General features: G+C 72.1%; 49 protein-coding genes and 1 pseudogene (1 of these 50 running past the window's edge). 22 read left to right on the top strand and 28 right to left on the bottom strand.

Annotated features, from left to right (window positions below; genetic code table 11):
• The 3 genes from uvrB to R2740_RS16100 form a co-directional block, all read left to right on the top strand.
• Positions 1 to 2,028, top strand: the 3' portion of a protein-coding gene (uvrB, locus tag R2740_RS16110) for an excinuclease ABC subunit UvrB (protein WP_371303712.1). It extends 87 nt beyond the left edge of the window; 2,028 of the gene's 2,115 nt are visible here — the last part of the coding sequence; the start codon falls outside the window, past its left edge; the stop codon is at positions 2,026 to 2,028.
• A 5-nt stretch (positions 2,029 to 2,033) separates the two neighbouring features.
• Entirely contained in the window at positions 2,034 to 2,474 is a 441-nt protein-coding gene (locus tag R2740_RS16105; protein WP_371303711.1) for a VOC family protein, read from the top strand.
• Between the two features lie 465 nt (positions 2,475 to 2,939).
• Positions 2,940 to 3,515 carry a hypothetical protein gene (locus R2740_RS16100; protein ID WP_371303710.1) on the top strand — a complete coding sequence of 192 codons (576 nt, stop codon included), beginning with the start codon at positions 2,940 to 2,942 and terminating at the stop codon, positions 3,513 to 3,515.
• A 14-nt stretch (positions 3,516 to 3,529) separates the two neighbouring features.
• Here the strand turns inward: R2740_RS16100 and R2740_RS16095 are convergent, their stop codons facing one another.
• Positions 3,530 to 4,795: a DUF222 domain-containing protein gene (locus R2740_RS16095; RefSeq protein WP_371303709.1), complete on the bottom strand. Its 1,266-nt coding sequence runs from the start codon at positions 4,793 to 4,795 to the stop codon at positions 3,530 to 3,532.
• Between the two features lie 276 nt (positions 4,796 to 5,071).
• Here R2740_RS16095 and R2740_RS16090 point away from each other — a divergent pair, with 276 nt between their 5' ends.
• Entirely contained in the window at positions 5,072 to 5,422 is a 351-nt protein-coding gene (locus R2740_RS16090; protein WP_371303708.1) for an MmcQ/YjbR family DNA-binding protein, read from the top strand.
• 27 nt (positions 5,423 to 5,449) lie between these two features.
• On the opposite strand, the gene R2740_RS16085 is transcribed toward R2740_RS16090, so the two are convergent.
• Both R2740_RS16085 and R2740_RS16080 read right to left on the bottom strand, forming a co-directional pair.
• Complete coding sequence (locus tag R2740_RS16085; protein ID WP_371303707.1) at positions 5,450 to 6,118, bottom strand: ion channel; 669 nt, start codon at positions 6,116 to 6,118, stop codon at positions 5,450 to 5,452.
• Entirely contained in the window at positions 6,115 to 6,684 is a 570-nt protein-coding gene (locus R2740_RS16080; protein WP_371303706.1) for a DUF1707 domain-containing protein, read from the bottom strand. The genes R2740_RS16085 and R2740_RS16080 overlap by 4 nt, the downstream gene beginning before the upstream one ends.
• A gap of 131 nt (positions 6,685 to 6,815) precedes the next feature.
• On the opposite strand from R2740_RS16080, the gene R2740_RS16075 reads away from it, so the two are divergent.
• The 4 genes from R2740_RS16075 to R2740_RS16060 all read left to right on the top strand — a co-directional run bounded on the left by R2740_RS16075 (position 6,816) and on the right by R2740_RS16060 (position 10,972).
• Positions 6,816 to 7,808 carry an NAD(P)/FAD-dependent oxidoreductase gene (locus R2740_RS16075; protein WP_371303705.1) on the top strand — a complete coding sequence of 331 codons (993 nt, stop codon included), beginning with the start codon at positions 6,816 to 6,818 and terminating at the stop codon, positions 7,806 to 7,808.
• Between the two features lie 87 nt (positions 7,809 to 7,895).
• Complete coding sequence (locus R2740_RS16070) at positions 7,896 to 9,176, top strand: glycosyltransferase family 4 protein (protein ID WP_371303704.1); 1,281 nt, start codon at positions 7,896 to 7,898, stop codon at positions 9,174 to 9,176.
• Complete coding sequence (locus tag R2740_RS16065) at positions 9,163 to 9,882, top strand: class I SAM-dependent methyltransferase (protein ID WP_371303703.1); 720 nt, start codon at positions 9,163 to 9,165, stop codon at positions 9,880 to 9,882. The genes R2740_RS16070 and R2740_RS16065 overlap by 14 nt, the downstream gene beginning before the upstream one ends.
• Positions 9,872 to 10,972: a prenyltransferase gene (locus R2740_RS16060; protein WP_371303702.1), complete on the top strand. Its 1,101-nt coding sequence runs from the start codon at positions 9,872 to 9,874 to the stop codon at positions 10,970 to 10,972. The genes R2740_RS16065 and R2740_RS16060 overlap by 11 nt, the downstream gene beginning before the upstream one ends.
• On the opposite strand, the gene R2740_RS16055 is transcribed toward R2740_RS16060, so the two are convergent.
• From R2740_RS16055 to R2740_RS16040, 4 genes are read right to left on the bottom strand one after another with little or no spacing between them, the layout of a single operon-like run.
• Positions 10,965 to 11,648, bottom strand: coding sequence for a class I SAM-dependent methyltransferase (locus tag R2740_RS16055; RefSeq protein ID WP_371303701.1), 684 nt, complete (start codon positions 11,646 to 11,648; stop codon positions 10,965 to 10,967). The genes R2740_RS16060 and R2740_RS16055 overlap by 8 nt on opposite strands.
• Complete coding sequence (locus R2740_RS16050; RefSeq protein WP_371303700.1) at positions 11,645 to 12,886, bottom strand: alpha/beta hydrolase fold domain-containing protein; 1,242 nt, start codon at positions 12,884 to 12,886, stop codon at positions 11,645 to 11,647. Before R2740_RS16050 ends, R2740_RS16055 begins: the two co-directional genes overlap by 4 nt.
• A 29-nt stretch (positions 12,887 to 12,915) precedes the next feature.
• Positions 12,916 to 13,659, bottom strand: a complete 744-nt coding sequence (locus tag R2740_RS16045) for a dienelactone hydrolase family protein (RefSeq protein ID WP_371303699.1) — start codon at positions 13,657 to 13,659, stop codon at positions 12,916 to 12,918.
• Positions 13,635 to 16,667 carry a M36 family metallopeptidase gene (locus tag R2740_RS16040; RefSeq protein WP_371303698.1) on the bottom strand — a complete coding sequence of 1,011 codons (3,033 nt, stop codon included), beginning with the start codon at positions 16,665 to 16,667 and terminating at the stop codon, positions 13,635 to 13,637. Before R2740_RS16040 ends, R2740_RS16045 begins: the two co-directional genes overlap by 25 nt.
• A gap of 181 nt (positions 16,668 to 16,848) precedes the next feature.
• Between R2740_RS16040 and R2740_RS16035 the strand changes: the two genes are divergently transcribed.
• Positions 16,849 to 17,835 (top strand): GNAT family N-acetyltransferase, encoded by a 987-nt coding sequence (locus R2740_RS16035; protein WP_371303697.1) that lies wholly within the window; start codon positions 16,849 to 16,851, stop codon positions 17,833 to 17,835.
• 26 nt (positions 17,836 to 17,861) lie between these two features.
• On the opposite strand, the gene R2740_RS16030 is transcribed toward R2740_RS16035, so the two are convergent.
• The 8 genes from R2740_RS16030 to R2740_RS15995 all read right to left on the bottom strand — a co-directional run bounded on the left by R2740_RS16030 (position 17,862) and on the right by R2740_RS15995 (position 24,558).
• Positions 17,862 to 18,596, bottom strand: coding sequence for a YwiC-like family protein (locus tag R2740_RS16030; RefSeq protein WP_371303696.1), 735 nt, complete (start codon positions 18,594 to 18,596; stop codon positions 17,862 to 17,864).
• Between the two features lie 10 nt (positions 18,597 to 18,606).
• Complete coding sequence (gene map / locus R2740_RS16025; RefSeq protein WP_371303695.1) at positions 18,607 to 19,374, bottom strand: type I methionyl aminopeptidase; 768 nt, start codon at positions 19,372 to 19,374, stop codon at positions 18,607 to 18,609.
• 33 nt (positions 19,375 to 19,407) lie between these two features.
• Positions 19,408 to 20,004, bottom strand: coding sequence for a LemA family protein (locus R2740_RS16020; RefSeq protein ID WP_371303694.1), 597 nt, complete (start codon positions 20,002 to 20,004; stop codon positions 19,408 to 19,410).
• Complete coding sequence (locus tag R2740_RS16015; RefSeq protein ID WP_371303693.1) at positions 20,001 to 20,720, bottom strand: DUF3137 domain-containing protein; 720 nt, start codon at positions 20,718 to 20,720, stop codon at positions 20,001 to 20,003. Before R2740_RS16015 ends, R2740_RS16020 begins: the two co-directional genes overlap by 4 nt.
• 9 nt (positions 20,721 to 20,729) lie before the next feature.
• Positions 20,730 to 22,595, bottom strand: coding sequence for an alpha-amylase family protein (locus R2740_RS16010; protein WP_371303692.1), 1,866 nt, complete (start codon positions 22,593 to 22,595; stop codon positions 20,730 to 20,732).
• Positions 22,596 to 22,670: 75 nt separating this feature from the next.
• Positions 22,671 to 23,087 (bottom strand): hypothetical protein, encoded by a 417-nt coding sequence (locus tag R2740_RS16005; RefSeq protein WP_371303691.1) that lies wholly within the window; start codon positions 23,085 to 23,087, stop codon positions 22,671 to 22,673.
• Between the two features lie 60 nt (positions 23,088 to 23,147).
• Entirely contained in the window at positions 23,148 to 23,816 is a 669-nt protein-coding gene (locus R2740_RS16000) for an MBL fold metallo-hydrolase (RefSeq protein WP_371303690.1), read from the bottom strand.
• 37 nt (positions 23,817 to 23,853) lie between these two features.
• The gene (locus R2740_RS15995; protein ID WP_371303689.1) at positions 23,854 to 24,558 is read right to left on the bottom strand and encodes a maleylpyruvate isomerase N-terminal domain-containing protein; all 705 of its coding nucleotides are present in this window, start codon (positions 24,556 to 24,558) and stop codon (positions 23,854 to 23,856) included.
• A gap of 208 nt (positions 24,559 to 24,766) precedes the next feature.
• On the opposite strand from R2740_RS15995, the pseudogene uvrA reads away from it, so the two are divergent.
• The 12 genes and pseudogenes from uvrA to R2740_RS15935 all read left to right on the top strand — a co-directional run bounded on the left by uvrA (position 24,767) and on the right by R2740_RS15935 (position 39,508).
• Positions 24,767 to 27,759 (top strand): annotated as a pseudogene (gene uvrA, locus R2740_RS15990) (excinuclease ABC subunit UvrA).
• A gap of 98 nt (positions 27,760 to 27,857) precedes the next feature.
• Complete coding sequence (locus R2740_RS15985) at positions 27,858 to 28,367, top strand: Rieske (2Fe-2S) protein (protein WP_371303688.1); 510 nt, start codon at positions 27,858 to 27,860, stop codon at positions 28,365 to 28,367.
• A gap of 132 nt (positions 28,368 to 28,499) precedes the next feature.
• Positions 28,500 to 30,647, top strand: coding sequence for a hypothetical protein (locus tag R2740_RS15980; RefSeq protein ID WP_371303687.1), 2,148 nt, complete (start codon positions 28,500 to 28,502; stop codon positions 30,645 to 30,647).
• Between the two features lie 47 nt (positions 30,648 to 30,694).
• Positions 30,695 to 32,689, top strand: a complete 1,995-nt coding sequence (uvrC, locus tag R2740_RS15975; RefSeq protein ID WP_371303686.1) for an excinuclease ABC subunit UvrC — start codon at positions 30,695 to 30,697, stop codon at positions 32,687 to 32,689.
• Positions 32,689 to 33,576: an RNase adapter RapZ gene (rapZ, locus tag R2740_RS15970; protein ID WP_371303685.1), complete on the top strand. Its 888-nt coding sequence runs from the start codon at positions 32,689 to 32,691 to the stop codon at positions 33,574 to 33,576. Before uvrC ends, rapZ begins: the two co-directional genes overlap by 1 nt.
• A complete protein-coding gene (gene yvcK / locus R2740_RS15965) occupies positions 33,577 to 34,521 on the top strand; it encodes a uridine diphosphate-N-acetylglucosamine-binding protein YvcK (RefSeq protein WP_371303684.1) in 945 nt (314 codons plus the stop codon).
• A gap of 71 nt (positions 34,522 to 34,592) precedes the next feature.
• Positions 34,593 to 35,579, top strand: a complete 987-nt coding sequence (whiA, locus tag R2740_RS15960) for a DNA-binding protein WhiA (RefSeq protein WP_371303683.1) — start codon at positions 34,593 to 34,595, stop codon at positions 35,577 to 35,579.
• Between the two features lie 185 nt (positions 35,580 to 35,764).
• The gene (gap, locus tag R2740_RS15955) at positions 35,765 to 36,772 is read left to right on the top strand and encodes a type I glyceraldehyde-3-phosphate dehydrogenase (RefSeq protein ID WP_371303682.1); all 1,008 of its coding nucleotides are present in this window, start codon (positions 35,765 to 35,767) and stop codon (positions 36,770 to 36,772) included.
• Between the two features lie 16 nt (positions 36,773 to 36,788).
• On the top strand, positions 36,789 to 37,994 hold the full coding sequence (gene pgk / locus R2740_RS15950; RefSeq protein WP_371303681.1) for a phosphoglycerate kinase: 1,206 nt from the start codon (positions 36,789 to 36,791) through the stop codon (positions 37,992 to 37,994).
• Positions 37,995 to 38,033: 39 nt separating this feature from the next.
• Complete coding sequence (gene tpiA / locus R2740_RS15945; RefSeq protein ID WP_371303680.1) at positions 38,034 to 38,828, top strand: triose-phosphate isomerase; 795 nt, start codon at positions 38,034 to 38,036, stop codon at positions 38,826 to 38,828.
• A gap of 30 nt (positions 38,829 to 38,858) precedes the next feature.
• The gene (secG, locus tag R2740_RS15940) at positions 38,859 to 39,092 is read left to right on the top strand and encodes a preprotein translocase subunit SecG (RefSeq protein WP_371303679.1); all 234 of its coding nucleotides are present in this window, start codon (positions 38,859 to 38,861) and stop codon (positions 39,090 to 39,092) included.
• A gap of 56 nt (positions 39,093 to 39,148) precedes the next feature.
• On the top strand, positions 39,149 to 39,508 hold the full coding sequence (locus R2740_RS15935; RefSeq protein ID WP_371303678.1) for an RNA polymerase-binding protein RbpA: 360 nt from the start codon (positions 39,149 to 39,151) through the stop codon (positions 39,506 to 39,508).
• A gap of 2 nt (positions 39,509 to 39,510) precedes the next feature.
• Here R2740_RS15935 and pgl read toward each other — a convergent pair whose 3' ends face one another.
• From pgl to tkt, 6 genes are read right to left on the bottom strand one after another with little or no spacing between them, the layout of a single operon-like run.
• Complete coding sequence (gene pgl, locus R2740_RS15930) at positions 39,511 to 40,257, bottom strand: 6-phosphogluconolactonase (RefSeq protein WP_371303677.1); 747 nt, start codon at positions 40,255 to 40,257, stop codon at positions 39,511 to 39,513.
• Positions 40,254 to 41,180 carry a glucose-6-phosphate dehydrogenase assembly protein OpcA gene (locus tag R2740_RS15925; protein ID WP_371303676.1) on the bottom strand — a complete coding sequence of 309 codons (927 nt, stop codon included), beginning with the start codon at positions 41,178 to 41,180 and terminating at the stop codon, positions 40,254 to 40,256. Before R2740_RS15925 ends, pgl begins: the two co-directional genes overlap by 4 nt.
• On the bottom strand, positions 41,177 to 42,733 hold the full coding sequence (gene zwf, locus R2740_RS15920; protein ID WP_371303675.1) for a glucose-6-phosphate dehydrogenase: 1,557 nt from the start codon (positions 42,731 to 42,733) through the stop codon (positions 41,177 to 41,179). Before zwf ends, R2740_RS15925 begins: the two co-directional genes overlap by 4 nt.
• Positions 42,730 to 44,403 carry a glucose-6-phosphate isomerase gene (gene pgi, locus R2740_RS15915; RefSeq protein WP_371303674.1) on the bottom strand — a complete coding sequence of 558 codons (1,674 nt, stop codon included), beginning with the start codon at positions 44,401 to 44,403 and terminating at the stop codon, positions 42,730 to 42,732. The genes zwf and pgi overlap by 4 nt, the downstream gene beginning before the upstream one ends.
• Positions 44,400 to 45,503, bottom strand: a complete 1,104-nt coding sequence (tal, locus tag R2740_RS15910) for a transaldolase (protein ID WP_371303673.1) — start codon at positions 45,501 to 45,503, stop codon at positions 44,400 to 44,402. Before tal ends, pgi begins: the two co-directional genes overlap by 4 nt.
• A 32-nt stretch (positions 45,504 to 45,535) precedes the next feature.
• On the bottom strand, positions 45,536 to 47,572 hold the full coding sequence (tkt, locus tag R2740_RS15905; protein WP_371303771.1) for a transketolase: 2,037 nt from the start codon (positions 47,570 to 47,572) through the stop codon (positions 45,536 to 45,538).
• Positions 47,573 to 47,809: 237 nt separating this feature from the next.
• Between tkt and R2740_RS15900 the strand changes: the two genes are divergently transcribed.
• A complete protein-coding gene (locus R2740_RS15900; RefSeq protein ID WP_371303672.1) occupies positions 47,810 to 48,769 on the top strand; it encodes a heme o synthase in 960 nt (319 codons plus the stop codon).
• Between the two features lie 121 nt (positions 48,770 to 48,890).
• Here R2740_RS15900 and R2740_RS15895 read toward each other — a convergent pair whose 3' ends face one another.
• The 7 genes from R2740_RS15895 to istA all read right to left on the bottom strand — a co-directional run bounded on the left by R2740_RS15895 (position 48,891) and on the right by istA (position 57,621).
• A complete protein-coding gene (locus R2740_RS15895; protein ID WP_371303671.1) occupies positions 48,891 to 49,781 on the bottom strand; it encodes a heme A synthase in 891 nt (296 codons plus the stop codon).
• Between the two features lie 4 nt (positions 49,782 to 49,785).
• The gene (locus R2740_RS15890) at positions 49,786 to 50,550 is read right to left on the bottom strand and encodes an ABC transporter permease (RefSeq protein WP_371303670.1); all 765 of its coding nucleotides are present in this window, start codon (positions 50,548 to 50,550) and stop codon (positions 49,786 to 49,788) included.
• The gene (locus R2740_RS15885) at positions 50,547 to 51,278 is read right to left on the bottom strand and encodes an ABC transporter ATP-binding protein (protein ID WP_371303669.1); all 732 of its coding nucleotides are present in this window, start codon (positions 51,276 to 51,278) and stop codon (positions 50,547 to 50,549) included. Before R2740_RS15885 ends, R2740_RS15890 begins: the two co-directional genes overlap by 4 nt.
• Positions 51,279 to 51,320: 42 nt before the next feature.
• The gene (locus R2740_RS15880) at positions 51,321 to 52,712 is read right to left on the bottom strand and encodes an aspartate aminotransferase family protein (RefSeq protein WP_371303668.1); all 1,392 of its coding nucleotides are present in this window, start codon (positions 52,710 to 52,712) and stop codon (positions 51,321 to 51,323) included.
• Positions 52,713 to 52,722: 10 nt separating this feature from the next.
• On the bottom strand, positions 52,723 to 55,110 hold the full coding sequence (locus R2740_RS15875) for a xanthine dehydrogenase family protein molybdopterin-binding subunit (protein WP_371303667.1): 2,388 nt from the start codon (positions 55,108 to 55,110) through the stop codon (positions 52,723 to 52,725).
• Positions 55,111 to 55,583: 473 nt separating this feature from the next.
• The gene (gene istB, locus R2740_RS15870; RefSeq protein WP_371303666.1) at positions 55,584 to 56,387 is read right to left on the bottom strand and encodes an IS21-like element helper ATPase IstB; all 804 of its coding nucleotides are present in this window, start codon (positions 56,385 to 56,387) and stop codon (positions 55,584 to 55,586) included.
• A complete protein-coding gene (gene istA, locus R2740_RS15865; RefSeq protein ID WP_371303665.1) occupies positions 56,380 to 57,621 on the bottom strand; it encodes an IS21 family transposase in 1,242 nt (413 codons plus the stop codon). Before istA ends, istB begins: the two co-directional genes overlap by 8 nt.
• Positions 57,622 to 57,671 lie beyond the last annotated feature (50 nt).

Below are 57,671 nucleotides of genomic sequence, written 5' to 3'. Positions count from 1 at the left end.
ATCGCGGAGATCGAGGAGCGGATCCAGGGCGGGGAGAAGGACGTCGTGCTGCTCGGCGCGACCGGCACCGGCAAGACCGCGACCGTCGCCTGGGCGGCCGAGCGGCTGCAGCGCCCCATCCTGGTCCTCCAGCCCAACAAGACGCTGGCCGCGCAGTTCGCCAACGAGCTGCGCCAGCTGTTCCCCGACAACGCCGTCGAGTACTTCGTCTCCTACTACGACTACTACCAGCCCGAGGCCTACGTCCCCCAGACCGACACCTACATCGAGAAGGACTCCTCGATCAACGAGGAGGTGGAGCGGCTGCGGCACTCGGCGACCAACTCGCTGCTCACCCGTCGCGACGTGATCGTGGTGTCCACCGTGTCCTGCATCTACGGCCTCGGCACCCCGCAGGAGTACGTCGACCGCATGGTCCGGCTCCGGGTGGGCGAGGAGCACGACCGCGACTCCGTGCTGCGGCGGCTGGTCGACATCCAATACACCCGCAACGACATGACCTTCACCCGCGGCACCTTCCGGGTCCGGGGCGACACCCTGGAGATCTTCCCGGTCTACGAGGAGCTGGCGGTGCGCGTGGAGTTCTTCGGCGACGAGATCGAGCGGCTGATGACGCTGCACCCGGTCACCGGCGAGGTGCTCACCGACGACGAGGAGCTCTACGTCTTCCCCGCCTCCCACTACGTCGCCGGCCCCGAGCGGATGGAGCGGGCGATCAAGGGCATCGAGGAGGAGCTGGCCGAGCGGCTCTCCACCTTCGAGAGGCAGGGCAAGCTGCTGGAGGCGCAGCGGCTGCGGATGCGCACGACCTACGACATCGAGATGATGCGCCAGGTCGGCTCCTGCTCCGGCATCGAGAACTACTCCATGCACATCGACGGGCGCAGCCGCGGCAGCGCGCCCAACTGCCTGCTCGACTACTTCCCCGAGGACTTCGTCCTCGTCGTCGACGAGTCCCATGTCACCGTGCCGCAGGTCGGCGGGATGTACGAGGGCGACATGTCGCGCAAGCGCAACCTCGTCGACCACGGCTTCCGGCTGCCCAGCGCCATGGACAACCGGCCCTTGAAGTTCGAGGAGTTCCTCGACCGGATCGGCCAGACGATCTATCTCTCCGCCACGCCCGGCGACTACGAGCTCGACAAGGTCGGCGGCGTCGACCACGCGGTCGAGCAGATCATCCGGCCGACCGGCCTGGTCGACCCCGAGGTGATCGTCAAGCCCACCAAGGGCCAGATCGACGACCTGATCCACGAGATCGGCCTGCGCACCGACAAGGGCGAGCGGGTGCTGGTCACCACGCTCACCAAGAAGATGTCCGAGGACCTCACCGACTACCTCCTCGACGCCGGCGTCCGCACCCGCTACCTCCACTCCGAGGTCGACACCCTCAAGCGCATCGAGCTGCTCCGCGACCTCCGCCTGGGGGAATACGACGTGCTTGTCGGCATCAACCTGCTCCGCGAGGGCCTCGACCTGCCCGAGGTGTCGCTGGTGTCGATCCTCGACGCCGACAAGGAAGGCTTCCTGCGCTCCGGCAAGTCGCTCATCCAGACCATCGGCCGCGCCGCCCGCAACGTGTCGGGCCAGGTCCACATGTACGCCGACACCATCACGCCCTCGATGGAGCAGGCGATCGACGAGACCAACCGGCGGCGTGCCAAGCAGGTCGCCTACAACACCGAGCACGGCATCGACCCGACCCCGCTGCGCAAGAAGATCGCCGACATCACCGAGATGCTGGCCCGCGAGGACGAGAACACCGAGGAGCTGCTGGCCACCTGGCAGCACCTCGACCCGAAGACCAAGAAGGCGCCGGTTCCCGGCCTCTCCAAGCTCAAGGACGACGGCCGAGCCCCCGATCTGGCCGGCCTCCCCAGCAGCGACCTGGCCGAGCTGATCCAGCAGCTCACCGACCAGATGCGAGCCGCCGCCGCCGAGCTGCAGTTCGAGGTGGCCGCCCGGCTGCGTGACGAGATCTCGGAGCTCAAGAAGGAGTTGCGACAGATGATCGAGGCCACCCGTTGAGTGGCGTGGCCCCCCGCCAGGTCCAGATCACCTTCGACTGCGCCGACCCTCGGGCCCTGTCGCTGTTCTGGTGCGAGGTGCTCGGCTACCAGCTCGACGCCCCGCCGCCCGGCTTCGACACCTGGGACGCGGCGCTGGAGGCGTTCGGCGTCCCGGAGGAGCGGCGCAACGACGCGTCCGCCTGCGGCCCGGTCTCGGGCTCCGGCCCCCGGCTCTTCTTCCAGCTCGTCCCCGAAGGCAAGACCGCGAAGAACCGCGTCCACCTCGACGTCCGCGCGGCGCCCGGGCTCGAGGGGGAGGAGCGGATGGCGGCCCTCGAGGCGGAGTGCTCCCGGCTGGTCGGGCTGGGCGCCTCGCGGCTCCAGCGCCACGAGCCTGCGCCGCCGCTGAGCCACGGGTTCATCGTGATGAGCGATCCCGAGGGCAACGAGTTCTGTCTCGACTGATATGTAAGGCCCTCCTGTCAATGGGCAGGGTGAGGCGCCGTCGGACCGGTGGGGTCTGCGGGCGCCTCTCTTGGTCTGGTTCGGAACGTGCAGGCGTCTGATCGCCCGGCTGGAGTACGACTTTGCCGATGTTCGGGCGGGTGGGCTGTCCGCACCTACCGGCATCGCCTGGCGGTGGGCGGACTCAAGAGCCTTCGCCAACCTCTCCAAGGGCAGGGGGTCATTCAACCCCGACTCGTTCGCGACCATGACTGAGGTGAACCTTCCACCGCTACACATTTGGCCAGCGACGGCCAGCGGATTGTCCCGGGTTGGAACGACATTCACGATCCACTGCGTGCCCTCGGGCTGACCCTGAAGTTCGACCTTGGCCGAGAAGAGCGAGACCGTTGGGTGCAGGTCTCGCCTCGACATGTCTGACCCCTTGCGAAGCTTGCGCAAGTTTTATAGTGGTCCATCGAGTGAGTGTACACGCCGGCAGCCGCGCTGCTCAACGCCTCGCTGATCTTCGGGCCGTTGGCGTTCCTCTTCCTCGATATGACCTACTCGGTCAGAGGCTGGTGGGACGCCCCCACGGGCCTGGTCCACATCCTGGCCGCGGCCGCCTACGGCGTCACGGCGCTCCGGCTGGTCACGCTCGCGCGCGGCAGGCTCCAAGCGCTTCTGCTGGTCGTCGCGGTCCTCGGTGTCGTCGGCAACGCCGGGGTCGGCGACGACACGATGCACGTCGGTCTCGGCGGGAACGACCTCTTCCGTGAGGACGCCGCCGTGGCGCACCTGTGGAGCCTGGTCGGCTTCTTCTTCCCGCTCACCCTCCTGATCGCCGCGGTGGCCCTCTGGCCACTCGTCCCTCGCTGGATCCCTGTGCTCGTGGCCATCGGCGCGGTCGTCTTCCCCGTGGCGCACGTGTGGAACGTCTCCTGGCTGGCCATCCTCGACGCCCTGGTCATGGTCGTCGCCCTCGGTGGGGTCTTCGCCCGCCGGGCGGAGCTCGACGGCATGCTCAGCGATGCCGAGCCGCGCACCTCGGTGCGCGTCTGACGCCATCGGTCGGCCTATCTGCGTCGGTGGTAGCGGAGGTCGCCGGTGGGGAGCCGTTCGGTGGCGTAGCCGGGGTCGTGGGCTCGGTGGTGATGGTGGTGGCAGAGGAGGAGGCCGTCGGCGAGGTCGGTCCTGCCGCCGCGGGACCAGGGGTTCAGGTGGTGGGCCTCGCACCAGGGCGCGGGGATGGTGCAGCCCTCGGCGCGGCACCCGCGGTCCCGGAGGCGTAGTGCCTTGCGCTGAGCAGCCGTGAACAGACGCCGCGATCGGCCGAGGTCGAGGATCTCGGACTCGCCGCCGAGAACGACAGGGATGATCTGGGCGGTGCAGGCCAGGCGGCGGGCCTGGGCGGCGGTGATGCGGTCGCCCGGGGTCACGGGGTCGTCGCCAGGCAGCTGGCCGCCGGTGAGGTCGGCGACCGCGAGGTCGTCGAGGAGCCCCTGGAACGGGATGGTGACCACGAGGGTGGTGGCGTCGCCGCCGTGCAGGGGGAGGCGGGCCGGGTCGAGGGTCTCCATGAGCTGGCAGAACGCCTCGCCGAGGCGGCGGGGGTAGTGGCGACGGGCCAGCGGGTCGCGACTCTCGCCCGTGCGCTGGTCGGTCTTGCGGGGGTTGGTGAACGCTTCGAGGTAGGTCGCCAGCCGGGTCGCGGCCGCATCGGGCAGCAGCCCGGACAGTCGGGTGGTGCCGTCGCCGACACGGCGGAGGGACAGGCGGGTACGGCGGTGGGCCTCGTCCTCCAGGGCGGCCAGCCGGCGGGCCTCCGCGGCCTCCGCGATCTCCGGGGCGACGACGTCGAGGATCCGCCGCCCCAGCCGGGCCAGCTGCCGGGGCCCGAACTCGGCGGCGTGGGCGACCAGCGTGGTCTCGGCCAACGCGACCACCTCGACGGGCGCCTCGGCGGGGAGGTCGTCGAGGGCGCGGGCGATCACCTGCGCCTGGGGGAGGGTGGCCTCGCCGTCGCGAAGTGCGGCGGCGAGCACCGCCCAGCGGGTGTCGAGGCTGCGGGCGAGGCGCAGCTCGGCGCGGGCGTCCTCGTGGCGCGCCCGTGCGTGCACGGTGAGCCACTCGGCGACATCGTGGGCGGCGGTGGTCTCCGCGACATCGTCCGCAGTCGCCATCAACCGGAGCCGCAGCTCCACCAGCCGAGCCTCCAGTGAGACCAGCTCGCGCAGCGCGGCCTCCTTGTCGCTCGTGGGGAGGAACACCGGGTTGACGTCGGCGACCTGCTTGAGGACGGCGTCGATGTCTGCGGTCGCCTGCAGAATCGGATGGGGCATCCGGCGGCCTCCTCTCGACGACATGCCTGACCGGCTGGTCGTCGATCCTGGAGGCCCGCACTGCGGACGATCACGTCACCCTCACGACTCGCACCACCACGCCCGGGAAGGCGCAGATCCGCGAAGGGATCTGGCCCGGCACGCTCGATGCGTGAGCCCACACTATCACGCTTGGCCGGATATTCAAACACCTGTTCGTCGCTGTCAAAACGCTGGCCGAGCGAGCTCCTCCACCAGCGGCGTCGTCGGCCGACCGTGCCGGCGTACCGTCGGGGGATGGACGTCGCCACGCTGCAGGCCCACTGCCTGGCCAAGCCCGGAGCCTGGCCCGACAACCCGTGGGAGCACGAGCACCCGGTGATCAAGGTGCACGAGAAGATCTTCGCCTTCCTCGGTGCCGACAGCGTGGGCGTCAAGGCAGGGGCCACCCGCGAGGTGGCCGACGAGTGGCTCGACCGCTACCCGCGGGCGGCGAGCGTCATGCGCTACATCGGTCGATCGGGCTGGAACAGCCTGGAGTACGCCGGCATCCCCGACGACGAGCTGCTGGAGGCCGTCGACGAGTCCTACCGGCTGGTGGTGTCGAAGCTGCCGGCCAAGCACCGGCCGGTCGGCTGGGACGACTGAGCTCGTGACCCGCGCGGTGGGAGGTGCTCAACGCGCCGCGTGGTCGCGGGTGACGGTCAGCCCGACCAGGCGCGAGATCACCAGGGCGATGTAGAGGACGCCGGTGACCTGCTCGACCATCACCACCGAGCGGGCGTGGGGAAGCACGGGCACCACGTCGGAGAGGCCGACACCGGTGAGGTTGGCGAAGGACGCGAAGAGCAGCTCGAACCACGACCGCACCGGACCGTCGGAGACGCCGGCGAAGGAGCCGGGCCAGATCGCCTGGACGCCGGAGAAGACGTAGGCGAAGGCCCAGGCGACGACGGTGAAGGCGGCGCCCGTGGCGAGCAGGTCGTCGCTGGTGACCTTCCGGTCTGCGAACAGGTAGCGGATCATCGCGTAGGAGACGAACAGGTAGAACGGCGTGTGGAACATCGCCGAGGCCACGACCACGGCCCGGTTGGTGGGGTCGAACGACTCCCAGACCGTCAGCATCAACGCCGGGACACCGAACAGCACCGCCACCCAGGTGAGCGCGGGCGTGGCCCGCACCGCCCACACCGACAGCAGCACGATCACCATGCCGACGACGCCGATGACCATCCGGCCGGAGGTGCTGTCGCCGAAGAAGGGATAGGCCAGGATCGCGCCGAGCTGGGCGACCAGCAGGACCCCCGAGGGGTTCTCCCGCGCCAGCTGCCACCAGCGGGTCACGCGTCACCGCCCGGCAGCTCGCGACGCTGTCGCTTCTCGAGGCGGCGGGTCTCCTGCGCGATCATGTCGCCGCGCATCACCAGGGTGCGCAGCAGGTTGAGCCCGGTGCCGAGCATCACGAACACCGGCCACGGGAAGCCGTCGGGGCCGGAGGTCACCCCCCAGATCACCCAGCACACCAGCGAGGCCGACACGAACCCCCACAGCGCCTGCCGCCGCTGCGAGAGGTACGCCGCGTAGGCCTCGCCCGCGACGCCGCCGACGCCGAGCCGGCGGGCGGCCGGCGTCAGTGCCGGGCCGTGGTCGGGAAGCAGGTCAGCCACCACGGCCGGCAGCTCACCGAGCGTCCGGGCGCGGACCACCACGTCGGTGCGCTCCTCGAACTCCGCCTGGTCCAGCCGCCCGTCGCCGAAGGCCGCGGCGAGCACCTGGTGGATCCGGTCCCGGTCGGCGTCGGAGGCGCGCAGCGGAGCGTGTGCCGGCACTCGCGGGTCCTGGGGGAACGACCGCCACAGGGCGGCGGCATCCTCCGGCCCTCCCGTCGAGGGGAGTCGGTCTCCGGCCATGCACGCATCCTAGGCAGACCGTCCGCCCGGGGCGCCGCCGACCGACGCCCGAGTTCTGGTAGAACCGGAGACGAACCCCCCGCCGCGCCGACCGGGCGCCCGCAGGGGAGCACCGAGCGGAAGGACCCACCGTGGCCGGCTCCTCGATCGACACCGACCTGCTCGTGATCGGCGCCGGGCCGACCGGGCTGTTCGCGACCTACTACGCCGGCTTCCGTGGCTTCGAGGTCGCCGTCGTCGACTCGCTGCCCGAGCTCGGCGGCCAGATCACGGCGATGTACCCCGAGAAGGCGATCCTCGACGTCGCCGGCTTCCCCCACGTCAAGGGCCGCGACCTGGTGGCCGGCCTGGTGGAGCAGGCGGCCACCGCGAAGCCGACGTACCTGCTCGACCGGACCGCGCTCACCCTCACCGAGCACGACGACTTCCTCACCGTCGGGCTCGACGACGACACCGAGGTGCGCGCCAAGGCGATGCTGATCACGGCCGGCATCGGCAAGTTCTCGCCGCGGCCGCTGCCGGCCGGCGACGGGTGGGTCGGCCGGGGCGTGGAGTACTTCGTGCCGTCCTTCGAGCCCTACGTCGGCCGCGACGTCGTCATCGTCGGAGGCGGCGACAGCGCCTTCGACTGGGCCAAGCACCTGGAGCCGGTGGCCCGCAGCGTGACCCTGGTCCATCGCCGCGACGCGTTCCGCGCGCATCAGCGCACCGTCGACGAGGTCCGGGCCAGCTCGGTCCAGGTCGTCACCAAGGCCCAGGTCAGCCAGATCCACGGCGACCAGGAGGCCGGTGAGGTCACCGGCGTCGACCTCACCGTCGACGGTGAGGAGCAGCCGCGCACGCTGCCCGCCCAGGCCATCGTCGCGGCGCTCGGCTTCGTCGCCGACCTCGGGGCGCTGCAGACCTGGGGGCTCGAGACCGACAAGCGGCACGTCGTCGTCGACTCCTCGATGCGGACCAACCTGGCGCGGGTGTTCGCGGCCGGCGACATCACCGAGTACGCCGGCAAGGTCCGGCTGATCGCCACCGGGTTCGGTGAGGCGGCGACCGCGGTCAACAACGCCGCCGTCGTCATCGACCCGAGCGCCCACGTCTTCCCGGGCCACTCCAGTGAGGGCAGCTGACCCTCGCCCAGCAGGGGTGGAGTCCCGCGGGTGATAATGCTCCCTCACGAGCTCCGGCGACGCCGGGAGCGTCCGGGGCAGGAGGGCATGAGCATGCGCGTGGCGCTGCTGTCGTACCGCAGCAAGCCGCACTGCGGCGGCCAGGGTGTCTACATCCGCCACCTCAGCCGGGAGCTCGTCGCCCTGGGCCACCGGGTCGAGGTCTTCTCCGGGCCGCCGTACCCCGTCCTCGACGACGGCGTCACACTCACCAAGGTCGAGAGCCTCGACCTCTACCGCGAGCCCGACCCGTTCCGGGTCCCGCACTGGCGGGAGTTCCGCGACCGGGTCGACGTCGAGGAGTTCCTGACCATGTGCGCCGCGGGCTTCCCCGAGCCCAAGACCTTCAGCACCCGGGTCGCCCGGCTGCTGGCCGAGCGCCGTGACGAGTTCGACGTGGTCCACGACAACCAGGTGCTGGGCTACGGCATGCTCGACATCGAGCGGCTCGGCCTGCCGCTGGTGACGACCATCCACCACCCGATCACCTTCGACCGGCGGATCGACCTGGCCGCAGCGCCGACCCTGCGCAAGCGGCTGACACTGCGTCGGTGGTACGGCTTCCTGCGGATGCAGAAGAAGGTCGCGCGGCGGGCCCGGATCGTGCTCACCCCCTCCGAGGCGTCGCGGCGCGACATCGTCAAGGACTTCGGGGTGGCCGACGAGCGGATCAGGGTGATCCAGCTGGGCGTCGATGAGGTGTTCGTCCCGCCGACGGTGCCGCGGGTGCCGGGGCGACTGCTCGCGATGGCCAGCGCCGACGCCCCGATGAAGGGCATCGCCACCCTGCTGGAGGCGTTCGCCAAGCTCCGCACCGAGCGCGACGTGGAGCTCTACCTCGTCACCAAGCCGGTCCCCGGCGGTCGCACCGACCGGCTGGTCGACCAGCTGGGCATCACCGACCATGTGCACTTCGTGCACGGCATCTCCGACGCCGAGCTGGTGGCCCTGATGGGGTCGGCCGAGGTCGCCTGCGTGCCGTCCCTCTACGAGGGCTTCTCGCTGCCGACCGCCGAGCTGATGGCCTGCGGCACCCCGCTGGTGGCCTCCCGGGCCGGGGCGATCCCCGAGGTGGTCGGTCCCGACGGCGAGTGCGCCGACCTGGTCGCTCCCGGCGACGTCGGCGAGCTCGAGCGGGCCCTCGAGGCGCTGCTCGACGACCCCGAGCGCCGGGCCCGGATGGGCGAGGCCGCCCGCCGGCGGGCCGAGGAGCGCTACAGCTGGCAGGCCGTGGCGCGCGCCGTCGCCGCGGCGTACGACGACACGGTGCGTGGCTTCCACGCCGAGCGGAGCGCCACCGCACCGGAGGCGGACGATGCTGACCGTTGACTTCGACCGGCTCGGGCTGCGGGCCGGCGAGCGGGTGCTCGACATGGGCTGCGGCGCGGGCCGGCACGCCTTCGAGATGTACCGCCGCGGCGCCGACGTGGTCGCCTTCGACCAGGACGCCGACGAGCTGGCGGGGGTCCGCGACCTGTTCGCCGCCATGCGCGAGGCCGGCGAGGTCCCGGAGGGCGCCGAGGCCGACACCAAGGAGGGCGACGCGCTGGCGCTGCCCTTCGCCGACGGTGAGTTCGACCGGGTCGTGGCCGCGGAGGTGCTCGAGCACATCCCCGCCGACATCCAGGCGATCGAGGAGCTGGTCCGGGTGCTGCGGCCCGGCGGGACCATCGCGCTCACCGTGCCCCGGTGGCTTCCCGAGGCGATCTGCTGGCGGCTGTCCGACGACTACCACCAGACCCCCGGCGGCCACATCCGGATCTACACCGACAAGGAGCTCGTCACCAAGGCCGAGAACGCCGGGCTCCGGCACACCGGTCGCGGCTACGCCCACGGCCTGCACTCGCCCTACTGGTGGCTGAAGTGCGCCGTCGGGGTCAACCGCGACGACCACCCCGCCGTGAAGGCCTACCACCGGATGCTGGTCTGGGACATCATGAAGCGCCCCTGGCTGACCCGGACCGCCGAGAGGGCCCTCGACCCGCTGATCGGCAAGTCGCTGGTGCTCTACTTCGAGAAGCCCGATGACCGCTGACGGCCACCCGTTGCCGGAGCTCCCGGGTGTCCTGACCGCCGCCGAGGTCGCCGCCACCGCCGACTCGATCGTCGCGATGCAGGAGCCCACGGGGGCGATCCCGTGGACGCCCGGCGGGCACACCGACGTCTGGAACCACGTCGAGGCGACGATGGCCCTGGTCGCCACCGGCCGGCGCGAGGCTGCCGACCGCGCCGTCGACTGGGTGCTCGGCCTCCAGCGGGGCGACGGCTCCTGGCCGCTCAAGGTCGAGCAGGGGGTGGTCACCGACCCGAGCGGTGACACCAACGCGACGGCGTACGTCGCCGTGGGGGTGTGGCACCACTGGCTGGTCCGCGGCGACCGGGGCCTGGTGCAGCATGCCTGGCCGGCGGTGCGTCGCGGGCTGGACTGGGTGGTTGCCCGACAGCTGCCCTTCGGTGGCATCGCCTGGTCGCAGGAGTGGCGCGACGGGCGGCCGGCGCGGGTCAACGAGGAGGCCCTGCTGACCGGCTCGTCGAGCATCCACCACGCCCTGCGTGCCGGGCTCGCGCTGGCCGCCCTGGTGGGCGACCCGCAGCCCGAGTGGGAGCTCGCCGCGGGGCGCCTGGGGCACGCGATCCGGCGGCATGCCGACCGGTTCCTGGACAAGTCGACGTTCTCGATGGACTGGTACTACCCGGTGTTGGGCGGAGCGGTGCGCGGGAGCGCCGCCGAGGAGATGCTGGCGTCGCGCTGGGACGACTTCGTGGTGCCCGGCCTGGGCATCCGGTGCGTCGACACCAACCCCTGGGTCACCGGCGCGGAGACCGCCGAGCTGGTGATGGCGCTGGAGGCCCTCGGTGACCACGAGCGGGCGCTCCAGCTGCTGACGGACGTGCAGCACCTGCGCACCGACGACGGCGCCTACTGGACCGGCTGGGTGTTCGGCGACGACGTCTTCTGGCCCGTGGAGCACACCACCTACACCGCGGCGGCCGTCCTGCTCGCCGTCGACGCGCTGTCCGACTCCACGCCCGGCGCCGGCCTGATGCGAGGCGAGCCGCTCGCCACCCTGCCGGAGCTGGGCCTCGGGTGCGGCTGCGAGCCGGTGGTCGACCCGGTCAGCTGACCGGGTCGCCGGCGTCGCCTCCCACCCGGCGCAGCACTCTCATCGACCCCAGCGCCTCGACCTCGGCGAAGTCGCCGCTCTCGAGCGCCCGGCAGAACACGTCGTACGGCGGCCGGCCACCGTCGGCCGGGTCGGGGAACACGTCGTGGATGACCAGCAGCCCGCCGCGGGCGACCCAGGGGGCCCAGCCGGTGTAGTCGGCCTGGGCGTGGACCTCCGCGTGGCCGCCGTCGATGAAGACGAGTGACAGGGGAGTGCGCCACAGCGCCGAGACGGTCGTGGACCGACCCACCACCGCCACCACCACGTCCTCGAGACCCGCGGCGACGACCGTCCGGCGGAACCGCGGCAGCGTGTCCATCAGCCCGGTCGCGGGGTCGACCAGGGTCGGGTCGTGGTGCTCCCAGCCGGCCTGGTTCTCCTCCGAGCCCCGATGGTGGTCGACGGTGAACACCACCCGGTCGCCGGCGGGCCCGCCGAGCTCACGGGCGGCGGCGCCGAGATAGATCGCCGACTTGCCGCAATAGCTGCCGATCTCCAGCACCGGCCCGTGGGGGAGCCGCTCGAGTGCCCGGCGGTAGAGCAGCAGCCCCTCCTCGTCGGGCATGAAACCGTCGGCCGCACGCGCCCGCGCGTGCAGGTCGGCCGGCATGCTCGGCCCGGTCGCGTCGCTCATGCGCCCACCGGGGCGGTGCGCGCGGCGAGCCAGCGGCGGTGGTGCCACTCCAGGTAGCGCTGCACAGCCGCGGCGACCCGGATCGAGCGGATCGAGGGGAAGATGTCGAAGGCGTGCTGGGTGCCCGGCAGCTCGGCGTAGGCGACGCTGGCCCGCGAGGTGGCCCGCAGCCGCTCCACGAACAGCCGGGCCTGCTCCACGTCGACCAGCGAGTCGCGGGCCCCGTGCACCACGAAGAAGTCGGGGGCATCCTCGTGCAGGCGCAGGATCGGCGATCCCGCCTCGAACTCCTCCGGCGCCTCGGCCCAGGTGCGGCCCATCACCCGGGGGGCGAAGAACTCGTCGCGCATCCGCTCGGCGCTGCGCAGCCCGGTCGCACCGGCGATGTCGTAGACGCCGTAGTGCGGAACGGCCGCCGCCACGCTGGTGTCGGCGTCCTCGAACCCGGGCTGGAAGGCAGGGTCGCCGGCCGTCAGCGCGGCGAGGGCGCTCAGGTGTCCGCCCGCGGAGCCGCCGGTGATCGCGACGTAGCCGGGGTCGCCGCCGTAGTCGGCGATGTGCTCCCTGACCCAGGCCAGTGCCCGCTTGACGTCGATGATCTGGGCGGGGAAGCGGTCGCGGGGCGCCAGCCGGTAGTTGATCGCGACGCACACCCAGCCGTGCGCGGCCATCAGCTGCATCAGCGGCACGCCCTGCTGGTCCTTGCGGCCCACGACCCAGCCGCCGCCGTGCACCTGCACGAGCACCGGCGCCCGGTCGAGGTCGCGCCAGGCGGGCCGATAGACGTCGAGCAGCCCCCGGCCCCCCGCGTCACTGAACCGCAGGTCGCGGTCGACCCGGACCCGCGGGTCGACCTGGTGGAACGGGTTCAGCAGCCGGACCCAGGCGGGCCGGTCGGGCGGCGGCTCCGGGTCGGTGGCGGAGTCGCCGGGCGCCGGCGGCCCGAGGAGGGGGTCCAGGGCGGCATCCAGGGTCTCGCCGACGCGCAGGCTCTCCCGGATCAGCAGGCCGAGCCCGGCCGCCGTACCGCCGGCCAGCGCGAGGGACCAGGGAGAGGCCTTCCGCCGGGCGACCGCGAGGGCGGTGTCGGCGGCCGTCAGCGTCAGCAGCTGCGGGGCCAGCTCGCCGGTCAGCCACCCCGCCGGGAAGGCGGCCACCCCGGGCCAGCCGCGCATCGGGGGCCGGACGGCGTTGGCGGTGAGGGCTGCGGTGAGCAGCCGTCGGCGCGGAAATCCCACGCCCCTAGCCTAGTGACCGGCGAGTAACTTCAGCCGCGCAGGTGGTCGTCGAAGAACGCGAGCACCCGGTCGACGGCGCCCTGGTCGCGTTGCTCGGTCAGCGTCGAGTGGCCGCTGCCGTCGAGCTCGACCCGGACGAACGCGTCGCCGAGCTCGCTGGTGAGCGTCTGGAAGCGGGTCCCGACCGCTCGGTCGGAGCGGTAGCAGACCCCGAGCACCTGGTGGCCGTCGCGCGCCCGCCGTCGCACCACCTCGAGGTCGGCGGGGCTGAGGTTGACGTCGGCGGCCCGGGCCGGGGAGACCGGGAACGGCAGCGACGGCTGCGCGAGCACCGGGGCGACCACCGCCGGCTCCACCATCATCGCCAGCGCGAAGCCCCCCGTGAAGCACATGCCGAGCGCCCCGACGCCCGGACCGCCGAGCTCCGCGTGCAGCTCACGCGCGAGGTCGCGCAGCCAGCCGGCGATCGGCGAGGTCTCGCCGAGCGCAAGGATCGTGAACTCCCGGCTCACGCACGCACGGGTCAGCGACCGGGCGACCGCGGCGCCGGAGAACGGCGCCCCGGGGGTGCCGAACAGGCTCGGCATCACCACGGTGTAGCCCGCGGCCACCACCTCGTCGGCGAAGGCCGCGACCGACGGGGTGATGCCGGGGATCTCGTGGATGACGATCACGCCCGGCCCGCTGCCGCGGCGGTAGGTGCGGTGGCTGACGCCCTCGTGGGTGTGCTCGCCGACGCTCCAGCCGGTCAGGACGCCGTCAGCTGCCGCCATGGGCGCCAGTATGCCGTCCGCGTCCGGTCGGCGCCGAGAGCGCCGACCGGACGGCGGGCGTCAGGGTCCGTCGGGGCGCCGTACACCGTGATCTCGCTCAGGTCGGTGTAGGAGCACCCGGAGAAGGCGCCGAGCGGGCAGTTGGTCGCGAAGTCCGGCGTCTGGTTGCTGAGCATCGTCAGCCGGACGTACTGGATCCCGTTCCCGGTGGTGGACGCCGGGGTCAGCTCGTTGATCCGACCCCGGTCGTCGACCGTGAAGGTGCCCTCGGCGGCGATGTTCCAGGTCGACCCGTTCGCGGACGTCTCGATCCGGTAGTCACCCAGCGAGGCGCTGCCGCCGTCGCCGCAGGTGGCGGCGGGGTCGACACCGATCGCCGAGGCGTCCACCACGGCCGGCAGCTGGACGACGATCTCCTTGGGCACGAACGTGTTGGTCGGCGTGCCGAAGTCGTCACCCGTGGTGCTGCCCCACCCGGTCACCTGGCTGAGGTCGATCGCCTCGTAGGGGCCGCAGCCGAAGAAGGAGTAGTCCGGCCCGGTGAAGTCGGCGATGGTGCCGCCGCCGGCCTCGGCCGCCCAGTCACGACGCAGCGCGAAGTCGGCGACGTTGGGTCCGCCCGCGGTCACCGAGATCGAGGTCTCCTGGTACTCGTAGCCCTGCCCGCCGGTGGTGATCTTGCCGTAGTCGCCGGTCGGCACCTGCATGCTGTAGGTGCCGTCGGCCGCGGTGATCGCGGTCGGGTTGACGAGCCCGGCGCCACCCTGGAACGCGACGCTCACCGGCACGCCCGCCACGGGCGAGCCGTCGGCGTCGTCGGTCACCGTGCCGGTCACGGTGGCCATCTGCACCGACGCCGGCGGCGTGGTGAAGTCGGCCGCCGGAGAGGCGTCGTTGCCGCCGAAGGTGCCGGCGTAGTAGCCCATGCCGCGAGCCGCGAAGAGCTCCCACAGGTCGCTCAGGTGCTCGCCGCCGTAGACCGCGCCGTCGGCGACCAGGATCGCGTTGCGCATGTCGAGGTACGACGGGTCGACCGGCGAGAGCTCCATCGCCCGGGTGACGAGCATCCGGGTGGTGCGCACGCCGAGCGCGTTGCGCAGGTCCCAGAGGGTCTGCGCCCAGATCTCACCGTCGGCGTGCACCTCCGGGAACCCGATGACGTCGGCGAAGTCGTCGTAGGTGTAGCCACCGGTGTGACCGACATCGGGGTTGTCGCAGTCCGGCGAGCTGCCGCCCACGGGGCAGTCCAGGCCGGAGGTGCGCACCAGGGGCTGGCCGGCGCCGTCGTAGATGCCGAGCCGGACGTCGCCCTCGGTGGCGGTGTCGGGCTGGTAGCCCTCCGCGACGAGGTAGTCGAAGGCGTAGAAGTCGCTCCACGCCTCACCCATGGAGCCCGCCTGCTGGCCGAGCAGACCGGAGTTGCCCGTGGGGTCGACGACCAGCCGGTTGGACAGGCCGTGGGTGTACTCGTGGTAGACGGTGTCGCCCTCGTCGCCGGTGTTGTTGGCCGGGAACGGGTCGCCGTCGGGATAGCTCGTGCCCGGCTGGTGCTGGAGGTACATCTGCATCCGCGGGGCCATGCCGTCGGGCGGTGTCTCCATGTTGGCGTTGTCGAGGTGGGCGCCGTCCGGGACGCCGCCGGCGGTGTTGGCGCCGTCCATCGTCTCGGTGCGGACGGCGTCGCCCGCCTTGCCCTGCTTGGTGGAGTTGACGCGCTCGAAGTTGCCGGCGTCCTCGGTGAAGCCGATCGGGGCCTTCAGCAGGTGGTCGTGGAACTTGTTGACGAAGTAGAAGACCTGGGTGGTGTTCTGCTTGCGGTTGGTCCGCCAGGAGAACGGCGTCTCCGGGTCCCACGAGCACGGGTAGGGGTTGCCGCAGAAGCTGACGCTCGGCACGTCGAACGGCACCAGCCGGTAGTCCCAGCGCTGTCCGGCGCTGGGGCCGACCTGCTCGTTCTTGCTCGCGTTGTTGGAGTCGTCGAGGTCGGAGTAGGCGTGGGAGTTGTTGCCCGACAGCTTGGTCGCGTGCGGGCCCAGCCAGCCCTTCTTGGTGAAGTTGACGCCGTGGTAGCTGCCCCCACGCGGAGCGCCGGGGAAGTACTCGAAGGCCACGCCGGTGCTCTTCGGCGCAGGCTTGGCGGCCGGCTCGGCCGCCCGCTCGGGGTCGTTGTCGTCGGCGCCGAGGGGCCGGTGGAACAGCAGCCGCCCGGTGGCCGCGTCGACGACGCTGAGCGCCGGGACGTCGGAGGCCATGGTGACCGTCTGCCAACCGAGGTAGGTCTTGTCACGGGTGACGACCAGGACCTGCTCGGCCCGGTCGTCGGAGGTGGCTCGGGTCACCGCGTCGCCGGCCACCCGCTTCGCGCGGGCGATCGCGTCGGCACCGGTCAGCTTCGCCGCGGGGCGTGCCGTGAGCAGCGCTCCCGGCACCGGCGACCCGCCGATCTCGACGATCCGCCCGCGGGAGTCGATCGAGGCGCGGAGGCCGAACCCGAAGATGGCGACCCCGCCGAACTTCTGGCGGAAGGAGACGTGCCGGATGCCCGCGATGTCGCGGTAGGAGTTGCGCAGCCGGAACGACGACATGTCGGACTGCTCCAGCCCGAAGGCGGCCAGGTTGTCCCGGACGAACCCGAGGGCGATGTCGGCGGGGCGCTTGCCGCTGGGGCCGGTGAGCCGGCCGTCGCCCAGGTCGACGATCCACCGCGGCGTGCCGGTGAGGCCGTCGATGTCGATGGTGGCGGTGGAGCCGAGCTTGGCCCGCAGGGACCGCACGGCTGCCCGCTTGCCCGCCCGCGCGTCGACCTTCGCCGCGGCGACCCGGGCCGTCGTGCTGTCCGGGTAGCGAACGTCGAAGGTGGCGTGGGCCGCTCGGCCGGCGCGGGGCTTCTCGGACGGTGTGGCGGCCTGGGATCCGGACTGTCCGGTGGACACGAGCGCCAGGGCGGTCGCGGCGGTCGCCAGGGAGGCGGTGGCTCGCCAACGACGTCCCGAGGATGAGATGGGCACGGTGTGCGCCTTTCTGCTGGAAGCGGTCGGGGAAGAGACTGCCTCTCGGGGTGACTTCTGGCAAGGACTGCCACGCAATTGCCTCGCGGCCACCGGATTTCCTGTCGTCGGGGCCGGTCGACGCAGACCTTCGCAGGAAAATCGGTGGGCCGGGCCCCGGGCGCTCCGCCATGCTCGGGTGATGGACCTCCATCCGGTGCGCGCGGACGACGCGGTGCGGGTGCGCCTCCTGCGCGACCTGCTGAACGCCGGTCGCGTGGTCGACGCACCCTGGGAGCATCTCGAGACCGAGGCGACGCTGCGCCGCGAGCTCCGGCACTCGTGGGACGGCGAGCCGGGACGGTGGTTCCTCGCCGGTGCCGCGCAGGACCCCGACGGCTACCTGGGCGTGTATGCCTCCGACTACGACAACCTCGACCTGGCCTGGCTGGTCCTCGGCATCCTTCCGGAGCGTCGCCGCGCGGGTCGCGGCCGAGCGGCCCTGGAGGCCGCCTTCGACGTGTGCCGCGCGATGGACCGCCCGCTGGTCGGAATCGACGGCTGGGAGTCCGAGGTCACCCGACGCTTCGCGCAGGCCCACGGCTTCGAGCAGCGGTCCCAGGACATCCTGCGTCGGCTGTTCCCCCGGGAGCTCGACGCCGGTCTGCTCGACGCGCTGGCCGCCGAGGCGACGGCGGCGGCCGGGGAGTACGAGCTGCTGCGCTTCGCCGGAGCCGTGCCCGACGACCTGCTGGAGCCGATCGCCGTGCTGACCGAGTCGATCAACGACGCGCCGCTCGACGACCTGGAGATGGAGGACGAGAAGTTCCCCGTCGAGCGGATCCGGGCCTACGAGCAGGCGCAGGCCGCGGGCGGCTGGCAGCTGCGGCGGCTGGTGGCGCGGCACCGGGGGACGGGTGCGCTCGCGGGGCACACGGTGACGGCCGTCGACCGGGAGCGTCCGACCATCGGCGACCAGCACGACACCGCGGTCGCGCGCAACCATCGCGGGCACCGGCTCGGGCTGCTGCTCAAGGCCGAGATGCTGCGCTGGCTCGCCGAGGAGGAGCCGCAGCTCGAGACGGTCGACACCTGGAACGCCGAGTCCAACGGACCCATGGTCGCGGTCAACGAGCGGCTCGGGCACCGCGTGATGGGCCGAGAGCTGCAGTTCCAGCGACGCTGCTGAGCCCAGCCGGGGAGGAGGCTCCGGGCTCAGGTCACCAGCAGCGAGACCACGCCGACGACGACCGTGCCGACCACCTCGCCCAGTCCGAGCGCCTTCGGGCTCACGCCCCGGGGAGGTACGACGGCCGCCCGCGCGGTGAGCGTCGCGAACACCCCGGCCAGCCACCAGGACAGCGGGAGGACGGCGAGCGTCGCCAGCGCGTGCACGACGACGCTGAGCCGCAGGAACGCCACGTTGCCGCGCTCGCGGATGGCGCTCTTGACGTAGAACACGGTGCCGCCGAAGTAGAGCACCTGCACCAGCGCCAGCAGCCAGGCCCGACCGAGGTCCCCGTCCGGTCCGGGGCCCGGCCCGGCGGCGTAGGCCACGACGGTCATCAGCGACGACCCAACCACGGTCGTCAGGCCGACCAGGAGGTCGCGCTCCCGCCGTCGCGCGGAGGCCCAGAGCCCGACCCCGAGCGGGAGGGCGAAGCCCGGCGCCCACACCAGGAGGCCGGGGTCGGCCAGCAGCACGACGAGCCCGAGGGCGGTGGCGAGCGGGATGTAGGCACGCACGGGCGGCCACCACCGCGCGCGCCGGCCCGACTTCAGCCACAGTCCGGTCGCGAAGAAGGCGAGATAGCCCGCGAACCAGAACGCGGTCAGGGGCAGGTGCACCCAGGCCGGGCCGCCGGCCAGGACGCCCACGAGGAGCGGGGAGGCGAGCATCGCCCAGGCCCCGTGCTGGTTCGGGACCCATCCCGGCCCCCGCCCGGCCACCGGGGGTGGCTCAGGCGCGCTCGGTGAGCACCAGCGGCCCCCCGGCGGTGATCGCCACGGTGTGCTCGCTGTGGGCGCCGCGCGAGCCGTCGACGCTCTTGATGGTCCAGCCGTCCTGGTCGATGTAGATCTGGTCGGTGGTGTGCAGGAACCACGGCTCGATCGCGATCACCAGGCCCGCCTTGAGCGGGTAGCCCCGCCCCGCCTGGCCGTTGTTGGCGACGTGCGGGTCGCCGTGCATCGTCCGGCCCACGCCGTGGCCGCCGAACTGCAGGTTGACGCCGAGGCCGGCGGCCCGCGCGACCGAGCCGATCGCGTGGGAGATGTCGCCGAGCCGGTTGCCGACCTGAGCCGCAGCGATGCCGGCCTCCAGCGCCCGCTCCGTTGTCGCGATCAGGGCGAGGTCCTCGTCGCGGGCCGTGCCGACCACCAGGCTGACCGCCGAGTCGGAGACCCAGCCGTCGACGCTGACCGCGAAGTCGAGGCTCAGCAGGTCGCCGTCGCGCAGCGTGTAGTCGTGGGGGAGCCCGTGCAGCACGGCGTCGTTGACCGAGGTGCACAGCACGTGGCCGAACGGCATCGCGCCGAACGACGGGTGGTAGTCGATGTAGCACGACTCGGCGCCGCGCTCCTTGATCATCCGGTGCGCCTCGGCGTCGAGGTCGAGCAGGTTGACGCCGACGTCGGCGATCGACGTCAGGTGCGTCAGCACCTCGGCCACGAAGCGGCCGGCGGGACGCATCTGCTCGATCTGGGAGGGCGTGCGGAGCTCGATCACGGCCCCAGGATAGAAGGGTGCCGACGGAGACCGTCAGCCGGCGCCGTCGACGGTCGGCCCCAGGTCGACCGACGGTACGGCGGCCACGGCGGGGTCGCGGAGCTCGAAGAAGTCGCGGGCCCCGAAACCGAAGGCGCCGGCGACCAGGTTGGACGGGAACGTCGAGACCCGCGTGTTGTAGGCGCGCACGTTGCCGTTGTAGAACCGCCGGGCCGCGGCGATCCGGTCCTCGGTGTTGGTGAGCTCGTCCTGCAGCTGCAGGAAGCCGGCACTCGCCTTCAGGTCGGGATAGGCCTCGACCCGGGCGAGCACGGTGGCCAGGGCCCCGGTGAGCCGGTCCTCGAAGCGCTGCCGGTCGTGGGGCGGGTCGGCCTGGTGGGCGGCCGCCTCGGCGCGCGCGGCCGTCACCGCCTCGAGGACGGCCCGCTCGTGGGCGGCGTACCCCTGGACGGTGGCCACCAGGTTGGGGATCAGGTCGTGGCGCCGGGTCAGCTCGACGTCGGTCTGACCCCAGGACTCGTCGATCAGCGTGCGCTGCCGGACGAACCGGTTGTACATCACCACCGGGGCGATCACGAGCAGGAGCAGCGCGGCGACCACCAGGACCAGCAGCACCTGACCGGCGGTCACGAGGCGGCCCCCGGGCGCGGGGCCGGCAGACCGACGGCGCGCCAGACGAACTCGGGGATCCGGTCGGCGATGCCGTCGACGAAGGCCAGCGCGGCGTCGATCTCGGGTAGGCCGGCCTGGCCGGCAGCGGCGACGAGCAGGTGGCCGCCGGCGAACCGGAACGCCTCGTCGGTGTGGCCGAGGAGGTACTCCATCATCCGCGGGTGCAGCACGTCGAACGCGAACTTGCGGTCGGGGCAGGTCACCGTGAACGCGCGGTTGAAGTCCTCGGACTCCAGCTCGATGTCGCGGTCGGTGAGCCGGCCGATCATCCGGCTGAAGAACCCCTCGGGCGTCACCTCGAGCTCGGGGAACGCGGCGCCCAGGTCGACCGCGACGATGGAGTAGGAGTGGCTCTGCTCCTCGGTGTGGGTGTGGCCCTCGCTGTCGGTGCGGGTCTCGGTCGTGTAGTAGACGTAGTCGAAGGCGACGAACGGACGGTCGTCGTAGCGGCCGGTGAGGATGTTCTTGGCCTGGCGGTTGTGGCCGAGCCCGAACGGCGATCCGGGGAACCGGTCGGTCCACCGGTCGTCGCGCTCGGTGTAGGTCCACCCGCGCGCCGTGGCCAGCGCCTGCATCGCCTCCCGGCGCCGCTTGTCGGCGAGGTAGCCGAGGATGCCCAGCCCGATGACGAGCGTGAGCCCGCCGAGGATGAAGAGAACGAAGACCCCCGTCATGCGGTCAGCCTACGGGGCGGTGACCCAGGCGGCGGCGTACGCCGGCAGCGCCACGCCGCCGCCGACGCCGACCCGCGCGGAGCGCTCGCTCCCGCGGAGATGGTCGACGGCGGTCATCGGGTCGAGGCCGAGCCAGGCGAGCACCTCGCCGGGGACGAACCGGTCGTCGGGCGTGACGTTGTAGGCGCCGAGCAGGTTGCCCGAGGAGTGTCGGCGGACGACCAGCAGCACGCCGGGGTCGCGCGGGTCCCAGACCTCGGTGGGGACGGCGGCGTGCAGGTGGGGCAGGGCGCGGCGCGCGGCGAGCAGCCGGTCGAGTCCGGCGCGGATGCCGTGGCTGTCGGGCGGCAACGGCCAGGGCATCCGCTGCCGGTGCACCCACCGGTTGTCGGCGGCGTGGCCCGGCTCCGATGCCCAGTGGGGGTCGTTGAGCAGCCCGAGCTCGTCGCCCATCCAGAGCACCGGCAGCCCGCCGAAGCCGAGGATCACGGCGTGCGCGAGCAGGATCCGGTGGACCGCGTCGGGGTCGCCGAGCTCGAGCCCGGCGAGCGAGGCCAGCGAGCCGGAGATCCGGCGGTCGCCGGTCTGCGGGTTCTCCTGGAAGACCAGGCCCTGGGCCCAGGAGCCCGGGAAGTCGCCGGAGTACCAGTCGGAGAGGAAGCGCCGGTGACCGAACCCGTCGACGCCGACCGCGGCGGCGTCGCCGTCGTCGATCGCCCAGCCGATGTCGTCGTGACAGCGCAGGTAGGTGATCCAGGCCGTCGTCGAGGGCGGCTGTGGGAGCTGTTGGAGCGCGTGGGTGGCGAGGCGGACGTCCTTGGCGGCGAGCATCGACCAGACCTGCACCATCAGGCTGTTGTGGTAGGCCAGGTCGCTGACCTTGCCGGCATGGTCGCCGACGCCGAGATAGGCGGGCAGGTCCTGGGGGCCGACGATCGCCTCGGCCTTGAAGACCACCGCCGGGGCGGCCATCCGCGCCACCGTGCGCAGCGCCTGGGTCAGGTCGTGCACCTCGGGCTGGTTCTGGCAGTGGGTGCCGAGCCGCTTCCAGGTGAACGCGATCGCGTCGAGCCGGAACACCTCCACGCCGGCGTTGGCGAGCGCGAGGATGATCTCGGCGAACTCGCAGAGCACGTCGGGGTTGGCCCAGTTGAGGTCCCACTGGTAGTCGTTGAAGGTCGTCCAGACCCAGCCGTCGAGGTCGGCGTCCCAGCTGAAGTTGCCCGGCGCGAAGTCCGGGAAGACCTCGGGCAGCGACTGCTCGTAGGCGTCGGGCAGGGTGCGGTCGTCGTACACGTGGAAGTAGGCGCGCTTGGTCTCGTCACCCGCTCGCGCCGCCGCGGCCCAGGCGTGCTCCTTGGCCACGTGGTTGAGGACCAGGTCGAGGCAGAGCGCGATGCCGCGGCCCCTGAGGTCGCTCGCGAGCGCGGCCAGGTCGGCCATCGAGCCGAGGTCGCTGCGCACCGTGCGGTAGTCCTGGACGGCATAGCCCCCGTCGTTGGGCGCCGGCCGCGGCTGCAGCAGCGGCATCAGGTGGAGGTAGGTCACGCCGAGGTCGGAGAGGTGGTCGGCGTGCTCCTGGACGCCCCGCAGGGTGGTCGCGAAGCGGTCGGCGTACGCCGCGTAGCCGAGCGCCCCGGGCTGCTGGAACCAGTCGGGCTCGGCCAGCCGGCGCGCGTCGAGCGTGCGCAGCTCGTCGGGCCGCTCGGCGTCCGCCTGCTCCACGATGGCCAGCAGCCGCTCGGCCACCGACTCGGGGTCGGGGTAGAGGTTGGCCAGCGGCGCCAGCAGGTCGGGCCGCCACCGCTGGATGCGGGACACCAGCTCCGGGCGGGGCTCGGACCGGCTGGGTCCGGTCGGGGTGGCGTCGGTCACCCGCCACAGGATAGAGGTCGCCCCGGTTCGGTTCCTTCGGTCGTCCGGCCTCGAGCGGCCGAGGCCCGAGGGCGCTCAGCCGGCGGGGCAGGTCACGGAGAGAACCCGCTCGTAGGACCCGGACCCGAAGGGCCGCGTCACCTCGATCAACCCAGCCTGCACGTCGACGAGCTGCCCCGGCTCCCGCAGGCACGGCGGTATCGAGTCGCTCCCCGTCCGGTCCCCGGATCGCCACACGACATCATCGAGCCGGAAGGTGACCCTGTCCCCGTGCTCGTCGTCGAAGTACGCGAGCGGCACGTCGGCCGGGACTCGCTGCGCCGTCCCGGTCGCCACGCGAGGATGGTGAGCGGCCCACGGACTGCGCACGCCGACGAGATATCCGGTCACCAGCAGGAGCAGGCCGACCAGGACCAGCCCGGTGAGGCGCACCCGCTGCCGCCCTGCCTCGACGTCACCCCCGTCGGAAGCTGCGTCCCTGAGGTCGCTCATGGGGGCGAGTATCCCGCACGGCGCACCGCCTCGGGCTGGTGGCCCCGCGCTCGGAAGCGCCTACCAGCCCCGCTCGCGCCACTCGGCGAGGTGGGGTCGCTCGGTGCCGAGCTGCCCGTCGTCGCCGTGGCCCGGGTAGAACCAGGTGTCGTCGGGCAGCGTGCCGAAGATCTTCGTCTCCACCTCGTCGATCAGCTGGGCGAACGCCTCGGCGTTGCCGAACGTCGCGCCGACGCCCCCGGGGAAGAGGCAGTCGCCGGTCCACAGGTGCGGGTGGCCGTCGGGGTCGTCGTACCTCAGGCAGACCGAGCCGGGGGTGTGGCCGGCGATCGGGATCACCTGCAGGGTGACCTCGCCGACGGACACCGTGTCGTCGGCGCCCACGGGACGGTCGATCTCGACGCCGGTCTGCTCGGTGATCGCCTCCGCGTCGGGTACGCCGGCCACCGTGGTCGCCCCGGTGGCGAGCACCACCTCGCGCAGGGCCCGGTGGTGGTCCCAGTGCTGGTGGGTGGTCACCACGGTCCCGAGCGACGGGCCGGTGAGCTCCAGCAGGCGGGTGCCGTCGTCGGCGGCGTCGACCAGCAGGCGGGCGCCGGTGGCCCGGCACTCGAGCAGGTAGCAGTTGTTGGACATCTGCTCGTCGACCGCCAGCTTGGTGATGGTGAGCCGGCTCAGCTCGCGGACGTCGGGGTCGCCGCCGGCGTGGACGGCTCCGGTGTAGCTCATCGGGGGCTCCTGTCGTGCGGGGGTGCGGGGGAGAGGCTCAGCGCCACGCGCCCAGGGTTGGCAGCGCCGGGTCGCCGGTCAGGCCCTGTCCGTCGCCGCGGCCGAGCAGCCACCAGGTCAGGTCGGCACGGGAGCCGGTCACGGCGGGGCCGTCGACGGCGGACTCCTCGGAGCCGACCGGGACGTCGCCGTCGGGCGTGCGCAACAGCATCGTCAGCTCGGCTCCGCGGTCGGCGACGAGCCGGTTGAAGGTGGCGTCGAGATAGGCCTCCGGCCAGTGGCTCGCGGAGTAGCCGGCCCACAGGTCCGCGTGGTGGATCTCGACCTCGCCGTGCCGCATCCGGGGGATCTCGCGGGCGGGCAGGGCGTCGGTGCCCGGCGTACGCCGGAAGGAGCCGTCCCAGGCGGGCCCGGTCATGTGCTCCCAGGCCTCCTGGAACAGTGAGCACGCGGACAGGAAGCGCTCGCGCACCGCGCCGGGGGCCTGGCCGGCCAGCTCGTCGATGTCACCGTTGCGGCGCTCCTGCGAGGCGTACATCGGCACGTCGTCGCCGGCCACCAGACCGTGCAGCACCCCGGCCAGGCCCTCGCCGTTGAGCGCCAGGTGGGCGACGACGTGGCCGCGAGACCAGCCGGGCAGCGCGGACGGCTCGGCGAAGGCGCCGTCGGGCAGCGAGTCCACGGTCCGGACGAGCCGGCGGGTGGCCTCATGGATCGCGTCCCAGGTGTGCACGTCGGTCATGTGCCCCATCGTGGCCCATCGACACGAATGGGGCGACACCGCTGGAGCCACACGGGTTGGGGGAGTGTCGGTGGGCCGTGAGAGCCTGAGCCTCGAGGTCGGGTCACGGTGCAGCCGTCGCGGCGCGGCGCCTTGTGCGCCCGACTAGGATGACGAACACTTGTTCGAACGAGACCGCGCAGCAGCAACATCAGGGGACCGAGGCGTCGTGGCAGAAGAGCTCATCATCCGGGGAGCCCGGGAGCACAACCTCAAGGATGTCTCGCTCGACCTGCCACGCGACTCGCTGATCGTCTTCACCGGGCTCTCCGGCTCCGGCAAGTCGAGCCTCGCGTTCGACACGATCTTCGCCGAGGGCCAGCGCCGCTACGTCGAGTCGCTGTCGGCCTATGCGCGCCAGTTCCTGGGCCAGATGGACAAGCCCGACGTCGACTTCATCGAGGGTCTGTCGCCCGCGGTCAGCATCGACCAGAAGTCCACCTCGAAGAACCCGCGCTCCACGGTGGGGACCATCACCGAGGTCTACGACTACCTCCGCCTGCTCTACGCCCGGGCCGGCCGGGCCCACTGCCCGACCTGTGGCGCGCCGATCGAGCGACAGACCCCCCAGCAGATCGTCGACCGGGTGCTGGCGCTCGAGGAGGGTCGTCGCTTCCAGGTGCTCGCCCCGGTGATCCGCGGCCGCAAGGGGGAGTACGTCGACCTGTTCCGGCAGCTGCAGAGCCAGGGCTTCTCGCGGGCCCGCGTCGACGGCGACCTGCACCCGCTCGACGACCCGCCGACCCTCAACAAGCAGCAGAAGCACACCATCGAGGTGGTGGTCGACCGGCTGGCGGTCAAGGGCTCCGCCAAGCGCCGGCTCACCGACTCGGTCGAGACCGCGCTCGGGCTGGCCGGCGGGCTGGTCGTCTTCGACTTCGTCGACCTCGACGCCGACGACCCGCACCGGGAGCTGAAGTTCTCCGAGCGGATGGCCTGCCCCAACGACCACCCCATCGACACCGACGAGCTCGAGCCCCGGTCGTTCTCCTTCAACTCGCCGTTCGGAGCCTGTCCGGAGTGTCACGGTCTCGGCACCCGGATGGAGGTCGACCCCGAGCTGGTCGTCCCCGACCCGGGCGCCACGCTCGGCGAGGGTGCCATCTCACCGTGGAGCGGTGCCCACGTCGCCGACTACTTCCTGCGCCTGATGAACGCGCTCGGCGAGGAGCTGGGCTTCGACCTCAACACCCCCTGGGAGAGGCTCCCCGCGAAGGCACGGAAGTCCATCATCGACGGCCACCCGACCAAGGTGCACGTCGTCACCACCAACCGCTACGGCCGGCAGCGCGCCTACTACGCCCAGTTCGAGGGCGTCCGCACCTACATCGAGCGGCGCCACCGCGAGGCCGAGTCCGACACCAGCCGCGAGCGGTTCGAGGGCTTCATGCGCGAGGTCCCCTGCCCGGCCTGCCGCGGCAGCCGGCTCAAGCCGGTCTCGATGGCGGTGACCATGGGTGGCCTCAGCATCGCCGAGCTGTGCGCCCTGCCGATCAACGAGACCTCCGACTTCCTACGCGACCTCGACCTGACCACCCGGGAGCGCCAGATCGGTGAACGGGTGCTCAAGGAGATCCAGGAGCGACTCCGCTTCCTGCTCGACGTCGGCCTCGACTACCTCTCCCTGGACCGGCCGTCGGGGTCGCTGTCCGGCGGGGAGGCTCAGCGGATCCGGCTCGCCACCCAGATCGGGGCCGGTCTCGTGGGCGTCCTCTACGTCCTCGACGAGCCGTCGATCGGGCTCCATCAGCGCGACAACCAGCGGCTGATCGAGACGCTGGTGCGGCTCAAGGACCTCGGCAACACCCTGATCGTGGTGGAGCACGACGAGGAGACCATCCGCACCGCCGACTGGGTGGTCGACATCGGCCCCGGCGCCGGTGAGCACGGTGGCCAGGTGGTGCACAGCGGGGCGGTGGAGGGCCTGCTGTCCCACCCCGACTCGCTGACCGGGCACTACCTCTCGGGCCGGCGGGAGATCCCCGTCCCGAGGTGCGCCGGCCGCGCACCAAGGGTCGCGAGCTCGTCGTCCACGGCGCCCGCGAGCACAACCTGCAGGACCTCACCGTCAGCTTCCCGCTGGGGCTGTTCGTCGCGGTCACCGGGGTGTCCGGCTCGGGCAAGTCCACCCTGGTCAACGACATCCTCTACACCTCGCTGGCCAAGCAGATCTACAACGCCCGGGCGGTCCCGGGGCGGCACACCAAGATCACCGGGGTCGACCACGTCGACAAGGTGATCCACGTCGACCAGTCGCCGATCGGCCGCACGCCGCGGTCCAACCCCGCCACCTACACCGGCGTCTTCGACCACGTCCGCAAGCTGTTCGCCTCCACGCCGGAGGCCAAGATGCGCGGCTACCTCCAGGGCCGGTTCTCGTTCAACGTCAAGGGCGGGCGCTGCGAGGCGTGCGCCGGCGACGGCACCATCAAGATCGAGATGAACTTCCTCCCCGACGTCTACGTCCCGTGCGAGGTGTGCCACGGCGCGCGCTACAACCGCGAGACGCTCGAGGTCCACTACAAGGGCAAGACGATCGCCGAGGTCCTCGACATGCCGATCGAGGAGGCGGCGGAGTTCTTCGCCGCCGTGCCGGCCATCTCGCGGCACATGAAGACGCTCTGCGAGGTCGGGCTCGGCTACGTCCGGCTCGGCCAGCCCGCCACCACGCTCTCCGGGGGTGAGGCGCAGCGGGTCAAGCTCGCCTCGGAGCTGCAGAAGCGCTCCACCGGGCGCACCGTCTATGTCCTCGACGAGCCGACGACCGGCCTGCACTTCGAGGACATCCGCAAGCTGCTGCTGGTGCTCGGCAAGCTGGTCGACCAGGGCAACACCGTGCTGGTCATCGAGCACAACCTCGACGTGATCAAGACCGCCGACTGGATCGTCGACATGGGTCCGGAGGGCGGGTCCCGAGGCGGCACCGTCATCGCGGAGGGCACGCCCGAGGTCGTCGCCGACGACCCCGACAGCCACACCGGTCGGTTCCTGTCGGCCCTGCTGGACGGCGGCCGCGCCGCGATGATCGCGCCCCCGAGGAAGAAGGCGGCCGCCACCCGGGCCCCGGCGAAGAAGCAGGCGGCGACCGCCCGCGCCAGGAAGGCTCCCGCCGCGAAGACCCCCGCCAGGAAGGCTGCCGGGTCGAAGGCCCGACGGTCCTAGTACCAACGGACAATCCCGGGCTCACGACCCGGTGGCTAGCCTTGCCGCGAAGGCACCGAAGTCACCCGTCCCGCTCGAGACCTCGAGGAGAGCCCCCTGTGACCGATGACCTCACTCCCTCCGACCCCTCCCCGGTCCGCGACGGCCTCGGCCGCCGATCGATGTTGACCGGTGTCGCGGTCGCCGGCGTCGGGATCCCGCTGCTGGCCGCCTGTGGCGGCAGCGACGGCTCCGGCAGCGACACGACGTCCGGCAGCTCCGAGTCCTCGTCCGCCGCGTCGAGTCCCGCCGAGTCCAGCTCGGCCGCAGGTGGTGGCGGCGGCGACGCGCTGGCCAGCACGTCCGACGTCCAGGTCGGCGGCGGGGTGTTCCTCGACGACCCGAGCGTGGTGATCACCCAGCCCACCGACGGCGACTTCCACGCCTTCAACCGCGCCTGCACCCATCAGGGCTGCCCGGTCACCGACATCGTCGAGGGCAACATCCACTGCAACTGCCACGGCAGCCTGTTCTCGGCCACGGACGGCTCCGTGGTCCAGGGTCCGGCCACCCAGCCGTTGGCCACGGTCGACATCACGGTCGAGGGCGACCAGATCCTGCCCGCCTGAGGCACGACCGGCCGGACTGAACCACCCGACCGGGATTGCTCGACTCGGTCACGGCGGCCATCCGGCCGGTCTAGCCTGGTCGCGCACCGACGAGCCGGTGCGTCGAGCCGAGCCGTCGAGCAGGAGAGCCGGATGTCCCCGCGTGGCCGTGTCCTGGTGCTGCTGGCCGCGCTGCTGGCCGCTCCGTTGTCGCTGATGGGCGCGGCGCAGGGGGCGACCGACGTCACCGCTCGGCTGACCGGCACGTTGCTGGCGATTCCGAGCGAGGGCGACGCCGCGACCAGCTATGCCGTGCAGCGCGACGGTGGGGAGCTGGTCGGCGTCGCCGCGGTCGACTTCACCGAGGCGGACGCCGGCGCCCACTTCGACGGCCAGGTGGACGTGAGCCGGCTGTCGGGGAGCACGCCCTCGGCCCGGCTCGCCCTCGCCGCGGACGACAGCCGCCCGCTTCGGGTGACGAGCTACTCCCTCGGTGAGCAGGCGGCGGCCCAGGCCTCCACCACGCATCGGTGGTTCGTGGCCGCTCCGAGCAACTTCGGCGCGCTCGGGATGACCGACGCCGAGGCGCTGGCACGGATCGGCTGGGTGGCGTCGTACTGGACGCAGCAGTCGAACGGCGTGATCACCGACATCACGGTCCCGGGGTCGATCACCCGCTACACCGCGACGGCGACGACCGAGGCCGGCGGCTGCGGGCTCACCGGACTCGGCTCCACCTTCACCAGCACGGTCAACGAGGCGGCGGCGCAGTTCCCCGGCGCGAGCTTCGGAGGCTCCGACCAGCTGATCGTGCTGATGCCGCCCAGCTGCGTCACCGGCGGCACCGTGGGCCGGGGCACGGTCGGAAGCCTGTCGTTCAGCCACGGCTACTACAACATCGACATCGCGTCGAAGAACACCTTCGAGTGGACGCTCGCCCACGAGCTCGGTCACAACTACGGCTACGGTCACTCCTCGCTCGGCCCGTGCACGACGGCGTGCACCAGCGAGTACGGCGACTACTACAGCGTGATGGGCGGGGTGGTCAGCGGCAAGCCGATCCCGCCGGCCCTCGGCACCGTCTCCCGTCAGCTCCAAGGGATCACCGACGCCGGCGAGGTCGAGACGGTCACCGGCTCCGCCACCCGCGTCCTGGCGCCGCGCAGCGCCACCACGGGGCTGCGCAGCCTCCAGGTCACCGACCCGGGCACCGGCCAGGTCCTCCGCCTCGACTACCGGTCCGGGACCGGCGCCGACGCGGGCAACTACTACGCCGGCGGGAGCACGGCCAGCTCCTTCCGCAAGGGTGTCGTCGCCGAGTCCGGCTACAACTCGAACGCGGTCCAGCTGGTGCCCGGACCCGCCAGCCGCAAGGCGATGGTGCCCGGCGACTCGCTCACCCTCGGCACCACCACCGTCGAGGTCACCGCCATGGACGCCGACGGAGCCACCGTGGTGGTCACCGTGCCGGGGGAGACGCCCGCCTACCCAGGACCGGGAACGGTCGCCCTGTCGACCGCGCCGACGGCCGGGTCGCCGGTGTCCGCGGCGCTCTCCGGGTGGAGCCCCGCGCCGGACTCCGTCGACTATCAGTGGCTCCTCGACGGCGGCCCGATCGGCGGAGCCACCTCGTCGTCGTACACGCCCCTCAGCGGTCAGGTGGGCCACCAGCTCTCCGTGCGCGCGGTCGCGCACGCCTCCGGCTACCAGGACGCGACGGTCACCAGTGCCGCGCAGAGCGTCTCGGGACCACCGATCACCCTCGTCGGTCGGGCCGCGGTCTCCGGGACCGCCCAGGTCGGGCTGCCGTTGACCTGTGACCCGCCGTCGTGGACCGCGCCGCCGGCCTCGGTCACCACCACGTTCGCCTGGCAGAGCGACGGCAGGTCGGTGACCGGCGCGACAAGCAGGACGTTGACCCCTACCGCCGCGGAGCGGGACACCGCGATCACCTGCCGGGCGACCCTCTCGGCTGCCGGGTACGACGACGCGGCGAGCACCTCGCTGCCCACGGCTTCCGTCGCCAAGGGCGTGCTCGCCACCACCAAGCCGGTGGCCAGGGGTCGCGCCCGGGTCGGCGGCACGCTGACCGCCGACACCGGCACCTGGACCGACGGTGTGACCTTCCGCTACCGGTGGTTCGTGGCGGGTCACCGGCTGCGCAGCCAGCGCACGGAGGCCCTCACCCTCAAGGGCTGGATGGCCGGCAAGAAGGCCAAGCTCGTCGTGGTCGGCAAGCTCCCCGGCTACACCACCGTCACCCGCCAGTCGCGGGCACGCGGTCCGGTCAAGCCGGCCTGACCAACCGGCAGGTCCCGGCTGTCGGCGCTCCCCCGTAGGCTGGCGTGGTGCCGACGCGACGCCCCACCCGCCGGACCGCTGGGGGCCCGCAGTCCTACCGGCCGGAGCCCGGCTCGATCCCGACCCAGCCGGGCGTCTACCGCTTCCGCGACTCCCGCGGCCGGGTGATCTACGTCGGCAAGGCGAAGAACCTGCGGGCCCGGCTGTCGTCGTACTTCCAGGACGTCGGCAACCTCCACCCACGCACCGCGACCATGGTGACCTCGGCGGCCTCGGTCGACTGGACGGTCGTGGCGACCGAGGTGGAGGCGCTGCAGCTGGAGTACTCCTGGATCAAGGAGTTCGACCCGCGGTTCAACGTGAAGTACCGCGACGACAAGTCCTACCCCTGGCTCGCGGTGACCGTGGGTGAGGAGTTCCCGCGGGTGATGGTCGGCCGCGGCGCCAAGCGCAAGGGCACCCGCTACTTCGGCCCCTACGGCCACGCCTGGGCGATCCGCGACACCGTCGACCAGCTGCTCCGCGTCTTCCCGATGCGCTCGTGCAGCAACGGCGTGTTCAAGCGGTCCGGCCAGATCGGTCGCCCCTGCCTGCTCGGCTACATCGACAAGTGCGCCGCGCCGTGCGTGGGCAGGATCAGCGCCGAGGAGCACCGGCAGATCGTCGAGGACTTCTGCGACTTCATCGCCGGCAACACCTCCGCCTTCGTCAAGCGCCTCGAGCGCCAGATGTACGCCGCCTCCGAGGCGCTCGACTTCGAGAAGGCCGCCCGCCTGCGCGACGACCTGGGCGCCCTGCACCGGGCGCTGGAGAAGCAGGCCGTGGTGCTCGGCGACGGCACCGACGCCGACGTGATCGCCTTCGCGGAGGACCCACTCGAGGTGGCCGTGCAGATCTTCCACGTGCGCGGCGGCCGGATCCGCGGCCAGCGTGGCTGGGTGGCCGACCGGGTCGAGGAGGGTGACACCGGTGAGCTGGTGGAGGACTTCCTGCTCCAGCTCTACAGCGGCGACGCCGACACCATCCCGCGGGAGGTGCTGGTCCCGGCGCTGCCGCCGGAGGTCGCGACGATCGAGCAGCTGCTCGGCGAGCTGCGCGGCAGCAAGGTGGCGGTCCGGGTGCCACAGCGCGGTGACAAGCGAGCGCTGCAGGAGACCGTCGCCCGCAACGCCGGGCAGGCGCTGGCGCTCCACAAGACCAAGCGGGCGAGCGACCTGACCACCCGCAGCCAGGCGCTGGAGGAGATCCAGGAGGCGCTCGGTCTCGACGAGGCGCCGCTGCGCATCGAGTGCTACGACGTGTCCAACCTGCAGGGCACCGAGGTGGTGGCCTCGATGGTCGTGTTCGAGGACGGCCTGGCCCGCAAGGGGGAGTACCGCCGCTTCGTGATCCGCGGCGTCGACGGGCAGAACGACGTGGCCTCGATGCACGAGGTGATCACCCGCAGGTTCCGGCGGTTGCTCGACGAGCAGGTCTCGAGCGAGGAGGTGGTCACCGACGACGGTCCGCTCCTCGTCGATCCGACCACCGGCCGCCCCCGCAAGTTCGCCTACGCCCCCGGCCTGGTGGTCGTGGACGGGGGCCCGCCGCAGGTGGCGGCCGCGCAGCGAGCGCTCGACGAGCTCGGCATCGACGACATCCCGGTCTGCGGGCTGGCCAAGCGGCTCGAGGAGGTCTGGCTGCCCGAGCAGGAGGACCCGGTCATCCTGCCGCGCAGCTCCGAGGGCCTCTACCTCCTCCAACGGGTGCGCGACGAGGCCCACCGGTTCGCGATCACCCACCACCGCAACCGTCGCTCCAAGAGCATGGTGGAGAGCCTGCTCGACGAGGTGCCGGGGCTGGGCGAGGTGCGCCGCAAGACGCTGCTCAAGCACTTCGGGTCGCTCAAGAAGCTGCGCGCCGCGAGCGCGCAGGAGCTCGCGCAGGTCCCGGGCATCGGGGAGCGCACGGCCACCGCGATCAAGGACGCCGTCGAGCAGCGCGCCGCGACCCGTCAGACTGTCGCCATCAACACCGCGACGGGTGAGATCCAGGAGGACTGATGAACGACGCCGCCTCGGCCGACCCGCCGTCGGTCGGCGACCTGGTCGTGGTCACCGGCATGACCGGTGCCGGACGCAGCACGGCCGCCAAGGAGCTGGAGGACCTCGGCTACTACGTCGTCGACAACATGCCGCCGAGCCTGCTGCGCGACGTGGTCCGCCTCGTCGACGAGAGCCGCGGCGCCGGTCAGCCGATCGCGGTCGTGGTCGACGTGCGCTCCGGGTCGTTCTTCGACTCGCTGCGGGCCAACCTGGCCCAGGGGGTGACCGGCCGGCGTACCACCCTGGTGTTCCTCGAGGCGACCGACGAGGTGCTCGTCCGCCGCCAGGAGGCGGCGCGGCGTCCGCACCCGCTCCAGGGCAGCGGTCGGCTGCTCGACGGGCTGCGGCGCGAGCGGCAGGTGCTGGCCGCGTTGCGCAGCGACGCCGACCTGGTGATCGACACCTCCACGCTCAACGTCCACCAGCTCAAGGAGCGGATGGCGGAGGCGTTCGGCACCCCCGAGACGGTGGGCCTGAAGGTGACCGTGATCAGCTTCGGCTTCAAGTACGGCATCCCGGTCGACGCCGACTTCGTGGCCGACATGCGGTTCCTGCCCAACCCGTTCTGGGTGCCCGAGCTGCGGCCGCAGACCGGGCGGGACGCGGCGGTCGCGGCCTACGTCACCGGGCGGCCCGGCGCGACGGCGTTCCTGGAGCAGTACCTCCCGGTGCTCGAGACCGCCGCCACCGGCTACCTCACCGAGGGCAAGCGGTTCATGACCGTCGCGATCGGCTGCACCGGCGGCAAGCATCGCAGCGTGGCGATGACCGAGGAGATCACCGGACGGCTGCGCGACCGCGGCTACGACGCCCGCGCCGAGCACCGCGACCTCGGGAGGGAGTGAGTGGCCCCGCTGTCGCGGCGGGTGGTCGCGCTCGGCGGCGGCCACGGCCTGCACGCCAACCTCTCCGCGCTGCGTCGGGTCGTCGACGACCTCACCGCGGTGGTGACGGTGGCCGACAACGGCGGGTCGTCGGGACGGCTGCGCGCGGAGTTCGGCGTCCTGCCCCCCGGGGACCTGCGGATGGCCCTGGCGGCGCTGTGCGGTGACGACGCGTGGGGCCGCACCTGGGAGCGCGCCGTCCAGCACCGCTTCGCCGGCGACGGCGAGATGGCCGGCCATGTGGTCGGCAACCTGCTGATCGTCGCGCTCTGGGACCTGTTCGGCGACCCGGTGGAGGGGCTGCGCTGGGTCGGTGAGCTGCTGGGGGCACAGGGGCGGGTGCTCCCGATGGCCCTGACCCCCATGGACATCACCGCCGACATCCGAGGGCTCGACCCGAGCGACCCCGAGGCGCTGCGCACGGTGCGGGGGCAGGTGCAGATCGCGAGCACCGACGGTGTCATGTCGGCGGTCCGGCTCGACCCGCCCGACCCGCCCGCCTGTCCGGCCGCTGTCGCTGCCGTCCACGAGGCCGACTGGGTGGTGCTGGGTCCGGGCTCGTGGTACACCTCCGTGATCCCGCACCTGCTGGTCCCCGAGCTTCGATCGGCGTTGACGGCGACCGATGCGCGCGTGCTGGTCACCCTCAACCTCGCGGCGCAGCAAGGGGAGACGGCCGGCTACAGCCCGGTCGACCACCTGGCCGCTCTCCACGAGCACGCGCCCGGCCTGCGGATCGACACCGTGCTCGCCGACCCGGGCAGCGTGCCCGACGCCGAGGAGCTCGCGAGCGCGGTCGCCTCCTGGGGCGGCCGGCTCGTCCTCGCCGAGGTGACCCGCGACGACGGCACCCCACGGCACGACCCGGCACGCCTCGCGACCGCCTACCTCGACGTCCTTCGGTGAGCCTCGAACGACGGCGGCCCACGGCAGCACGGGGTGCCGAGGGTGATTGACGGGCATGCGAGGATTCGCCCATGGCGATGACAGCACAGGTCAAGGCTGAGCTCGCCTCCACCCCGATCACCAAGACCTGCTGCCGCAAGGCGGAGGTCGCCTCGCTGCTCCGGTTCGCCGGTGGGCTGCACATCGTGAGCGGCAAGATCGTGGTCGAGGCGGAGCTCGACACGGGCGCCGCTGCCCGCCGCCTGCGCAAGGACATCGCCGAGGTCTACGGGCACGAGTCCGACGTCGTCGTGGTCCAGGGCAACGGCCTGCGCAAGGGGACCCGCTACGTCGTCCGTGTGGTCAAGGACGGCGAGGCGCTGGCCCGGCAGACGGGCCTGCTCGACGGCCGCGGCCGACCGGTGCGCGGGCTGCCGCCCGCGGTCGTCTCCGGCGGCGGGTGTGACGCCGTCGCGGCCTGGCGGGGAGCCTTCCTCGCTCACGGGTCTCTCACCGAGCCCGGCCGCTCCTCGTCGATGGAGGTCACCTGCCCCGGCCCCGAGGCGGCGCTCGCCCTCGTCGGCGTCGCGCGCCGGCTCGGCATCCAGAGCAAGGCTCGCGAGGTGCGCGGCGTCGACCGCGTGGTGATCCGTGACGGCGACGCGATCGGTGCGCTGCTGACCCGGCTCGGCGCGCACGAGTCGTTGATGGCGTGGGAGGAACGGCGGATGCGCCGCGAGGTGCGCGCCACCGCCAACCGGCTCGCCAACTTCGACGACGCCAACCTGCGCCGCTCGGCCCGAGCCGCGGTCGCCGCCGGCGCTCGCGTCGAGCGCGCGCTGGAGATCCTCGGAGACGAGGTCCCCGACCACCTGCGGATGGCCGGCAGCCTCCGGCTCGAGCACAAGCAGGCCTCCCTGGAGGAGCTCGGTCAGCTGCACGACCCGGTGCTCACCAAGGACGCCATCGCCGGTCGTATCCGCCGGCTGCTGGCGATGGCCGACAAGCGCGCCGAGGAGCTCGGCATCCCCGACACCGAGGCCTCGCTGACGCCCGAGATGCTGGCCGACGAGGCCTGAGCCTCACTCGTCGCCGAGCGCGACGCCGGTTACCCGTACGTACGGCGGACGCGCGATGCAGCGCCCCTGAGGCAGGCGATAGGGTCGAAATCGACCGGTCCACGAAGGTCGCCACCGCGGCCCGCCGGCCCCAGAACAAGGAACCCTGACCAGGGGAACCAACCCAGAACCGAGGAGTAGTCACCGTGACTGTTCGTGTTGGTATCAACGGCTTCGGCCGGATCGGCCGCAACTTCTTCCGGGCCGTCCAGGCCTCCGGCGCCGACGTCGAGATCGTCGCCGCCAACGACCTGATGGACAACGCGTCCATCGCCCACCTGTTGAAGTACGACTCGGTGCTGGGTGTGATGGCCGGCGAGGTCTCCTCCGACGAGGAGTCGATCACCGTCGACGGCAAGCGCATCCGCGTCTTCGAGGAGCGCGACCCAGCCGCCATCGCCTGGGGCGACACCGGCGCCGACATCGTCATCGAGTCGACCGGCATCTTCACCGACGCCACGAAGGCGCACGCGCACATCGACGGCGGCGCCAAGAAGGTCATCATCTCGGCGCCGGCGAAGAACGAGGACGGCACCTTCGTGATGGGGGTCAACCACCACGACTACGACCCGGCCAGCCACCACGTGATCTCGAACGCGTCCTGCACGACCAACTGCCTGGCGCCGATGGCCAAGCCGCTGCACGACGAGCTGGGCATCGTCAAGGGCCTGATGACCACGATCCACGCCTACACCTCCGACCAGAACCTCCTCGACGGCCCGCACCGCGACATGCGCCGGGCGCGCGCCGCCGCGCTGTCGATCATCCCGACCTCGACCGGCGCCGCGAAGGCGATCGGCCTGGTCATGCCCGACCTCAAGGGCAAGCTCGACGGCTATGCGCTGCGGGTGCCGACGCCGACCGGCTCGGCCACCGACCTCACCTTCGAGGCGGGTCGTGAGACCTCGGTCGACGAGGTCAACGCGATCATCAAGGCCGCGGCGGAGTCCGGGCCGCTGTCCGGCTTCCTCTCCTACACCGAGGACCCGATCGTCTCGGCCGACATCGTCACCGACCCGTCGTCGTGCATCTTCGACGCGGGGCTGACCAAGGTGATCGGCAACCAGGTCAAGGTCGTCGGCTGGTACGACAACGAGTGGGGCTACTCCAACCGGTTGATCGACCTGACGCTGCACGTCGGCGCCTCCCTCTGAGCGAAGGAGCAGACCCGTGTCGGACCTCGGTTCGCTGGGTGACGTCCGCGGGAAGCGGGTGCTGGTCCGCTCGGACCTCAACGTCCCCCTCGACGGCACCACCATCACCGACGACGGGCGGATCCGGGCGAGCATCCCGACCATCCGGGAGCTGGCCGAGGCCGGCGCCCGGGTGGTCGTGACCGCTCACCTCGGCCGTCCGAAGGGCGCGCCCGACCCGGCGTACTCCCTGGAGCCGGTCGCGGCCCGCCTCGGCGAGCTGCTCGGCCAGCCGGTCGCGTTCGCCACCGACACGGTGGGCGAGAGCGCCCGCCAGGCCGTGGCCGGCCTGGCCGACGGCCAGGTGGCGGTGCTGGAGAACGTCCGCTTCAACGAGGGCGAGACCAGCAAGGACGACGCCGTCCGCGGCGCGTTCGCCGACCAGCTCGCGGCGTTGGCCGACGCGTTCGTCTCCGACGGCTTCGGGGTGGTGCACCGCAAGCAGGCCTCGGTCTACGACGTCGCGCTCCGGCTGCCGTCGGCGATGGGCGGGCTGGTCGCCAAGGAGATCGGCGTGCTGCGCCGGCTCACCGTCGACCCGGCGCGGCCCTACGTCGTGGTGCTCGGCGGTTCGAAGGTCTCCGACAAGCTCGGGGTGATCGACAACCTGCTCGGCAAGGCCGACCGGCTGCTCATCGGCGGCGGGATGGTGTTCACCTTCCTGGCCGCCCAGGGGCACGAGGTCGGCCAGAGCCTGCTCGAGGAGGACCAGCTCGACACCTGCCGGTCCTATCTGCAGCGGGCGGCCGACACCGGGGTGGACATCCTGCTGCCGACCGACATCGTCGTCGACACCGCCTTCCCGTCGGGTGACCGCGAGCCGGAGCCCCGAGTGGTGCCGGCCGACGCGATCCCGGCCGACTCGCTCGGTCTCGACATCGGCCCCGAGTCGGGGCGGGCCTTCGCTGCCGCCCTGTCCGACGCTCAGACGGTGTTCTGGAACGGCCCGATGGGCGTGTTCGAGGTGGCGGCGTTCGCCGAGGGCACCCGTGCCGTCGCCGAGGCGCTGACCACCGTGCCCGGGCTCTCCGTCGTGGGCGGTGGCGACTCCGCGGCGGCGGTGCGCAAGCTCGGCTTCGACGAGGCGGCGTTCGGCCACATCTCCACCGGCGGCGGCGCCAGCCTGGAGTTCCTGGAGGGCAAGGAGCTCCCCGGGATCGCCGTCCTCGAGCGCGACGCCTGACCCGCAGCGACACCTCCGCGCTCCCACCGAAAGGAACCCATGACCGGCTCCCGCACCCCGCTGATGGCGGGCAACTGGAAGATGAACCTCAACCACCAGGAAGCGGTGGTGCTCGTCCAGAAGCTCGCCTGGACGCTGTCGGACAAGAAGCATGACTATGCCGCCGTCGAGGTGGTCGTGGTGCCGCCTTTCACCGACCTGCGGTCGGTGCAGACGCTCGTCGACGGAGACCGTCTGTCGGTCAAGTACGGCGCCCAGGACGTCTCGGTCCACGAGAGCGGCGCCTACACCGGCGAGATCTCCGCCGGGATGCTGGCCAAGCTGGGCTGCTCCTACGCCGTGGTCGGGCACAGCGAGCGGAGGGAGTACCACGCCGAGTCCGACGAGACCGTCAACGCCAAGGCGCATGCCGCACTGGCAGCCGGGATGACCCCGATCGTCTGTGTCGGCGAGGGCCTCGACATCCGCCAGGCCGGCGAGCACGTGCCCTACACCCTGGCCCAGGTCGACGGCTCGCTGGCCGGCTTCTCGGCCGAGCAGCTGGCCGACCTGGTCGTGGCCTACGAGCCGGTCTGGGCGATCGGCACCGGCGAGGTCGCCACCCCCGACGACGCCCAGGAGGTGTGCGCCGCGATCCGAGAGCGGATCCGCGAGACCCACGGCGACGCCGCGGCCGACGGTCTGCGCATCCTCTACGGCGGGTCGGTGAAGGCCGCCAACGTCGCCGGCATCATGGAGAAGGCCGACGTGGACGGCTGTCTCGTGGGTGGGGCGAGCCTGCAGGCCGACGAGTTCGGCGGGATCTGCAGGTTTTACGACATGCCGATCCTGTGATCCGGCGGACGTGACGTAGGCTTTCTCCCCGTGACACTTGTCCTGACGATCGTTCTCATGATCACCAGCGCGTTGCTCATCGTGATGGTGCTTCTGCACAAGGGCCGCGGGGGAGGCCTCTCGGACATGTTCGGCGGTGGCGTCTCCAGCTCCCTGGGTGGCTCGTCCGTCGCCGAGCGCAACCTCGACCGGTTGACGGTCGGGCTTGGCGTGGTGTGGTTCGCGTGCGTGGTCGCGCTCGGACTGCTCTACGCCTACCAGTGAGCCCGGCACGCCGCCGGACCCGCTGATCCGAAGAACCTCTGGAAAGGAAGCTCGCGTTGGCAGGTGGAGGAAACGCGATTCGCGGCAGCCGGGTGGGGGCCGGCCCGATGGGCGAGGCCGAGCGCGGTGAGGCCGCGCCTCGGCAGGCGGTCGCCTACTTCTGTGCCCACCAGCACCGCTCGGTGGTGACGTTCGCCGTCGAGGCACAGGTGCCGGAGTCCTGGGACTGTCCGAAGTGCGGGCTGCCCGCGTCGCTGGACGAGGAGAACCCTCCTCCGCCGCCGCGCATCGAGCCCTACAAGACGCACCTGGCCTACGTGAAGGAGCGCCGCTCCGATGCGGAGGCCAAGGACATCCTCGACGAGGCGCTGCAGCTGCTGCGCAGCCGTCGCAAGTCGGGCGACATCATCTTCTGAGGTCACCCACCGGGCAGGCCGCTCGCGGCCGACCGGTCGACGTACCACACGGTCTCGTCGCGTCCGTGCACGCGCGCGGCCGGGAGCCGGTCGTCGCGGTCGGGGTCGGTGAGCGTCTCCGCCTGCTCGTACGCCGTCGCGACGGCGTCGGCCTTCTCGGCACCCGCCACGACGAACCACACCCGGCGGGACCGGTTGAGTGCCGGCATCGTCAGCGAGATCCGCTCCGGCGGCGGCTTCGGTGACCCGGTGACGCCCACCGCGATCCCGTCGCTGCGCAGCTGCGGGAACCCCGGGAAGAGCGAGGCCACGTGTCCGTCGGGCCCGACGCCGAGCATCACCACGTCGAACTCACCCGACCCGACCTCACGGACCTGACGGGCATAGGCCTCGGCTCCGGCGTGCACGTCCATGGCCCCGAGGATCGAGGCCATCTCATGGACGTGCGAGCCCGGCACCCCGACCACGTCGACGAAGTCGGCGCGAGCCTCGTGGGCGTTGCGGTCGGGGCTGCTCGGCTCCACGAACCGCTCATCACCCCACCACACGTGCACCCGCTGCCAGTCCACCCCCGACTCCGGGCCGAGTCGGCCGAGCTCGCGGTGGATGGTCACGGCGATGGTGCCGCCGGTGAGCGCCACGTGGGCCTCGCCGCCGTCGGCCTGGGCCTCGACGAGCACCTCGAGCAGGTCGTGAGCCACCTGAGCGGCCAGTGCCGGGCCGTCGTCGAAGCGTCGCACCTCGCTCACCGTCGCGCCCCCTGCTTCTTGCGCTCCAGGGCCACCAGCCGCTTGGCGGTGCGGGCGTAGACGTCGTCCTCGTCGAGGCGGCGCAGCTCCTCGGCGAGCAGGTCGGGAAGGTCCCGCCGCTTGAGCGCGACCGGTCGGTCGGGCTGGCCGGGTGAGGCGAAGGTGGCGAGCTTGCCGTCGGTGCGGGTGATCCGGACCGGGCCGTCGGCGGTCTCGAGCACCACCTCGGTGATGCCCGGCCCCTTCGACGAGCGCCGGGCCACCGACACCTTGAGCCGGTCGCTCAGCCAGGCGCTCAGCAGATCGGCGCTCGGGCTGACCCGCTCGGCGGTGACGCCGGCTCCGGTGACCTTGGCCGGGTGCTGGTCCAGCGCCGCTGCCAGCAGGGCGCGCCAGGGAGTGAGCCGGGTCCAGGCCAGGTCGGTGTTGCCGGGGGCGTAGGCGGTGCACTGGGCGAGGATCGCCTTGGTCTTGCCGCGGGTGACGAAGGCGGCGTCGGTGATCCGCCGCTGAGCCAGCGCGCCCAGCGGGTCGCCGGCCGGGTCGGGAGGGTGGTCGGCGGGCCACCACGCCGCGACGGGGGAGTCGGGGAGCAGCAGCGGCAGGACGACGGACTCCGGATGATGCACCACCGGCCCGGAGAGCCGGATCAGCGCCGTCTCGCCGGTCCAGCCGGCACCCACGCCCACCTGGGCGTGGACATGGGCCCGGCCGCGCGCGGAGCCCAGGATGACGCCCAGCACCCGCGCGGGGTGCTCGTGGGACGCCCGCTGCGCGGCCGCCATCGCGTCGGCCGCACGATCCTCGTCGACCACGATCACCAGGGTCATCACCATCCCCATCGCGGGGCTGCCGGCGTGGATGCGCTGGCGGACGAACTCGGCCGCGATCTCCGCGGCGTCGGTGTCGAGCAGCTCTCTCACGGTCGCCTCCAGGTCCGGCCGTCACGGGCCAGCATCGCGTCGGCCGAGGCCGGGCCCCAGGTGCCCGACGGGTAGGCCTCGGGCTTCCCCTTGCGTTGCCAGTAGTCGAGGACCGGGTCGAGGATCTGCCAGGAGAGCTCGACCTCCTCGTGGCGCGGGAACAGCGGCGGGTCGCCGAGCAGCACGTCGAGGATCAGCCGCTCGTAGGCCTCCGGAGACGACTCGGTGAACGAGCCGCCGTAGGCGAAGTCCATGCTCACGTCGCGGATCTCCATGGCGGTGCCGGGCACCTTCGACCCGAACCGCAGCGTGAGCCCCTCGTCGGGCTGGACCCGGATCACCAGGGCGTTCTGGGTGAGCTCCTCGGTGGCCGAGGCCGCGAACGGCAGGTGCGGCGCACGCTTGAAGACCACCGCCACCTCGGTGACCCGCCGGCCGAGCCGCTTGCCGGTGCGGAGGTAGAACGGCACCCCGGCCCAGCGCCGGTTGTCGATCTCGAGGGTGATGGCGGCGTAGGTCTCGGTCGTGGAGCGGGGCGAGATGCCCTCCTCCTCGCAGTAGCCGGGCACCTCGATGCCGCCCGCCCAGCCCGGGGCGTACTGGCCGCGGGCCGTCGTCAGGTCGAGGCGACGGGGGAGCCGCACCGACGAGAGGACCTTGATCTTCTCCTGCCGCAGCATCTCGGCGTCGAACGACGTGGGCTCCTCCATCGCGACCAGCGCCATCAGCTGCATCAGGTGGTTCTGGATGACGTCGCGGGCCGCCCCGACGCCGTCGTAGTAGCCGGCGCGCCCGCCGATGCCGATGTCCTCGGCCATGGTGATCTGCACGTGGTCGACGTACTTCGCGTTCCACAGCGGCTCGAACAGCTCGTTGGCGAAGCGCATGGCCAGGATGTTCTGGACCGTCTCCTTGCCGAGGTAGTGGTCGATCCGGAAGATCGAGCCGTTGGGGAAGACCCGGTGCAGCGTGTCGTTGAGCTCGCGCGCCGACTCCAGGTCGTGGCCGAACGGCTTCTCCACGACGACCCGCCGCCAGGGCCGACCGGGCGCCTCGGCGTCGCCGTGCTCGGGGGGAGCCGCGAGCCCGTGCTCCTTGAGCTGCTCGATCACCTCGCCGAAGAACTTCGGCGGGATCGACAGGTAGAACGCGTGGTTGCCGCCGGTGCCGCGGACCTCGTCGAGCTCCTCGATGGTGCGTCGCAGCCGGTCGAAGGCGACGTCGTCGGCGAAGTCGCCCGGCACGAAGCGGAGGCCCTCGGACAGCTGGTCCCAGACCTCCTCGCGGAACTCGGTGCGGGCGTGCTCGCGCACCGAGTCGTGCACGATCTGCGCGAAGTCCTGGTCGGCCCAGTCGCGTCGGGCGAACCCCACCAACGAGAAGCCGGGCGGCAGGAGACCACGGTTGGCGAGGTCGTAGATCGCCGGCATCACCTTCTTGCGGGAGAGGTCACCGGTCACCCCGAACAACACCATCCCGCACGGACCGGCGATCTGGGGGAGCCGTCGGTCCTGCGGGTCGCGCAGCGGGTTGGTGCCGGCCGCGCCGGTCATGCGCGGTGCCGACGGTAGTAGCTCACCAGGGCCTTCGTGGAGGGGTCCTGCTCCGCGAGCGTGGCCTCGTCGCCGGCGACGGCCGGGGTCAGCTGCTGGGCGAGCTGCTTGCCCAGCTCGACGCCCCACTGGTCGAAGCTGTCGATGCCCCAGACGATGCCCTGGGTGAAGGTCAGGTGCTCGTAGAGAGCGATCAGCTGACCCAGCACCGAGGGGGTGAGCGCGGGGGCCATGATCGAGGTGGTCGGTCGGTTGCCGGGGAAGACGCGGGCCGGCACGATCGCCTCGTCGGTGCCCTCGGCGCGGACCTCCTCGGCGGTCTTGCCGAAGGCCAGTGCCTTGGTCTGGGCGAAGAAGTTGGCCAGGAACAGCTCGTGGACGTCGGTGTCGCCGTCCCGCAGGGGGTACGCCGGCTCCGCGACCGCGATGAAGTCGGCCGGGACCAGCCGGGTCCCCTGGTGGATGAGCTGGTAGAACGCGTGCTGCCCGTTGGTGCCGGGCTCGCCCCAGAAGACCTCGCCGGTGCCGCTGGTGACCGGGGAGCCGTCCCACCGCACCCGCTTGCCGTTGGACTCCATCGTCAGCTGCTGGAGGTAGGCGGGGAAGCGGTGGAGCAGCTGGGCATAGGGAAGCACCGCGTGGGTGTCGGCGCCGAGGAAGTCGGAGTACCAGACGTTGAGCAGGCCCATCAGCGCCGGCACGTTGCCGGCCAGCTCGGTGTGGTGGAAGTGCTCGTCCATGGCGTGCATGCCGGCGAGGAGGTCGGCGAAGTGGGCGGGCCCGATGGCGACGGCCAGCGAGGTGCCGATCGCGGAGTCGACGGAGTAGCGTCCGCCCACCCAGTCCCAGAACCCGAAGGCGTTGCCCGGGTCGATCCCGAAGGCCTCGACCTTGTCGAGCGCGGTGGAGACGGCGACGAAGTGCCGTGCGACGGCGCGCAGCCGGGCCTCGTCGGAGTCCTCGATCGCGTCGGCGCGCTGCAGGTGCTCCCAGAGCCAGGCGCGGGCCAGGCGGGCGTTGGTCAGGGTCTCCAGGGTGGTGAACGTCTTGCTGGCGACGATGAACAGCGTCGTCTCGGGATCGAGGCCGGCGACCTTCTGCGCGAGGTCGGTCGGGTCGATGTTGCTCACGAACCGGCACTCCAGGCCGTCCTGGACATAGGGCTCGAGCGCCTCGTAGGCCATCACCGGCCCGAGGTCGGAGCCGCCGATGCCGATGTTGACGACGGTGCTGATCGGTCGGCCGGTGATGCCCGTCCAGGCTCCCGACCGCACCTGCTCGGCGAAGGCGTAGACCCGGTCGAGCACCTCGTGGACCTCGGGGACCACGTCGTGCCCGTCGACCTCGACGACCGTCCCCCGGGGTGCGCGGAGCGCGGTGTGGAGCACCGCGCGGCCCTCCGTGACGTTGATCCGCTCGCCGCGGAACATGGCCTCGCGGCGCTCGACCAACCCGACCTCGTCGGCGAGCGCCAGCAGCGCGGCGAGCACCTCGTCGTCGAGCAGGTTCTTGGACAGGTCGACGTGCAGGTCGGCGGCGGTGAAGGTGAGCCGGTCGACCCGCCCCGGGTCGTCGGCGAACCAGGCACGCAGGTCGGGCCGGAAGTCCTCCGCCAGCTCGCCCAGGCGGTGCCAGGCCGCGGTGGCGGTGGCGTCGACGGGAGGGGTCACGAGGCGGCGCCTTCGAGGCTGGCTCGCACGGTGGCCAGCAGGTCCTGCCAGGAGGCCACGAACTTGTCCACCCCCTCGCGGATCAGCACCGCGATCACGTCGTCGTAGTCGATGCCGGCCGTGGCCAGCGCCTCGAGGTGGGCGGCAGCGTCGGCGTAGTGGGGGCGCACCTGGTCGCCCCGGAACTCCCCGTGGTCGGCGACGGCGTGCAGCGTCTTCTCCGGCATGGTGTTGACGGTGGTGTCGACGGCCAGGTCGATGACGTACATGGTGTCGTCGTAGTCGGGGTTCTTCACTCCCGTCGACGCCCACAGCGGCCGCTGGGTGCGGCCGCCGGCGGCGGCCAGCGACTCCCAGCGCTCACCGGAGAAGAACCGCTCGTAGGCCTGGTAGGCGAGCCGCGCGTTGGCGATGCCGGCCTTGCCGCGCAGCGCGGGGTCGGCACCGGACGCCTCGAGCCGCTGGTCGATCTCGGTGTCCACCCGCGAGACGAAGAACGACGCCACCGAGTGCACCGTCGACAGGTCGACGCCGCGGTCGCGAGCCAGCTCGAGACCGGCGACGTAGGCCTCCATGACGTGGGCGTACTGGTCGAGCCCGAAGATCAGCGTCACGTTGACGCAGATGCCGTCCCCGAGGGCCTGGGTGATCGCCGGCCAGCCCTCCGGGGTGCCGGGGATCTTGATGTAGGCGTTGGGGCGGTCGACGGCGGCCCAGAGCTCCCGGGCCGAGGCGAGCGTGCCCTCGGTGTCGTGGGCGAGGTCGGGGGCCACCTCGATCGACACCCGCCCGTCGACGCCGTCGGTGGCCTCCCAGACCGGCCGCAGCAGGTCGCAGGCGTCGCGGACGTCGGTCGTGGTCAGCGCGAACACCGTCGCGTCGACGTCGGCGCCCTGCGCCGCCAGCTCGCGCACCTGGGCGTCGTAGCGCTCCCCGTCGCTCAGCGCCCCCTGGAAGATCGTCGGGTTCGTGGTCACGCCGACCACGGAGCTGTTCTTGACCAGGTCGGCCAGGTTGCCGGTCTCGAGCCGCTCCCGCGACAGGTCGTCGAGCCAGATGGACACGCCCTCGTCGGAGAGCTGCTTCAGTACGTCGGCCATGGATGCTCCTTGCGGTCGGGATGGGCCGGTCGTCAGGCCCCGGCGGCGGCGATGCTCTCGCGGGCGGCCTTGGCCACCGCCTGGGCGGTGAGACCGAACTCGTCGTAGAGGGTCTGGTAGTCGGCGGAGGCGCCGAAATGCTCGAGCGAGACGCAGCGACCGGCGTCGCCGACCACCTCGCGCCAGCCTTGGGCCACCCCGGCCTCGACACTGACCCGGGCCCGCACCGAGGGGGGCAGCACCTTGTCGCGATAGCTGCGCGGCTGGGCGTCGAACCACTCCCGGCACGGCATCGAGACGACCCGGGCCGCCATGCCGCGACGCCACAGCAGCGAGCGGGCCTCGACGGCGAGCTGCACCTCGGAGCCGGTGGCCACCAGGATCACGTCGGGGGCGCCGCCGTCGGCCTCGAGCAGCACGTAGCCGCCGCGCGCCGCGCCGCGCGCCGAGGCGAAGCCGTCCTTGCCGTGCGGCCACATCGGGACGTTCTGCCGGGTGAGCGCGAGCCCGGCGGGCCGGTCGGTGTGCTCGAGGATGGTGCGCCAGCAGACGGCCGTCTCGGCGGCGTCGGCGGGTCGGACCACATCGAGGCCGGGGATCGCCCGCAGCGCGGCGAGGTGCTCGACCGGCTGGTGGGTCGGGCCGTCCTCGCCGAGCCCGATGGAGTCGTGGGTCCAGACGTAGGTGACGGGCAGTCCCATCAGGGCGGCCAGCCGGACCGAGGGGCGCATGTAGTCGGAGAAGACCAGGAACGTGCCGCCGAAGACACGGGTGCCCCCGGACAGTGCGATGCCGTTCATCATCGCGCCCATGGCGTGCTCGCGGATGCCGAAGTGCAGCACCCGGCCGTAGGGGTCACCCGACCAGCTGGAGGTCTGCCACTGGTCGGGCGTGACCGACGCCGCCTCCTCGAGGGTGGTGTTGTTGGACTCGGCGAGGTCGGCGGAGCCGCCCCAGAGCTCGGGCAGCTCGCCCACGATCGCGTTGAGGACGGCCCCCGAGGCCTTGCGGGTCGACATCCCCTTCGGGTCGGGCTTGAACGTCGGCAACGCGGAGGTCCAGCCGTCGGGGAGGCTCAGGTCGCTCAGCCTCGAGTGCAGGGCCGCGGCGTCGGGGTGGGCCTTGGCCCACTTCGTGAAGTCGGCGTTCCAGGAGCGGTGGAGCTCCTTGCCGCGCGCCTTGAGCTTGCGCGTGTGGGTGATCACGTCGCGGGCCACGGCGAAGGACCGCTTGGGGTCGAGCCCGAGGACCTTCTTGGTGGCGGCCACCTCGTCGGCGCCGAGTGCCGAGCCGTGCGAGGCGCCGGTGTTCTGGGCGTGGGGGGCGGGCCAGGCGATGATCGTGTGCAGCACGATCAGGCTGGGCTTGTCGGTGACCGCCTTGGCCTGCTGGATCGCGTCCCACAGGGCGGGGATGTCCTCGTGGTAGTCCTGACCCTTGGTGACGTCGCGGGTGAACCGGACGTGCTGGACGTGCCAGCCGTAGGCCTGGAAACGGCGACCGACGTCCTCGGTGAACGCGATGTTGGTGTCGCCCTCGATGGAGATCCGGTTGAGGTCGTAGACCATCACCAGGTTGCCGAGCTGCTGGTGGCCGGCGTAGGACGCGGCCTCGGCGCTGACGCCCTCCTCGAGGTCGCCGTCGCTGCAGATGGCGTAGACGTGGTGGTCGAACACGCTGCGGCCGGGGCGGGCCTTGGCGTCGTACATGCCCCGCTTGCGGCGCGCGGCGAGCGCCATGCCGACGGCGTTGGCGACGCCCTGGCCGAGCGGCCCCGTGGTCGTCTCCACGCCCTTGGTGTGTCCGTGCTCGGGGTGGCCGGGGGTGAGGGAGCCCCAGGTGCGCAGCGCCTTCAGGTCAGCCAGCTCGAGCCCGAAGCCACCGAGGTAGAGCTGGGTGTAGAGCGTGATCGAGGAGTGGCCCGCGGACAGCACGAACCGGTCGCGGCCCTCCCAGGTGGGGTCGGCCGGGTCGTGGCGCATCACCTTCTGGAACAGCAGGTAGGCCGCCGGGGCCAGGCTCATCGCGGTGCCCGGGTGACCGTTGCCGACCTTCTGGACCGCATCCATCGCGAGCGCCCGGGCCGTGTCGACGGCGCGGTCGTCGAGCGCGGTCCACTGCAGGCGAGGGGTCCTGGTGACGGTCTTGGTGGCGGGGGGAGGGGTCACGTGCGGCCTCTTCGGTGAGCGTCGGTCACGGGTCATGACGAGCCTACTCAGGCCTGGCGATAGACTCGACCACTGTCCCAGGGGGCCGCCCGTCAGGGCTGCGACAGGCTCTCTCGTCCCCGCTCGAACGAGGTACCCGTGACCCACGTCGGCCATTCGCGTGCCGAGGCCGCGGCGACCGGCGGGGACGAGCCGGTCGCCGGCTCACGCGCGGGGGTGCGCGACGTCATCGCGGCCTACGTCGGGCTGACGAAACCGCGGGTGATCGAGCTGTTGCTGCTCACCACCGTGCCGGTCATGTTCTTCGCCGCCGAGGGGATCCCGCGGCTGGGCCTGGTGATCGCGACCGTGGTCGGCGGGACGCTGTCGGCGGGGTCGGCCAACGCGTTGAACTGCGTCTACGACCGCGACATCGACGAGCAGATGCGTCGCACCCGACGCCGGGCGCTGCCCCGGCACATCGTGTCCCCCGGGGCTGCGATGGCCTTCGGAGTCGCGCTCGGTGTGCTGGCCACGGCCATCCTCGCGATCTGGGTCAACTGGCTCTCCGCGGGGCTGGCGCTGCTCGCCGAGGCGTTCTACCTGTTCGTCTACACCATGCTGCTGAAGCGGCGGACCACCCAGAACATCGTGTGGGGCGGGCTGGCCGGCTGCTTCCCGGCGCTGATCGGCTGGACCGCGGTCACGGGCGAGCTGGCCTGGCCGCCGGTCGTGCTGTTCCTCGTGGTCTTCCTGTGGACCCCGCCGCACACCTGGGCGCTGGCGCTTCGCTACCGCGAGGACTACGCCGGCGTGGACGTCCCGATGCTGCCGGCGGTGGCGCCGGCGCGCGAGGTGGGCCGGCAGGTCGTGCTCTACACCTGGGCCACCGTGGTGATGTCGCTGCTGCTCTGGCCGGTCGGCGGCACCGGTTGGCTCTACCCGGTCGTCGCGGTGGTGCTCGGCGCCGTGATGCTGGTCGAGGCACACGGCCTGTGGCGGCGGGCGCGCGGCTCCGACGAGCTCTCCGTGATCCAGCCGATGCGGCTGTTCCACGTGTCCAACCTCTACCTCGCGCTGCTCTTCGTGGGTGTCGCGGTCGACCCGCTGCTGCGCTGACCGCAGCCGACCGGCGGCCTCCCGCAGAAAAACTTCGGCCAGGAGGCAACCGAACCCGACCCGGGCGCGTCTGACCTAGTGACGACGGCGAGCCTGGTCACGGGGGTGCAGGCAGCCGTCGTCACTCACGTTCGGGGGTCGGGAGCGCCTGCACGGGGCGCTCCCGGGTCTCGATCAGCGCCTGGGTCAGCACCGCGATGAGCACCGCGGCGCCCAGCATGTGCAGCCCGACGAGCAGCTCCGGCAGGTCGGTGAAGTACTGCACGAAGCCCACCACGCCCTGCGCGAGCTCCACCACGAGGACGACCAGCGCCACCCGAGTCGCGGCGGTGGCCGCGGGCTGCCCGCGCAGCACCAGCCAGAGGCCGACGCTCAGGCCCAGCAGCAGGAAGACCAGGTCGGCGTGCAGCTGGCTCACCTGGAGAGGGTCGAGCCCGTTGCGCGGCGCGTCGGCGTCGCCGGCGTGCGGTCCCGACCCGGTGACGACGGTGCCGACGTAGAGCACCGCCCAGCCCGCGGCGTACGTCGTCCAGGCCAGCAGGGTCGCGCTGTCGGCCGCGGGCGGGACCGAGGGGTGGTCGATGCGGCGCAGCAGCAGCACGGCCAGCGCGATGATGGCCAGCGAGCACATCAGGTGCAGGGACACCACCCAGGGGTTGAGGTCGGTGAGCACCGTGACCCCGCCGATCACGGCCTGGGCCGGGATGCCGAGCGCCAGCACGACGGAGAGGATCGTCAGGTCGCGGCGGCCGGAGCGGAGCGCCGCCACGAAGGTGCCGACGGCGATCACCACCAGCACGAAGGTCAGCGTCCGGTTGCCGAACTCGATGGCGGAGTGGATGTCCATGGCGCCGTGCGGGGTGAAGGACTCGTCGGTGCAGCGCGGCCAGGTGGGGCAGCCGAGCCCGGAGCCGGTGAGCCGCACCGCGCCCCCGGTGACGACGAGGCCGACGTTGGCCACCAGGGTGGCCCAGCCCCACCGGCGCATCCAGGTCGTGTCGGTCACTCCCATCGGCTCACTCCCACCGGAAGGTCCTCGTGGTGGCGACGGTGGCCACGGCACCCCAGGCGACGAGCACCAGCAGCTCGCGGCCGGGGAACGCCCCGTCGAGCAGCGCCGCCCGCATCCCGTCGCCGAGGGCGGCCGACGGGAGCCAGGCGACCAGCCCCGACGCGGCGCCGTACGACGAGCTGGGCAGCACCACGCCGCCGGCGGCGAGCAGCAGCAGGTAGACGAGGTTGGCGGCGGCGAGCGTCGCCTCGGCCCGGAGGGTGCCGGCCAGCAGCAGCCCGAGGGCGGCGAAGGCGAACGTGCCGGCCACGGCGACCAGGATGGCGGCCGGGACGGCCGCGGCGGCCGGGCGCCAGCCGAGCGACAGCGCGACCCCGCCGATGACGACCGCCTGCACCACCTCGACCAGCACCAGGGCGCCGACCTTGCCGAGCAGCAGCCCGGACCGGGGGAGCGGCGAGGCCCCGAGCCGCTTCAGCACGCCGTAGCGGCGCTCGAAGCCGGTCATGATCGCCAGCGAGGTGAACGACGACGAGAGCACCGCCAGCGCCAGCACACCCGGCGTGAACTCGTCGACCGCGGAGTGGGAGAGGTCGAGCCCGATCCGCTCCGCGCCCAGCACCGCACCCACCAGCACCAGCACCGGGATGACCAGCGCGAGCAGCAGCTGCTCACCGTTGCGGAGCAGCAGCCGCGCCTCCATGGACGCCTGGGCGAGCACCTGGCGGGCCAACGGCGCCGCGCCCGGCCGGGGAGTGAACGTGCTCACCGACGCTCCCGCGGGGTCAGGTCGAGGAAGACGTCCTCGAGGCTGCGCGCGCCGCCGTCGGTGAGCTCGGCCGGGCTGCCGGACCCGACCAGGCGGCCCCGGTCGACGATGTGGACGTGGTCGGCGAGCCGCTCGGCCTCCTCCATGTGGTGGCTGGTGAGCACCACGGTCACGCCGTCGGTGCGGAGATCCTCGAGCAGCTCCCAGGTGGCGCGTCGCGCGTGCGGGTCCATGCCGGCGGTCGGCTCGTCGACGAAGACCAGCTCGGGGCGGCCGATCACGGCCATGGCCAGGCCGAGCCGTTGCTGCTGCCCGCCCGACAGCCGGCGGTACGGCGTCCGGCCGCAGTCCTGCAGGCCGAGCCGCTCCACGAGGAGACCGACGTCGAGGGGGTGCGCGTGCAGCCGGGCCAGGTGACGCAGCATCTCCTCGACGCGGGCCGCCCCCCAGGCGCCGCCCTGCTGCAGCATCACGCCCAGACGCGGCGCGAGCTCCCGGTGGTCCCGGTGCGGGTCCAGGCCGAGGACCCGGACGCTGCCCCGCTGAGGCCGCCGGTAGCCCTCGCAGGTCTCGAGCGTGGTGGTCTTGCCGGCGCCGTTGGGACCCAGCACGGCGGTGATGGTGTGTCGGGCCACCTCGAGGCTGAGGCCGTCGACCGCGGTGGTGGTGCCGTAGCGCATCACCAGGTCATCGACGACGACCGCCGGGTCGGCGGGGGAGGCAGGCACACCGCCAGTCTAGGAAGTGCCGGCGCAGAGATCGCCGAGAGGTCAGGCGGGCACGTGATGGTCGGGCGTCAGCGTCTCGCGGAGCACGGTGAGGACCTGCGCCGGGTCGCTCTCGGGGTTCACGAAGGCCAGTCGCAGCACCGGTCGTCCGTGCCACTGGGTCGGGACGCACAGCATCACCCCGGCCTTGGCGAGGTCGTCGGACCACTGCCGGTAGTCCTCCGAGGTCCAGCCGGGCCGCTCGAAGAGCATCACGGTGAGCTCGGGGGCCTTGAGCAGGCGGAGGTGCGAGGTGGCCTCGATGCCGTCGGCCACCTCACGGGCGATGGCGACGGTGCGGTCCACCGCGGCGGCGTACCGGTCGGTGCCGTGGGTGGCCAGGCTGAACCAGAAGGAGAGCCCGCGCACTCGGCGGGAGAGGTGGATCGCCAGGTCGGCGGGGTTGGCCGCGTCGCGGTCGACCTTGTCGAGGTAGCTGGCGTGCTGGGCGTGCGCCGCCGTGGCGGTGCTGCCGTGGTGGTAGACGAGGGCACAGCAGTCATAGGGCGCGAACAGCCACTTGTGCGGGTCGACGATGAAGCTGTCGGCCCGCTCGATCCCGGCGTACTGCGGCCGCAGCGTGGGGGAGACCAGCCCGGCCCCGCCGTAGGCGCCGTCGACATGCAGCCAGATCCGGTGCTCGTCGCAGAAGTCGGCGACCCCGTGGAGGTCGTCGATGACGCCGGCGTTGGTCGTGCCGGCCGAGGCCACCACGGCGAACAGCCTGCTGGTGTCGGTCACCACCTCGCGGAGCGCGGCGCCGGTGAGGTGCCCCTCGTCGTCCTCGGGGACGTCGATCACCTCGACGTCCAGGATGCGGGCCGCGGCGGCGATGGAGGAGTGCGCGCCGGCGGAGCAGGCGACCTGCCACCCCTCGGCGGGCCGGGAGCCCCGGGCGGTGAGCGCGCGGTGGCGGGCGGCCGCCAGCGCCGAGAGGTTGCCGGTGGTGCCTCCGGAGACGAAGCAGCCCATCGCCTCCGGGCCCCAGCCCAGCAGGTCGGCGATCCACCGCAGCGCCTGGTTCTCCGCCCAGATGGCGCCCGCGCCCGCCTCCCAGAGCCCGCCGAAGATGTTGGCGCTGGAGGTGACCAGGTCGAACGCGATGGCGGCCCGGGTGGGGGCCGCGGGGATGTAGGCCAGGTTCATCGGGTCGTCCTGGGCCCGGGTGGCCGGCTCCAGGATCTCGGTGAACACCTGGAGCGCGGCCTCGGCGCCGATGCCCTCGGGGGTGATGGTGGCGCCGGCCGCGGCGGCGAGGTCGGCGGCGGGGCGGGCCGTGGCCTTGGGGTTCGAGGGACGGACCACCCGGTGGATGGCCCATCGGACGGCGGCGTCGACCGCTTCGTGCTCGTCGCCCCAGACGGTGGCGACGCGGCGCGGTGCTGACTCGAGCATCGTTCTCCTCTCAGATCTCGGGTGCCTCGTCGCGTGGGACGCGGGACTGTCGTGGGGGCTGGTCGGCGAAGACCGCTGGCGGCTCGCGCCACGGGTCCGGCAGGGTGCCCACCCGGGCCTGCTGGATCGCGGTCCAGACGGTGTGCGGCGTCAGCGGCATGTCGAGGTGGCGGACGCCGAGGTGCGACAGCGCGTCGACGACCGCGTTGTGAACGGCGGGCGTGGCCCCCACGGTGGCGGACTCGCCGATGCCCTTGGCCCCCAGCGGGTTGCGCGGCGTCGGCGTCTCGATGGTGGTGGCCTCGAGCTGGATCACGTCGGCGGCGGTCGGCATCGTGTAGTCGCCGAGCGTGGAGGTGAGCGGGTTGCCCTGGTCGTCGTAGACGAAGCCCTCCCAGAGTGCCTGTGAGAGGCCCTGGATCGCGCCTCCGTGCTGCTGGCCGGCCACGATCATCGGGTTGAGGATGCGCCCGGCGTCGTCGACGGCCACGTGCCTGACCGGGGTCACGAAGCCGGTCTCGGTGTCGACCTCGACCACGCTCAGGTGGGCGCCGAACGGGAAGGTCGCGCCCTCCAGCTGGATGTCGAGGTCGACCTCGAGCGGCTCACCGTGCTCGAGGGCCCGGGCGGCCAGGTCGGCCCAGCTGACGTGGGCGCCCGGGACGCCGCTCACCGCGAAGCCGTCGTCGCCGAGGGTGAGGTCGTCGGCGTTGGCCTCCAGCAGCTCGGCCGCCAGCGCCAGGCCGCGGTCGTAGGCCTCGTCGGCGGCGGCCTTCACCGCGCTGCCGCCCATCTGGAGCGAGCGGGAGCCGCCGGTGCCCCCGCCGCTGCGCACGGTGGCAGTGTCGGACTGTTCGTAGGTGATCTTGTCGAGCGGGATGCCGAGCCGGTCCGCGACGATCATCGAGAACGACGTGGCGTGCCCCTGCCCGTGGGCGGAGGTGCCGGCGCGGACCGTGGCCGAGCCGTCGTCGTGGACGTGGACGGCGCCGAACTCGGTGCCACCGAAGCCGGTGACCTCGACGTAGGTGGACAGGCCGAGGCCGAGCTGGCGCACCTCGCCCGCGTCGCGTCGCCGCCGCTGCTCCGCGCGCAGCGCCTCGAGGTCGGCCAGCCGGATCACCTCGTCGAGTGCCCGCTGGTAGTCGCCGTTGTCGTAGTCGGCGCCGGTGGGCGTGCGATAGGGGAACTCCTCGGGCGTCAGCAGGTTGCGGCGCCGGATCTCCTCGGGAGCGATCCCGATCTGGGTCGCGGCGAGGTCGAGGAGCCGCTCCAGCAGCGCGGCGGCCTCGGGACGACCGGCGCCGCGGAACGCGCCGTTGGGGACCGTGTTGGTAAGCACCGCGATGCCGTCGTAGCGGAGCTGGGGGATGCGGTAGGGCCCGGTCGCCATCAGGTACGTCGGCCCCAGGGCGAGGCCGCCGCCGAAGCCGGCGTACGCCCCGGTGTTGCCGGCCACCCGGAGCCGGAGCCCGAAGATGCGGCCGTCGGCGTCGAGTCCCAGCTCTGCCCAGTGCACCTGGTCGCGGCCGTGCATCGAGAGCAGGGCCTCGCTCCTGGTCTCCCACCAGAGCACCGGGCGGCCGGTGCGCTGGGCCGCGAGGACGATGATGCCGTGCTCGGCGGCCATCGCCGCCTTGCCGCCGAAGCCGCCGCCGACGTGGGGGGCGACCAGCCGGACCTGGTCCTTCTCGAGCCCGAGCAGGCGTGCGGACATGTCGCGGGCGCCGTGCGGGTGCTGGGTCGACAGCTGGATCGTGAACGGCTCGGCGGTGGGGTCCGCCAGCACGGCGTGACCCTCGATGGGGTTGGTCGCGATCCGCTGGTTGGTCATGGTGAGCCGGACGACGTGGGTGGCGCCGGCCAACGGGTCGCTGTCGTCGCCGTCTCGTTGCCCGCGCGCGACGTTGGTGCCGTGGTCGGGGAACTGCAGCGGCGCGTCGTCTGCCAGGGCGCTGGTGAGGTCGGCCGCCACCGGCAGGGGGTCGTAGTCGACGTCGACCAGCTCGGCCGCGTCGACCGCCTGGGCCCTGGTCTCGGCGACGACGACCGCCACGGGCTCGCCGACGAACCGGACCCGGTCGGCGCTCAGCAGCGGGCGGGTCAGGCTGGGGTTGGCGGACGCGAAGCTGGGCGCCGCGATCCCCTCGACGTCCGCGCCGGTGAGCACCGCGACCACCCCGGGCGCCTGCTGCGCCTCGGTGGTGTCGATGCCGGTGATGAGGGCGTGCGCGAAGGGGCTGCGGACCAGCACCGCGTGGGTGGTGTCCGGCGTCGCCAGGTTGGCGACGTAGGTGCCCCGGCCGGTGATCAGCTCGGGGTCCTCCACCCGGCGTACGGCGGTGCCGAGGATCGAGCCGGGGCGGAAGCCCGCCGGGGTATCCAGCGTGTCCGACATGAGTGATGCTCCTCGTGCAGCGGTGGCTGGTGGTGTGGCGCTGGGGAAGGGCTCGCCGTGGGTGCGCGCCTCGGCCCTCGCGGGCGCCCCCGGGTGCGGAGCGGCCCGGACCGACACTAGCCCTGGTGGCCAGCGTGGCGTCGTCGCGGCGGGCTCCCGGCCCTTCAGGAGTGAACCGACGTCCGAGTCGGGCTGGTCCTCCGGCGCCGCGTAGTCCTTGATGGTGTCCCGGCGGGTCGACCTCAGCGAACAGTCTGGTCATGGGCAGCGATGGTTGGCGTAAGTCGCGCCTCAAGACCATGGGCCCAACTGCTCGACGGGCGGGATGGACCAACCGTGGATCCGACTGCTGTGACCACGGGGCCGGTACCCGGGTCTCGCCGAACCCGAGTCGCGAGGTCCGGTGGTGTCGGCAACGCTCGAAAATGAGGCCGATGCGACGCTCGAAAACGAGGCCACTGGTTCGTAGGTGCTTAGTTTGCCGTGTCTTGGGTCTTGATGCTGGGCAGGGTGTCGATCCCGCGGTTTCGTAGCCGGTAGCTGGCGCCCTTGAGGGTGAGGACGTCGGCGTGGTGGACGACGCGGTCGATCATTGCGGCGGCGACGGCTTGGTCCCCGAAGACGCCGCCCCAGCCGCTGAACGGCAGGTTCGATGTGAGGATGAGCGAGGCGTGCTCGTAGCGGCTGGACACGAGTTGGAAGAAGAGGTTGGCGGCGTCTTGCTCGAAGGGTAGGTAGCCGACCTCGTCGACGATGATCAGGCCGTAGCGGCGAAGCCTGGTGAGCTCGTTCGGGAGCCGTCCGGCGCGGTGGGCATCGGTGAGTCGGGTGACCCATTCGGTGGCGGTCGCGAACAGGACTCGGTGGCCGTGGTGGGCTGCCGCGATCCCGAGTCCGGTGGCCAGGTGGGTCTTGCCGGTGCCCGGCGGGCCGAGGAGCACGACGTTGCGTGCCTCGGTCAGGAAGCCGCCCGACGCGAGCGATGCGACCTGCTGCCGGACGGCGGGTTGGGCGTTCCAGTCGAACTCCTCGAGCGTCTTCCGGGCTGCGAATCCAGCGGCGCGGATCCGCAGCTGGGCGCCGGATGCGTTCCTGGCGGCGACCTCACGGTCCAGGACCGCGGCGAGGTACTCCTCGTGGGTCCACCGGAATCGCGGGCATGATCTGCCAACCGGCCTGCGGCTTCGGTGATCCGTGGTGCCTTCAACGCCGACGCCAGATAGGTCAGCTGCTTGAGCGTCTCGCCGGCTTCGTTCTTCTTCGTGGCCATCAGGCAACCTCGCCGTCCGCAGCGGGGGCACTCAGGCCGCCATCGATGAGCCCGAAGGCGCGGTCGTAGTCGGCCAGGTCCCGGGTCAGGTCGTCAGGTGCATCGGCTGTCGGCCGCGGCTGCTGGAACTGTTCGCGCAACACCTTGGCCGTAGCCACGTGAGCGGGATCGGTGATCGTCATGCCGCGTGCCCAGACCCGATCATGTGCAGCGACGAGGCGACCTTCGTGGCGGACCTCGACCCGTGCCAGGTCGGCGTGGACGTCAACGAACCGGCCGATCACCGCGGGGTCGACGGAGTAGTCGTTGCTGTCGACGCGCACGTAGTAGTCGCGGCCCAGCCGGACTCGGTTGACCCACCCGACCGCCGGTGGCACCGGCGGCAACGGCAGCATCGCCGCACGATCGGCATCGAGCAGATCGACCGGTCGGGCCTTGATCGTGCGCACCACCCGGCCGTTCGCCTTGGTCAGCCAGTCGGTGAACTGGGTGTCGAAGTCGGCCGGGGACGCGAAGTCGCGGCCGGGCATGAAGGACGTCTCGAAATAGCCGTTCCTGCGTTCGACGACGCCCTTGGACTCGGGGTCGTTCGGCTTGAGCCGCTGCAGCGTGGTGGCCAGGGTGCCGGTGAACGCACCCACCCCTTCGGCATGGCGCTTGCCGCGTCCGATGCCGGTCTCGTTGTCCCAAATCAACCGCCGCGGGACCCGTCCGAGCAGCTGCAGCAGCATCCACATCCCCAGCAGCAGATCGACGGTCGTCCGAGTCGGGAGCATCCGCCCCAGGATGAACCGCGAGTGCGCCGCAGTGATCACCAGCACCGGCAACAGCGTCTTGCTGCCGTCCTCGAGCGGGATCTTCTTCGGCGGGAACCACAGGTCGCACTGCGCGGCGTCACCGGGCAGCCAGATCAACCGATCCGACGGATCGACCGGATTGTGGTCAGGGCGCAGCCGTCGGACGTTGTCGCGGAACCAGGTGATCGACCCGGTCCAGCCGACCCGCTCGGCGATCACCGTGGCCGGCATGTCCGGCGTCGTGGCCAGCAGCTGTCGCACCGCTGGCTCGAACGGTGTGAACGACGTCAAGACCGCTGGCCGCTCATACTTTGGCGGTCGATCCGACGCCAACGCCCGCTCCACCGTCGACCGTCCGATGCCGAGGTCCCGCGCGACCTGACGCTGCGGAACACCGTCCGCCACCAGCCGCCGGATCAGAGCCCAATCCTCCACAGAGATCACCCATCCAATCTGTCTGGGTGGCCTCGTTTTCGACCGTCGCTATGGCCTCG

This window comes from Nocardioides sp., assembly GCF_041393715.1.
GTDB lineage: Bacteria > Actinomycetota > Actinomycetes > Propionibacteriales > Nocardioidaceae > Nocardioides.
The sequence above is the reverse complement of the archived record's forward strand: the minus strand, read 5'-3'. Positions and strand labels throughout refer to the sequence as shown.

Bases quoted from the DNA above. Each gene is read 5' to 3' on its own strand.
- R2740_RS16095 (WP_371303709.1), bottom strand. From the start codon at position 4,795: ATGCCCCATCCGATTCTGCAGGCGACCGCAGACATCGACGCCGTCCTC.
- R2740_RS16090 (WP_371303708.1), top strand. From the start codon at position 5,072: ATGGACGTCGCCACGCTGCAGGCCCACTGCCTGGCCAAGCCCGGAGCC.
- R2740_RS16080 (WP_371303706.1), bottom strand. From the start codon at position 6,684: ATGGCCGGAGACCGACTCCCCTCGACGGGAGGGCCGGAGGATGCCGCC.
- R2740_RS16070 (WP_371303704.1), top strand. From the start codon at position 7,896: ATGAGCATGCGCGTGGCGCTGCTGTCGTACCGCAGCAAGCCGCACTGC.
- R2740_RS16065 (WP_371303703.1), top strand. From the start codon at position 9,163: ATGCTGACCGTTGACTTCGACCGGCTCGGGCTGCGGGCCGGCGAGCGG.
- R2740_RS16060 (WP_371303702.1), top strand. From the start codon at position 9,872: ATGACCGCTGACGGCCACCCGTTGCCGGAGCTCCCGGGTGTCCTGACC.
- R2740_RS16055 (WP_371303701.1), bottom strand. From the start codon at position 11,648: ATGAGCGACGCGACCGGGCCGAGCATGCCGGCCGACCTGCACGCGCGG.
- R2740_RS16045 (WP_371303699.1), bottom strand. From the start codon at position 13,659: ATGGCGGCAGCTGACGGCGTCCTGACCGGCTGGAGCGTCGGCGAGCAC.
- R2740_RS16035 (WP_371303697.1), top strand. From the start codon at position 16,849: ATGGACCTCCATCCGGTGCGCGCGGACGACGCGGTGCGGGTGCGCCTC.
- R2740_RS16015 (WP_371303693.1), bottom strand. From the start codon at position 20,720: ATGACGGGGGTCTTCGTTCTCTTCATCCTCGGCGGGCTCACGCTCGTC.
- R2740_RS16005 (WP_371303691.1), bottom strand. From the start codon at position 23,087: ATGAGCGACCTCAGGGACGCAGCTTCCGACGGGGGTGACGTCGAGGCA.
- R2740_RS16000 (WP_371303690.1), bottom strand. From the start codon at position 23,816: ATGAGCTACACCGGAGCCGTCCACGCCGGCGGCGACCCCGACGTCCGC.
- R2740_RS15995 (WP_371303689.1), bottom strand. From the start codon at position 24,558: ATGACCGACGTGCACACCTGGGACGCGATCCATGAGGCCACCCGCCGG.
- R2740_RS15980 (WP_371303687.1), top strand. From the start codon at position 28,500: ATGTCCCCGCGTGGCCGTGTCCTGGTGCTGCTGGCCGCGCTGCTGGCC.
- rapZ (WP_371303685.1), top strand. From the start codon at position 32,689: ATGAACGACGCCGCCTCGGCCGACCCGCCGTCGGTCGGCGACCTGGTC.
- whiA (WP_371303683.1), top strand. From the start codon at position 34,593: ATGGCGATGACAGCACAGGTCAAGGCTGAGCTCGCCTCCACCCCGATC.
- tpiA (WP_371303680.1), top strand. From the start codon at position 38,034: ATGACCGGCTCCCGCACCCCGCTGATGGCGGGCAACTGGAAGATGAAC.
- zwf (WP_371303675.1), bottom strand. From the start codon at position 42,733: ATGACCGGCGCGGCCGGCACCAACCCGCTGCGCGACCCGCAGGACCGA.
- tal (WP_371303673.1), bottom strand. From the start codon at position 45,503: ATGGCCGACGTACTGAAGCAGCTCTCCGACGAGGGCGTGTCCATCTGG.
- tkt (WP_371303771.1), bottom strand. From the start codon at position 47,572: ATGGATGCGGTCCAGAAGGTCGGCAACGGTCACCCGGGCACCGCGATG.
- R2740_RS15895 (WP_371303671.1), bottom strand. From the start codon at position 49,781: ATGGGAGTGACCGACACGACCTGGATGCGCCGGTGGGGCTGGGCCACC.
- R2740_RS15880 (WP_371303668.1), bottom strand. From the start codon at position 52,712: ATGCTCGAGTCAGCACCGCGCCGCGTCGCCACCGTCTGGGGCGACGAG.
- R2740_RS15875 (WP_371303667.1), bottom strand. From the start codon at position 55,110: ATGTCGGACACGCTGGATACCCCGGCGGGCTTCCGCCCCGGCTCGATC.